This window comes from Pseudobutyrivibrio sp. C4 (genome assembly GCF_900111635.1).
GTDB lineage: Bacteria > Bacillota > Clostridia > Lachnospirales > Lachnospiraceae > Pseudobutyrivibrio > Pseudobutyrivibrio ruminis.
The window spans coordinates 172,402-230,072 of sequence record NZ_FOHF01000003.1; the positions used below are offsets into that span (position 1 = coordinate 172,402).

At 37.7% G+C, this 57,671-nt stretch carries 49 protein-coding genes, 2 tRNA genes and 1 other RNA gene (2 of these 52 only partly in view); 50 read left to right on the forward strand and 2 right to left on the reverse strand.

Features of this window, described 5'->3' with window-relative positions:
* The 21 genes from BMY66_RS07415 to BMY66_RS07515 form a co-directional block, all read left to right on the forward strand.
* Positions 1 to 1,658 carry the 3' portion of a portal protein gene (locus BMY66_RS07415; RefSeq protein ID WP_090394717.1) on the forward strand. Its footprint begins 388 nt before the window's first position, so the window shows 1,658 of its 2,046 coding nt (coding positions 389-2,046); the start codon falls outside the window, past its left edge; it ends in the stop codon at positions 1,656 to 1,658.
* A 2-nt stretch (positions 1,659 to 1,660) separates the two neighbouring features.
* A complete protein-coding gene (locus BMY66_RS07420) occupies positions 1,661 to 2,017 on the forward strand; it encodes a ribosomal-processing cysteine protease Prp (RefSeq protein WP_090394718.1) in 357 nt (118 codons plus the stop codon).
* A 121-nt stretch (positions 2,018 to 2,138) separates the two neighbouring features.
* On the forward strand, positions 2,139 to 3,104 hold the full coding sequence (locus BMY66_RS07425; protein ID WP_177175618.1) for a hypothetical protein: 966 nt from the start codon (positions 2,139 to 2,141) through the stop codon (positions 3,102 to 3,104).
* Positions 3,105 to 3,137: 33 nt separating this feature from the next.
* Positions 3,138 to 4,160 carry a N4-gp56 family major capsid protein gene (locus tag BMY66_RS07430; protein WP_090394720.1) on the forward strand — a complete coding sequence of 341 codons (1,023 nt, stop codon included), beginning with the start codon at positions 3,138 to 3,140 and terminating at the stop codon, positions 4,158 to 4,160.
* Between the two features lie 56 nt (positions 4,161 to 4,216).
* Positions 4,217 to 4,498: a hypothetical protein gene (locus BMY66_RS07435; RefSeq protein WP_090394721.1), complete on the forward strand. Its 282-nt coding sequence runs from the start codon at positions 4,217 to 4,219 to the stop codon at positions 4,496 to 4,498.
* 65 nt (positions 4,499 to 4,563) lie between these two features.
* Positions 4,564 to 4,959 carry a hypothetical protein gene (locus BMY66_RS07440; protein WP_090394722.1) on the forward strand — a complete coding sequence of 132 codons (396 nt, stop codon included), beginning with the start codon at positions 4,564 to 4,566 and terminating at the stop codon, positions 4,957 to 4,959.
* 9 nt (positions 4,960 to 4,968) lie between these two features.
* On the forward strand, positions 4,969 to 6,798 hold the full coding sequence (locus tag BMY66_RS07445) for a hypothetical protein (protein WP_090394723.1): 1,830 nt from the start codon (positions 4,969 to 4,971) through the stop codon (positions 6,796 to 6,798).
* Positions 6,795 to 6,941, forward strand: coding sequence for a hypothetical protein (locus BMY66_RS13775; protein WP_177175619.1), 147 nt, complete (start codon positions 6,795 to 6,797; stop codon positions 6,939 to 6,941). Before BMY66_RS07445 ends, BMY66_RS13775 begins: the two co-directional genes overlap by 4 nt.
* Positions 6,941 to 7,909: a hypothetical protein gene (locus tag BMY66_RS07450; RefSeq protein WP_090394724.1), complete on the forward strand. Its 969-nt coding sequence runs from the start codon at positions 6,941 to 6,943 to the stop codon at positions 7,907 to 7,909. Before BMY66_RS13775 ends, BMY66_RS07450 begins: the two co-directional genes overlap by 1 nt.
* A 10-nt stretch (positions 7,910 to 7,919) precedes the next feature.
* Positions 7,920 to 18,836, forward strand: a complete 10,917-nt coding sequence (locus BMY66_RS07455) for an ADP-ribosyltransferase-containing protein (RefSeq protein ID WP_090394725.1) — start codon at positions 7,920 to 7,922, stop codon at positions 18,834 to 18,836.
* A gap of 119 nt (positions 18,837 to 18,955) precedes the next feature.
* Complete coding sequence (locus BMY66_RS07460) at positions 18,956 to 19,165, forward strand: hypothetical protein (RefSeq protein WP_090394726.1); 210 nt, start codon at positions 18,956 to 18,958, stop codon at positions 19,163 to 19,165.
* A gap of 9 nt (positions 19,166 to 19,174) precedes the next feature.
* Entirely contained in the window at positions 19,175 to 20,002 is an 828-nt protein-coding gene (locus BMY66_RS07465; RefSeq protein ID WP_090394727.1) for a hypothetical protein, read from the forward strand.
* Positions 20,003 to 20,013: 11 nt separating this feature from the next.
* Positions 20,014 to 21,951: a BppU family phage baseplate upper protein gene (locus BMY66_RS07470; RefSeq protein WP_090394728.1), complete on the forward strand. Its 1,938-nt coding sequence runs from the start codon at positions 20,014 to 20,016 to the stop codon at positions 21,949 to 21,951.
* 201 nt (positions 21,952 to 22,152) lie between these two features.
* Positions 22,153 to 22,539 carry a hypothetical protein gene (locus tag BMY66_RS07475; protein ID WP_090394729.1) on the forward strand — a complete coding sequence of 129 codons (387 nt, stop codon included), beginning with the start codon at positions 22,153 to 22,155 and terminating at the stop codon, positions 22,537 to 22,539.
* Entirely contained in the window at positions 22,536 to 22,883 is a 348-nt protein-coding gene (locus tag BMY66_RS07480; RefSeq protein WP_090394730.1) for a hypothetical protein, read from the forward strand. Before BMY66_RS07475 ends, BMY66_RS07480 begins: the two co-directional genes overlap by 4 nt.
* 315 nt (positions 22,884 to 23,198) lie before the next feature.
* On the forward strand, positions 23,199 to 24,017 hold the full coding sequence (locus tag BMY66_RS07490; protein ID WP_090394732.1) for a hypothetical protein: 819 nt from the start codon (positions 23,199 to 23,201) through the stop codon (positions 24,015 to 24,017).
* Positions 24,018 to 24,032: 15 nt separating this feature from the next.
* Entirely contained in the window at positions 24,033 to 24,500 is a 468-nt protein-coding gene (locus BMY66_RS07495) for a hypothetical protein (protein WP_090394733.1), read from the forward strand.
* A gap of 13 nt (positions 24,501 to 24,513) precedes the next feature.
* Positions 24,514 to 24,939: a hypothetical protein gene (locus tag BMY66_RS07500; protein WP_090394734.1), complete on the forward strand. Its 426-nt coding sequence runs from the start codon at positions 24,514 to 24,516 to the stop codon at positions 24,937 to 24,939.
* 68 nt (positions 24,940 to 25,007) lie between these two features.
* Positions 25,008 to 25,400 (forward strand): hypothetical protein, encoded by a 393-nt coding sequence (locus tag BMY66_RS07505; protein ID WP_090394735.1) that lies wholly within the window; start codon positions 25,008 to 25,010, stop codon positions 25,398 to 25,400.
* 12 nt (positions 25,401 to 25,412) lie between these two features.
* Entirely contained in the window at positions 25,413 to 25,643 is a 231-nt protein-coding gene (locus tag BMY66_RS07510; protein ID WP_090394736.1) for a holin, read from the forward strand.
* A gap of 1 nt (position 25,644) precedes the next feature.
* Positions 25,645 to 26,514 carry an N-acetylmuramoyl-L-alanine amidase gene (locus tag BMY66_RS07515; RefSeq protein WP_090394737.1) on the forward strand — a complete coding sequence of 290 codons (870 nt, stop codon included), beginning with the start codon at positions 25,645 to 25,647 and terminating at the stop codon, positions 26,512 to 26,514.
* 806 nt (positions 26,515 to 27,320) lie between these two features.
* Here the strand turns inward: BMY66_RS07515 and BMY66_RS07520 are convergent.
* Positions 27,321 to 27,405: transfer RNA gene (locus BMY66_RS07520), tRNA-Leu, on the reverse strand.
* A 132-nt stretch (positions 27,406 to 27,537) separates the two neighbouring features.
* Here BMY66_RS07520 and BMY66_RS07525 point away from each other — a divergent pair.
* The 4 genes from BMY66_RS07525 (at position 27,538) to BMY66_RS07540 (ending at position 31,850) form a co-directional block, all read left to right on the forward strand.
* Entirely contained in the window at positions 27,538 to 29,349 is a 1,812-nt protein-coding gene (locus BMY66_RS07525) for a carboxylesterase/lipase family protein (RefSeq protein ID WP_090394738.1), read from the forward strand.
* A 66-nt stretch (positions 29,350 to 29,415) separates the two neighbouring features.
* Positions 29,416 to 30,780, forward strand: coding sequence for an MBOAT family O-acyltransferase (locus BMY66_RS07530; protein WP_090394739.1), 1,365 nt, complete (start codon positions 29,416 to 29,418; stop codon positions 30,778 to 30,780).
* A gap of 8 nt (positions 30,781 to 30,788) precedes the next feature.
* On the forward strand, positions 30,789 to 31,634 hold the full coding sequence (locus BMY66_RS07535; RefSeq protein WP_090394740.1) for a GDSL-type esterase/lipase family protein: 846 nt from the start codon (positions 30,789 to 30,791) through the stop codon (positions 31,632 to 31,634).
* A gap of 131 nt (positions 31,635 to 31,765) precedes the next feature.
* Positions 31,766 to 31,850, forward strand: a tRNA-Leu gene (locus BMY66_RS07540).
* A 13-nt stretch (positions 31,851 to 31,863) separates the two neighbouring features.
* On the opposite strand, the gene BMY66_RS13780 is transcribed toward BMY66_RS07540, so the two are convergent.
* Positions 31,864 to 32,037 (reverse strand): hypothetical protein, encoded by a 174-nt coding sequence (locus BMY66_RS13780; RefSeq protein ID WP_177175621.1) that lies wholly within the window; start codon positions 32,035 to 32,037, stop codon positions 31,864 to 31,866.
* A gap of 123 nt (positions 32,038 to 32,160) precedes the next feature.
* On the opposite strand from BMY66_RS13780, the gene BMY66_RS07545 reads away from it, so the two are divergent.
* From BMY66_RS07545 to BMY66_RS07665, 25 genes are all read left to right on the forward strand, one after another.
* The gene (locus BMY66_RS07545) at positions 32,161 to 32,415 is read left to right on the forward strand and encodes a TIGR04076 family protein (protein WP_022758760.1); all 255 of its coding nucleotides are present in this window, start codon (positions 32,161 to 32,163) and stop codon (positions 32,413 to 32,415) included.
* A gap of 46 nt (positions 32,416 to 32,461) precedes the next feature.
* Positions 32,462 to 33,322 carry an NAD-dependent epimerase/dehydratase family protein gene (locus BMY66_RS07550; RefSeq protein WP_090394742.1) on the forward strand — a complete coding sequence of 287 codons (861 nt, stop codon included), beginning with the start codon at positions 32,462 to 32,464 and terminating at the stop codon, positions 33,320 to 33,322.
* Positions 33,323 to 33,343: 21 nt separating this feature from the next.
* A complete protein-coding gene (locus BMY66_RS07555) occupies positions 33,344 to 33,541 on the forward strand; it encodes a hypothetical protein (RefSeq protein ID WP_090394743.1) in 198 nt (65 codons plus the stop codon).
* A gap of 165 nt (positions 33,542 to 33,706) precedes the next feature.
* Complete coding sequence (locus BMY66_RS07560) at positions 33,707 to 34,129, forward strand: hypothetical protein (RefSeq protein ID WP_090394744.1); 423 nt, start codon at positions 33,707 to 33,709, stop codon at positions 34,127 to 34,129.
* 152 nt (positions 34,130 to 34,281) lie between these two features.
* Positions 34,282 to 34,638 (forward strand): hypothetical protein, encoded by a 357-nt coding sequence (locus BMY66_RS07565; protein WP_143064516.1) that lies wholly within the window; start codon positions 34,282 to 34,284, stop codon positions 34,636 to 34,638.
* 104 nt (positions 34,639 to 34,742) lie between these two features.
* Entirely contained in the window at positions 34,743 to 35,360 is a 618-nt protein-coding gene (locus BMY66_RS07570; RefSeq protein ID WP_090394746.1) for a methyltransferase type 11, read from the forward strand.
* A gap of 27 nt (positions 35,361 to 35,387) precedes the next feature.
* Positions 35,388 to 35,921, forward strand: coding sequence for a flavodoxin domain-containing protein (locus BMY66_RS07575; RefSeq protein WP_090394747.1), 534 nt, complete (start codon positions 35,388 to 35,390; stop codon positions 35,919 to 35,921).
* 114 nt (positions 35,922 to 36,035) lie between these two features.
* Positions 36,036 to 36,290 carry a PF20097 family protein gene (locus tag BMY66_RS07580; RefSeq protein WP_090394748.1) on the forward strand — a complete coding sequence of 85 codons (255 nt, stop codon included), beginning with the start codon at positions 36,036 to 36,038 and terminating at the stop codon, positions 36,288 to 36,290.
* A gap of 265 nt (positions 36,291 to 36,555) precedes the next feature.
* Positions 36,556 to 37,878 (forward strand): hypothetical protein, encoded by a 1,323-nt coding sequence (locus BMY66_RS07585; protein ID WP_090394749.1) that lies wholly within the window; start codon positions 36,556 to 36,558, stop codon positions 37,876 to 37,878.
* 270 nt (positions 37,879 to 38,148) lie between these two features.
* Positions 38,149 to 38,532, forward strand: a complete 384-nt coding sequence (locus tag BMY66_RS07590) for a VOC family protein (protein WP_090394750.1) — start codon at positions 38,149 to 38,151, stop codon at positions 38,530 to 38,532.
* Positions 38,533 to 38,624: 92 nt separating this feature from the next.
* Positions 38,625 to 39,641, forward strand: coding sequence for a deoxyguanosinetriphosphate triphosphohydrolase (locus BMY66_RS07595; RefSeq protein ID WP_090394751.1), 1,017 nt, complete (start codon positions 38,625 to 38,627; stop codon positions 39,639 to 39,641).
* Between the two features lie 22 nt (positions 39,642 to 39,663).
* A complete protein-coding gene (gene dnaG / locus BMY66_RS07600; protein WP_090394752.1) occupies positions 39,664 to 41,436 on the forward strand; it encodes a DNA primase in 1,773 nt (590 codons plus the stop codon).
* 12 nt (positions 41,437 to 41,448) lie between these two features.
* Positions 41,449 to 42,843 (forward strand): RNA polymerase sigma factor RpoD, encoded by a 1,395-nt coding sequence (gene rpoD, locus BMY66_RS07605; RefSeq protein WP_330371752.1) that lies wholly within the window; start codon positions 41,449 to 41,451, stop codon positions 42,841 to 42,843.
* A 36-nt stretch (positions 42,844 to 42,879) separates the two neighbouring features.
* Entirely contained in the window at positions 42,880 to 43,602 is a 723-nt protein-coding gene (locus tag BMY66_RS07610) for a tRNA (adenine(22)-N(1))-methyltransferase (RefSeq protein WP_090394753.1), read from the forward strand.
* Positions 43,595 to 45,259 carry a nucleoside kinase gene (locus tag BMY66_RS07615; RefSeq protein WP_044938074.1) on the forward strand — a complete coding sequence of 555 codons (1,665 nt, stop codon included), beginning with the start codon at positions 43,595 to 43,597 and terminating at the stop codon, positions 45,257 to 45,259. The genes BMY66_RS07610 and BMY66_RS07615 overlap by 8 nt, the downstream gene beginning before the upstream one ends.
* Positions 45,260 to 45,271: 12 nt before the next feature.
* An RNA gene (gene rnpB, locus BMY66_RS07620) (RNase P RNA component class A) lies at positions 45,272 to 45,617 on the forward strand.
* 206 nt (positions 45,618 to 45,823) lie between these two features.
* Positions 45,824 to 46,357 carry a CarD family transcriptional regulator gene (locus BMY66_RS07625; protein WP_044938072.1) on the forward strand — a complete coding sequence of 178 codons (534 nt, stop codon included), beginning with the start codon at positions 45,824 to 45,826 and terminating at the stop codon, positions 46,355 to 46,357.
* 3 nt (positions 46,358 to 46,360) lie between these two features.
* Positions 46,361 to 46,894 carry a phosphatase PAP2 family protein gene (locus BMY66_RS07630; protein ID WP_044938070.1) on the forward strand — a complete coding sequence of 178 codons (534 nt, stop codon included), beginning with the start codon at positions 46,361 to 46,363 and terminating at the stop codon, positions 46,892 to 46,894.
* Between the two features lie 32 nt (positions 46,895 to 46,926).
* A complete protein-coding gene (locus BMY66_RS07635; RefSeq protein WP_033154449.1) occupies positions 46,927 to 47,187 on the forward strand; it encodes a hypothetical protein in 261 nt (86 codons plus the stop codon).
* A 72-nt stretch (positions 47,188 to 47,259) separates the two neighbouring features.
* Complete coding sequence (locus tag BMY66_RS07640; protein WP_044938066.1) at positions 47,260 to 48,498, forward strand: 6-phosphofructokinase; 1,239 nt, start codon at positions 47,260 to 47,262, stop codon at positions 48,496 to 48,498.
* A gap of 25 nt (positions 48,499 to 48,523) precedes the next feature.
* Entirely contained in the window at positions 48,524 to 50,071 is a 1,548-nt protein-coding gene (locus BMY66_RS07645) for an amidohydrolase (protein ID WP_044938064.1), read from the forward strand.
* A gap of 15 nt (positions 50,072 to 50,086) precedes the next feature.
* On the forward strand, positions 50,087 to 53,548 hold the full coding sequence (locus BMY66_RS07650) for a PD-(D/E)XK nuclease family protein (RefSeq protein WP_090394754.1): 3,462 nt from the start codon (positions 50,087 to 50,089) through the stop codon (positions 53,546 to 53,548).
* A complete protein-coding gene (gene addA, locus BMY66_RS07655) occupies positions 53,535 to 57,140 on the forward strand; it encodes a helicase-exonuclease AddAB subunit AddA (protein WP_090394755.1) in 3,606 nt (1,201 codons plus the stop codon). The genes BMY66_RS07650 and addA overlap by 14 nt, the downstream gene beginning before the upstream one ends.
* Entirely contained in the window at positions 57,125 to 57,379 is a 255-nt protein-coding gene (locus BMY66_RS07660; RefSeq protein ID WP_044938055.1) for a hypothetical protein, read from the forward strand. Before addA ends, BMY66_RS07660 begins: the two co-directional genes overlap by 16 nt.
* A gap of 1 nt (position 57,380) precedes the next feature.
* Positions 57,381 to 57,671: the 5' portion of a peptidylprolyl isomerase gene (locus BMY66_RS07665; protein ID WP_074791278.1), read on the forward strand. The gene runs 696 nt beyond the window's last position; 291 of the gene's 987 nt are visible here — the first part of the coding sequence; its start codon is at positions 57,381 to 57,383; the stop codon falls past the right edge of the window.

Below are 57,671 nucleotides of genomic sequence, written 5' to 3' on the forward strand. Positions count from 1 at the left end.
GTGCATGGCTTGTTAATACTATTCTTAATAAACATGCTGATGCTATGGATAATTATCCGGAGCCAAACATCTTACCTAGAGCAAAGGATGATGAAGCTACTGCAAAAGCTTTATCTAAGGTAATTCCAGCAATACTTGAGCAGAATGATTATCAAAAGACCTATTCAGATTGTGAATGGGATAAAAACAAGTTTGGAACATCTGTTACTGGAATATTCTGGAACAATGACTTGAATAATGGACTGGGTGATATTGATATTAAGTGCATTGATATTATGTCATTGTTCTGGAAGAGTGGAATTAATAACATTCAGGATAGTCCAAACGTTTTTGTTGTAAGCTACATGGATAATGAGGAATTAAAGGCAAGATATCCGATGCTTGAAAATCCTAGTGGTGATGCAGAAGATGTTTTCCACTATATACATTATGGAGAAGATATAGATGGTTCAGAGCAGAGTGCAGTAATTGACTGGTATTACAAGAGAAGAATAAGAACAGTAGACGAAAATGGTATACCACAGTTTAAAACAGTGGTTCACTATTGTAAGTTCTGCAATGAGCAGGTGCTTTATGCTACTGAAAATGACCCTAACTTTGCAGATACTGGATGGTTAGCACATGGATTATATCCTTTTGTATTTGATGTACTTCTTCCAGTAAAGTCTAGTCCTTGCGGTATGGGATATATAGACCTTATAGCAGATGATCAGATTTTCATTGATAAGCTTCAGAGAAATATCCTTGAAAATTCAGACTGGAATGCAAGACCTAGAAGTATTGTTAATCAGTCAGGTGGACTCAATGAGGAAGAGTATGTTAATACAGAAAATGCAGTAATTCATTTTGAAGGACATTTAGGTGAAGACTCATTTAGACAGTTGAATCCAGTACCTCTTCCAAATATCTATGAGACTGTATATTTACAGAAAATACAGGAAATGAAAGATACATCTGGTAATACTGCAGCATCACAAGGCCAGACAAGTAATGTTACTACTGCAAGTGGTATTGCATCATTGCAAGAAGCTGCAGGAAAGCTTAGTAGAGATTCTTCACAGGAAAGCTACAGAGCATTTAAGAATATCTGTTACCAGGTAATTGAGCTTATTAGACAATTCTATACAGAACCTAGATGCTTTAGAATTATCGGTGATGATGGACAGACACAGTATGTTGATTTCTCAAATGCTCAGTTGCAGGGACAGCCACAAGGACAGTTACCAATGCCAGATGGAACATTCCTTGATTTAGGAACTAGAGTTCCAATTCTGGATATTGAAGTAAAGCCACAGAAAAAGAGTGCATATTCTAAGGAGACACAGAATCAAACAGCACTTCAGCTTTACAACATGGGATTTTTTGCACCTAACAATGGAGATGCATCACTTGCATGTCTTGAAATGATGGATTTTGATGGTGTAGATAAAATTAAAGAAAGAGTACAACAGAATGCAACATTGTTTATGCAGGTCCAGCAACTTACAATGGCACTTATTCAGGTTGCACCAGAAACTGCAGCACAGATGGGAATAATCCCACAGATGCAAGCAACAGCACAACCACAAGGTGGTGGAAGTGTAGCACCTAAGTCAAGAGGAAGTCTTTCATCACAAGCAGCAAATGCTACTAGAGAGTCAACATCTCCAAGGAGTTAAGCATGATAGAGATTGAATACTATGAAAAGAATGGAAGATATGCAATATCAGCTAAAGGACATGCAAATTATGCACCTGAAGGCCAAGATATAGTATGTGCTGCAGTATCATCTCTTTTACAGACACTAGGCAACTATCTACTTGAACATGCACAAGAAGATGATATTACTATTTTGGAAGTAAAGTTTGAAAAGGGAGATTTAAACATAGAAGCTATTGAAGATTATTACATCAATAAGCTGGAAGTTCCTTATACAATGACTAAAGAAGGCCTTGAAGATATTGCAGAAATATATCCAGGATATGTAAAAATTTCTTGCAAATCTAAAATTGACACCTCAGAGGGTGGAAGCAAGTAAAAAATATTTTTTATCATTAAGCCATAGAACAGCGAGAAAGTTCTATGGCTTTTTATTTATGTGTTTATACCACGATTGCTTATTAATTAAGCTGACACTTCGGAAAGGAACGATGGAAAAAATGAAAAGAAAAATCAATTTACAGCTCTTTGCTGATGGTGGAGCAGGTGCAGGTGCTAGCGCAAGCACAGGTGCTGACTCAACTGGCAGTGAAGGAAGTGGAGCTGCTACTGGTGTATTAGGAGATTCCCCAGTATCTCAAAAAGGCGAGGACTTATCAGATGTTGTATATGGTGTGTCCAATAATCAGGATGTAGCCAATCCTACAGATGTTAAAACCACTAAAGACATCACCCCAGCGGAAAGACAAAAAGCTTTTGATGAAATGATTAAGAAAGGTGGAGAGTATGCAGAAGAGTTCAATAAAAGAACTCAGAGCATAATTGACAAGCGTTTCAAAGAAACCAAGGGTTTACAGGAACAGCTTGCAGGCCAGCAATCAATCATGGAAACATTAGCAGCCAAGTATGGAGTAGATGCTTCTGATTTACAGGCATTGACTAAAGCCATTGATGCAGACAATTCCATGTGGGAAGAGGCAGCATACAAAGAAGGCTTATCAGTTGAAGCGTACAAACAGAAGTTAGCTCTTGAGCAGGAGAATGCAAGACTTAAGGCAGCACAGGAAGAAGCTCAGGCCCAGCAGGGAGCAAATCAAATCTATGCTCAATGGGTGCAGGAGTCAGAGAACCTTGTAGCTAAGTATGGATTACAGAATTTTAACTTTCAAGCTGAAATGGAGAATCCAGAGTTTACACAGCTCTTAGGAAGCGGAATATCGTTCGAGTCTGCATACAAGACTATTCATTTTGATGAAATGGTTAATGGAGCAATGGCTCAAACAGCACAGTCTGTTTCAAAGGCAATGGTAAACAATATTCAGTCCAGAGCATCTAGACCTGCAGAAAATGGCACTCAATCCGCAAGCAGCAAAGTTTTTAAAACGGATCCTAACAAGTTAACGGACCGTGATGTAGATGAAGTAATAAAACGTGTTGCTAGAGGAGCAGAGATATCCTTTGGATAGTGTATGACTCCTCTATGCAGAGAGGAGAAAAAAATGAATAAGAACAGAAAATTAATTAATCTTCAGCTCATGACTGGACAGAACATGAATACAACAGGTTCTGAGGGCTTATCAAATCAGAATAAGACATTTTATGACAAGGTTCTTTTAAGAGATGCAAAGCCAAGTCTTGTTCATGACCAGTTTGCGCAGAAGCGCCCTATTCCTAAGAATGGTGGTAAGTCAATTGAGTTTCGTAAGTTTGCATCTCTTCCAAAGGCTCTTACACCACTTACAGAAGGTGTAACACCTGATGGTAGCCTTATGGAATCAACATCTGTTACTGCAACAGTTGCACAGTATGGTGATTACATCAAGATTACAGATGTTGTTAAGCTCACAACAATTGACAATATTCTTGTTGAAGCAGTTTCAATGTTAGGAGATCAGGCAGGTAAGACACTTGATACTATTACTCGTGATGCAATGGCTGCAGGCACAAATGTTATTTATGCTGGTGGTAGACTTTCAAGAGCAAATCTTACAGATTCAGATACTCTTACAGTTAATCTTGTAAAGAAGGCTGCAACACAGCTTAAGAGACACAATACACCAAAGATTGATGGCTCTTATGTAGCAATTATTCATCCTGATGCAGCTTATGATCTTACATCAGACCCAGCATGGATTGATGTACATAAGTATGCTGATGTAACACCTATTTTTGAAGGAGAAATTGGTAAAATTTCAGGTGTTCGATTCGTAGAGTCTACAGAAGCTAAGGTTTGGAGAGATAATACATGTCCAGTCCTTTCTGAAGCTTCTGGTAATAACCCAGCTACATACAAGGCTGTATTTTCAACAGTAGTTGTTGGTAAGAATGCTTATGCAACAACAGAAGTTGAAGGCGGTGGACTTGAGACAATCATCAAGCCTTTAGGTTCTGGTGATGATCCATTAAATCAGAGAGCAACAGCTGGATGGAAGGCTATTAAGACTGCAAAGATTCTTAATAACTCATTCATGGTTCGTATCGAGTCACTTTCTGAGTATTCAGCAATTGAAGATGCAAATTAGTTTCTGAAATGAAGGGAGACTAAGTTCTCCCTTCAAATTTAAGGAAGGAGCATAAAATGGCTAAAGAAAATGAAAAGGTAGAAGTACCTGAGAAGGCAAAGAAGAATGCTGCAGAAGAGTTAGTAGAAATTGAAATCCCTATTTCAGAAACACAGCAGGATGATTGGTTTTGCTGCGTAAATGGTAGGACATTCCAGGTACAGAGAGGCGAGAAGGTTAATGTACCTAAGTGGGTAAAAGAGGTATTTGATAACGAGACTCGCATGAACAAAGAGAGCATCAGAAGATCACAGGCATTACAGAAGAAGTTAGCTGACAAAGAGAAAGCTTTTTCGTAAGAGGTAATTATTAAGGGCAGCACAAGGAAAAGTGTTGCCCTTTTCTAAGAATAAGGAGAAACACTATGACTATTAGTGAAGTATTGGCACAAGTAGATGAAGTAAAACCAAACACTTATGATGAAAATTTAAAAATTACCTGGTTATCAGAGCTAGATGCCAGAGTGTTCAATGAGATTATTATGACTCATGAGCATGAGCTTGTAGATGATGGAGAAGGTAATTTAGTGGAGCCGACTTTTACTGTATATACAGAAAGTGATGAAGACGAAGAGCTTATCATTCCTACTGAATATGCAGATGTATATAGAAATTATTTGTATGCAAAGATTGACTTTTCAAATGGAGAGTCTGACAGATTTACAAATTCAATGATTATGTTTAATAGCAGCTATCAGGATTTTGCAAATCACTTTAATAGCACACATAAACCTATTCAGAAACCATTGAAATTATTCTAGGAGTAAATTATGAAACTACCTAAATTGAACGTTAAAAATGACAGTTTATCCGTTATCACAACATTCAATGGCCTTAATAGAAACCTAAGAATAGGCGAAAACGAATTCGCTGACATGCAGAATATGACCAATGATTATTATCCAGCTTTTGGAAACAGAAAGCAGCGAGGAATAATCAAAACACTCACTAATCCTATGGGAGTGTGTGGTGGTGAAAAGCTATCTTATGTTGATGATAACAAGCTATATTATGATGAGTCTTTAGTATTACAACTGGATGCAACAGATGAAGAAAGACAGCTTGTAATGATGGGCGCATATCTTTGTGTTTTCCCTGATGGCATTGTGTATAACACAATTGACCACACCCATGCGACAATTGAAAACTCAAAGACATCAACAGGCGCAATAACAATGAGAATGTGTAAGCTGGATGGTACAGAATTTACAGACCAGAATACATACATCGGAACTACAGCACCATCAAACACATCACAATATCCTTACTGGCTTGATACATCTCAAAGTGATTCTGTAATCCTTAAGATGTGGAGCAGCACTTATTCAATGTGGACATCCGTAGCTACAACCTATGTAAAGATATCATCCACTGGAATAGGCGAAGGCTTTAAGGAATATGACTCAGTAAAGGTATCTGGTATCAGAACAAAAGGCTATAACGATTATGACTTTAATGATACGTTAATCGTTTATGCTGCAGATACAGACTACATCATAGTTGCAGGCCTTATGGATTTATATTATCAGCAGGCTGCAGAATATCCTATTACAGTATCAAGAGAGCTTCCTAAGATGGATTTTATTTGCGAAATGAACAATAGATTGTTCGGTTGCAGATATGGCTTAAACAATGCTGGTGATTTTGTAAATGAAATCTATGCATGTAAATTAGGAGATCCTACAAACTGGAATTCCTTCCCAGGCTTACAAGGTGATAGCTACATTGCTTCATGTGGTAGTGAGGGAGCATTTACTGGAGCAGTGGCCTATGGTGGCTATGTATTCTTCTTTAAAGAGGATGGCTTCCACAAGCTATATGGCAATGCACCTTCAAACTTCCAAATGATATGGCGCCCATGCAGGGGTGTAGCAAAGGGAAGTTCTAAGAGCATAGCTGTAGTTGATGAGATATTGTTCTTTAAATCTAGAGATGCAGTAGTGGCCTATGATGGCTCAGAAGATACGATATCTGTAAAGCTAGGCCTTGAACCATTGTTTGATGCTGTAGCTTGTGGATATCGAAACAAGTATTACATCTCAATGCGTGACCAGGAATACAAATACAAGCTATATGTTTACGACATCACAAAAGGTACATGGACCATTGAGGATGATATGAGATGCAAATACATGGTATATGCAAACAATGCAACCTATTTGTTTGATTGGAGCAATACCATTTATGCAATAAACAATGAGTACATCTACCTTTACAATTTCCCTTCAGATAATTTGTTTCCAGCAGATGATTTATATCCAGGTTATGTCAATCTAGCACCATATGAAGGTGTAAGAGAGTGGAGCTTTACTACTGGTGATTTAGGTATGGATAATCCATATAACAAGTATGTAAAGCGTATCAATTTAAGAATGCAGCAGGATGTAAATTCTAAGGTAAAGATAGAGGTAGAATATGACTCTTCAGGAGACTGGGAGTATGTAACAGAGCATTATGCTGATAAAAAACGCAATTATGAAATACCTATAGCAGTAAGACGAGCTGACCACATTAGATTAAGAATATCTGGCTGGGGAGAGTTTAGATTATTCAGCTTAACAAGAGCAGTCGAAGGTGGAAGCGGAGAGGATGAATCATGATAATCTTTGAACACCCAAGCATTTCAAGTGAAAAGCCTGCATCAGAGCAGTTAAGACAGATGAGGTCTTATATTGATGATTTAGTTGATAGTTTAAATATGCTAGCTCAAGAGGTTGAGCAGCTAAAGAAAGGAGATAAATAATGGCATTCTTTTCCACTGCATCAGCTGACTATGCTAACGCTATTAATAGCTTAGTAAAGCCAACATATGAAAGTAAATACAACAATAAGATTGAGGAACAGCTTAATAAGATTCTCAATAGAGAAGACTTCTCTTATGATTTCAATGCTGACCCACTTTACCAAAACTATAAGGACCAGTATACAAAGCTAGGTAAAGAAGCAGCTATGAATGCATCAGCTTCAGCATCAGCTTTAACTGGTGGATATGGTAACTCTTATGCAGGTACTGCAGCTTCACAAGCTAATCAGCAGTATCTGACACAGCTTAATGAAAGAATTCCAGAGCTATACAATGCTGCAATGAATAAGTATCAGATGGAGACAGAGAACTTATACAATCAGTTTGGAGCATTGCAGACAGAGGAAGGCCGACAGTACGGAATGTATAGAGATAATGTATCTGACTACTACAGTGACTGGGGTAATCTACAGCAAGGATTTTCAACTGCACAAGCTCATGAAGAGTGGCAGGAAGGCATGGATTATCAGAAGGAAAGAGATGCAGTATCTGATGCACAGTGGAATAAGCAGTTTGATTACAATTCTTCAAGAGATAACGTATCTGATTCTCAGTGGGATAAGCAGTTTGCATACCAGCAGGCAAGAGATGCAGTAGCAGATTCTCAGTGGGAGAAAGAATACCAGCTTGCATTGTCAAAAGCTAGAAAGTCAGGTGGCAGTGGTGGTTCTGGTGGAAGCTCAAGAGGTTCTAGTAGCAAGTATGATTATTCAGATACAAACTACACTGGACAGATTAGAGAGCTTGTAAAGGCTGCAAGTGCTGCAAATGACTGGTCTACAGATACAGTTGCAGAATATATCAATGGCTTAGTAAATAAGAAAGCTATTACTTCTGAAGAAGCTGAAAAGCTTTATGAAAACGCAATGTATTCATATCCACAGTATAGAGATAGAGTAAATAGATAGGGAGAATCTTATGGCTTTTGATGTTAGAGCAAAATATAGAAAAAATCATGATATAGCAAGCAGTGATAATCCAATGTTAGGAGATATGGGATTTTCACTTGAAAAAGATGCTGAAAGAACTCAGTATGAGGCAAGAAAACAGCAACAGCTTGAAAAGAATGCAAGATTAAGAGCGATAGAGTTGGCTAAGAGCAAGGCCAGCTCTAATGCTGCTTTAGAAACAAATTCTGTATCAGATGTAAATGCAGGAGATAATAGAACCACACAGACAGTACAGCCAGTATCATCATATGCAGCAGTTAGTGGAAATAGAATGCAGACACAGACACCTGTTTCTTCATATGCTGCATCTAATAACGCTATTGGAGTAAATAAAGTTAATTCTAATAGTAATTGGGCCAGTGAGAATGCTGAAAAATTGAATAAGGCAAAAGCTGCATTAAATAAGAAAGCAGGTAATGAGGAAGCTATAACAGAAGAACAGTCATTAGATCATGCAAAAGAGGTTATTTCACCTTACATGAACGATAGCAAGCTTACATCATTGTTAGATAAGTATGCAAAGCTTGAATACTATCACGACATGGCTAATTCATCTTCTGGTAACAGATGGTTCGATTTATATAGCGTAGCAAATAAAAAAGAATATGATTCTATCAAAAATGAATTCCAGGAAGCAACAAATGTTTCTGATGAAGAATTTGAAAGAATAGCAGAAAACTATAAGTATTATGCAAATAACAAAGCAGCAGAAGAACAGACAAAAGCTATTGATAAAATGTCTTTAGGCTCTAAGTTGGCAATGTCACCAGTTGTTGTCATGGAAGATGTTGCTGGCAATGTTCAGGGAGTATTATCGGTAAAAGACAGCGAAACAAATGATCCAGAATTAGGTAGAGACTATAATTCTGCTTCTTTTGGATATAAAAACTTAGGAAATACAATAAAAGAATCTGTTCATAAAGATATTGATGAAGCTGTAGATGCAGATGAACATCCTGTATTAAACACAGTAGCTTCTAAAGCTTATGATGTGCCAATGATGGCTGCAGAGTCATATGTTTCTAATTTTATGGGGCCTGCAGGTTTAGCATCGTTTGGTTCAGGTGCTTATGCTGAAAATATGCGTGAAGCAGAAAATAGAGGACTTACTGAAGGACAAGCACAGACATATGCATCTGTAATGGGAATCACAGAAATAGCAACAGAAAAGATACCTTTTGACCACTTAGGAGAATTAATTAGAAATGGTGCTGCTAAAGAATCTGTAAAAGGTGCTATTCAACCATGGGCTAAAGCAATTGCAACTCAGATGGCTGAAGAAGGTCTTGAGGAAGGTGCAAACGATATTATTGATATTGTAGCGGATAGAATGATTAATGGCGATAAGAGCAAGATTAATCAAAACATCCAAATGTACATGTCACAAGACTATGCAGATAAATACAATAATGGAATTCTGTTAACTGAAAAGGAAGCAACAGCAAAAGCTTATAGTGATGAATTCTGGACAATTGTTGATGATACTGTCACAGGTGCATTATCTGGTGGAATGTCTGCAGGTGTAGCAGTGGGAGTTCATGCTGGCATGGAGACACACGCTGGAAGAACTATTGCTAAGGATAGTGAGGTTAACAATGCAGTATTAGAAGATATTTCATCTGATATGGATGCATACGAGTCACAAGAAGCTTATGACCAGGCCCAGCAGACAAGAAAAGATGTAATATCTGCATCACAGAATAGATTATCAGGCAGACAGGCTAGGGAGCTTTATAGAAATGTAGTACAAGCGACAGACAATGCAGCACAGACTAGATCTAATATAATTAAGGCTGCAAATGAAGATGCACAAATTAGAAAAGAGGTAGCTAATCAGCCAGATACATACAAAGCACCTGAAAAGACTCAAGCACAGATAGTAGAAGATATTGAGTTTGCATCTACACCTTATGAGCTTGCAAAAGCCATTGAAGCAGTAAAAACAGAGACAGATGAAATCAAAGAGCTTATTGCATTCAAGAGACAGGAGCTTGTAGATTTTGGAGCCAATGAAAAGGATGTAGATAATGCTATTACACCTAAAAAAGCTTTTGAGATGGGCCAGAAAGGTGAGCAGGTAACAGAAGAACAGCTTAAGGCTATTCCGGAAAGAGATAGGCAGGAAGTCCTTGAAAACAATAATTATCAGCTCAATAAGACTATTATCAGAGAAAATCCTACTGCAGTTATTGATAAGGAATCCGGTAAAGCATTCATACCTGCAGAAGTTAAAGTAGATGGTTCAGAAGTAGTTGTATTAGATGAAGCTGGTAATGAGCATAAAGAGCTATTCAACCCTAGAATTACAAGGGTGGAGTCTGTTTTATCGCAAGTATCAAAGGATTTTAATACTGGAAGATACACAGACCAGAGTAAATACAATACAACAGTACAGCAGGCAGCTTATGCAATTGATATGGCTATCAATTCACCTGAAGCAGAGCCTATGTTAATAGGTATTGCCACTCAGAGCATTTTTGACAATGCATCAGTAGGAAGTAAGACATGGAGTGAGTACGTTAAAGGCACTCATGGTATGTTTACTAAGATTGACCAGACTGCAGCAGAAAAGCTCTATAATGAGGTCCGTGAGCAGGCTAGAAAGTCAGATTCTGCAAAGCAGGAAAATACAAAGGGCCAGCGCACTCATAATGAGACAGTATCAAAAACATTAAGAGAAAATCTTAGTGATGAAGCTGTAGCCTTATATGAGGCACTAGGAAAGAAAATAGGATATGACTTTGTAGCATCTACAAATAAAGATGCAAGAGGCGATATCAACCCAGCAACAAGGACTATTTCTATTGGAGCCAATAACATTGATGAAATGTGGGCTGTAGCTAATCATGAAGCTATTGCTGAATATCTGCAGGCACATGGAAACGAAAAGGACTTGATGGCAGTCCAGGATGATATGCTTAATTACCTAGAAGAAAAGCTAGGTTCATTAGAGTACAACAATTTAATTAATGCATACCAGTCTGCATACAGAACAGGCGCAAAAGAAGGTAGTGTAGACGAAGGCAAGTCTAGACGAGCTGCAGCAAATGAAATGTTCAATGATACAGTATTTGCGCTCATGTCTTCCGAAGAGGGTACAAAGGACTTTATTAATTGGGTAACAGAGAATAATGCACCTGCAGAGCAGAAAACTATTCTTCAGAGAGCAAAGGATTTCTTTAAGAAGATATTTGATTATATTCAGAACTATGTACATTCTGGATCATTTAATGCTGCAGAAAAAGCTGCACTTGAAATGGATGCAAAGCAGGCTAGAGAGCTTAGAAAGAGAATCTTCAAGCTTATGGATGAAGCTATTGCTAATGCAAATAGAGATGTAAAAAGTACATCAAAAACAGAAAATGAAATAGCTAAATCTATCAAGATAGATGCTAATGGAAAGAATTATGTAGATATTCAAGAAAATATTATAGAAGGCATAACTGATGATAATCAAATAAAGAATTATGTAAAAGAGTATTTGAATGAATATTATCCATCTCTTGACATGATGGGATTTGATTTACCAGTAACTGCCAAAAGTAGAAATGAGTTTACTAACTCAGAATATACAAAGAGAATACAAAAGAAGTTGCATTCATTATTTATTGATAAAATGCGTTTATCTGCAAATTTAGAGGAAATAGTAAGCGCTGCAGAAGGTTATTCTTGGGAAAAAATCAAACATTCTAGAAAAGATAATATTATTGGTTTTGTACGTGGACAAGCTCAAATACGAGTAGGAAACAATGATTATATTGCAGACATTATTTTGGCAGATAGAAAAAATGCTGGTCTAATGTTTTATGATATAGTCTCTATGCTTCCAACAAATATAAAAGCAGCTGTTGGAAATACAACGTCACAAAATGTGAGAGGTCGTAGCACAACAACTGCTTCTAATAATATTGTAACATCTACAAACAAAAAAACAAGCACTACATCTAGTAGAAATTCAATCTCAGTAGATACTAATGGTAGAAGTCTGTCTGAAGGCCAGCAGAACTATTTCAGTGACTCAAAGGTAGTTGATGAGGATGGAAATCTTAAGGTTGTATATCACGGAACAATGAATGATTTTACTGTTTTTGATTTGAGCCAGGCAAGAGATACAGAGGATATTGAAGCATTCTTCTTTAGCGGTGACTATGATGAGTCTAATGGCTATGGAAATGTAGGCGAATACTATCTCAATATCACTAATCCTGCAGATTATGACACAGCATATGATATCTTCTTTAAGCATAAGGGAGAAGAACATGCTGGAAGACTTGCAAGAGAAGAATTAGAAGCTCTAGGCTATGATGGAGTAATTGCAGTTGATGAAGACTCACCTGAATACACAGAGTATCTTGCATTCTATCCAGAGCAGATTAAGAGAACAGATAATACTAATCCTACAGAAGATAGAGATGTTAGACGTTCTCTTGCAGGAATTAAGGCAAAGACTTCTGATATGGTGACTCTAACAGAAGCAGAAGATATGCTTGCAAATGGAAAGTCTATGAATGAAATCTTTGCTAAGACTGGATGGTTTAAGGGTGCAGATAATAAGTGGAGATTTGAAATAAGCAACCTAGATTCAGACGTATATAAGGATGGTACTGCACTATTTGCAAACGAGCCTGATTATATTCGCATGAATGAATTGAGAGACAGAATCAACGCTCCTATGTCAGACGATTATGACATGAAAAACTGGATGCAAGATTTTGAAGAATTAGGTAAGCTTATGGATAAATATAAGGATCTTGCTCCTAAAAATGGCTTTAGGCTTGAAGATATTCTCAAAAATGATGCATTATTTGAAGCTTATCCATCTTTAAGAAGAATAAAAGTTGTATTTGAGGATTTAGGAGAAGAAAAAATAAATGGTTCATGGCACGAAAGCGAAAATGCTATTTATTTAGACTCACATTTTTTAAAGGACTTTAAGCATTCACTTAAGAGAACTTTATTCCATGAAATACAACACGCTATACAAGATTTAGAAGGTTTTGCTGGTGGCTCAAATGTAAATTATTGGGAGTTTAGAGGCGGTCCAACATATTATGATGCAGATGCTAAACAGAAATACAATGCAGCAGTAGATGAGCTAGAGAAGATTGAAAATGAAGCTCCTAAAGATTTTCTTGATAAATATCATCAGCATAGAATGCTTATGGCACAATATGGTGGCCTTACTGCTAATGAAGAATTCTATGAGCTTGCAATGAATATTGAAGAAGAGCTTAGAAACAAAGATGAAAAGCTCTTTGATGCACTAGATGATGCTACATTTAATGTAGATGTATTGCAACCAGAATTGTTAGAACTTACACCTGAAGAAGCATATCGTGCAACAGCAGGTGAAATAGAAGCTAGAGAAGTATCAGATAGAATGGATATGTCTGATGAAGAAAGAAGAAACAATCTTCCTAAGACAAAAGATGAAAATGGTAGAGTTGTATTTACTGAGAACTTTGTAAATCCATGGGAGCCAAGAAAATCAAAGAAGGTAGATACAGAAGGCCGAACTATTTCACCAGCTATGCAGCAGTTTTTATCTGATAACGCAAGTGTATTCTATGAGGATGGAGCAGTTAAGAACTATTATCATGGAACACGTTACGCAGGATTTACTCAATTTGACCTTAATAGAATGGATGATAAGCAGTCAATCTTTTTAACAGATAGTAAAAAGGTGGCTAAAACTTACTCTGGTACATTTGAAATGTTTGAGCCAGATAGAGAGTGGAGCTTTGACGAGCTTGACAGTGCATTGTCTTATATGACAGGTGGAGACTGGGAGCTTGAAGAGATTGATAATGGATATCAAATCACTAAGTATGGAGACGAAGCAGGACAAGAGACAGTAGAAACTTATGAATCTCTTAAGCAAGTTCAAGATGATTTTATTGATAATTATCTAAACAAAGTAGACTTGCAATCTGGTGAGAGTGGTGGAATTTATAATGTCTATGTGCATTCTACTAATCCATTAGTAATAGATGCTAAAGGTAATAATTGGGATGAAATTGAACCAAAAGAATACTATAGGCATTATATAGATGTAAATATAACAAAAAATGGAGATATATATTCTGTAGATGCAGCAGATTCAAGAGGCGTTTATAATCATTTTGATTATAAGTCTAAAGATTTGCTAGAAAAAAATTTTGTTAAGCTTTCTGAAGATGTACCAAATGAAGGTTTATACTATGAGCATCTTTATGTAGATCAAGATAGAAACCTTATACCAACAACAACGAGACAATATGCAAAGTATGCAAAAGAAAATGGTTATGATTCTGTAGTATTTAATAATATGATTGACACAGCAATTTTTGGCAATACTGCAGAAAGTAGGACACCTTCCCAGGTTGTTATAGTGTTTGATTCTAATCAGGTTAAGTCTGTATACAATGAAAATCCTACTTCTGATGCAGATATCCGCAAGTCAATCAAGGTTGACTGGGATAGCCACAATAACTATGAGGTTCCAGCTAGAACATATGATGAGCTAGTTGGCTTTAATGGTACAGATGAAGAAATAGAAGCTGCAGAGCAGCAGGATTTAGCTGTAAAAGCATATTATGCTAATATCATTCATTCTAAGAATTTTGCAGGCCTTATGTTTGAGTTTAAGGATGGAAATAGAACAAAGCAGAATTTCCTGACTAGATCAACTAGAAAAGGCTATGACTGGCAGTATTCATATGGTTTCGACAATGAGCCACACGGACACAACAATTACAAGGATGTAAACGATGTTGTAGAAGTATATGGCAATGTCTGGGGAGATGATATGACAGCGCTATATCAGGAGCTATTAGATGCGACTCCTAGAGAAGGTGTAAAGGTTCAAGTTGTCCGTGAAGGCATAGCTGAAAATAGCAGAAATTCCTTCAAGGTATACGGAGAAACATCACCTTATGCAGATTCTATCAATGAGTCAAAAGTAGTTGCTGCAATGATAGGTAGCATCAACAACTCACTTCCTAAGACAGATGTATTTGCAATGCCTAATGATGAGCTATTACGCATTGAGAGATTTATTACTAACAAGTACAAAGTCAACATGTCAGAGATTGAGGAAGGTGAGATTGCTGCAAATATCTCTTATGCTTTTGCATACATGCAGAACAATAAGCTTGATAGAGATTATGAGAACATGATGAACTATCTTTTGAATATCGGAGATGAAGTAATCAAGAACTCAAACATGAAGGATCCAGCTACAGAAGAAATCTATAACAACACTAGAAAGATACTTGCTAGCCATAAATTTAAGCTATCTGATGCAGAGAGAGCTGAAATCAGTAATGCTTTTGGTGGAAGCTGGAAAGCAGCCTTCGGTGCTATCAATAAAGCTGGAATCAAGCTAGATAATAAGAACGGACAGCCAGTAGATGATTTATTTAGCGAGATTAAGCAAGAGATACTTAATACTGCAGGTATTGACTTAACAGAGTCAGATAAGCCTTCTGAGCAGATACTTGCATTAATTGATACCATGACAGCACTAGAGCCTACAGCATACCTTTGGGAAGGTGCTAACGACATGGATAAGGCCCTTACAGTAGTTACTGATATTGTAGAGCAGTATTATTCTGCAGCTACAGAGCAGTTAGAAAAGAATGTAATATCTGGCACTGAAAAGGGTAAAGCTAAGATTAAGTCTTCTGTAGATAAAGAAAAGGCCAGACTCCGTGGTGAATGGGCTAAGTACAAGGATAAGAAGCAGAAAGAGTTTGATGAAGTAGTTGCTGAAAAGAATCGTATCATCCAGCAACAGCAGAATCAGTTAAGACAGCAAGATGAGCAGATGAAGAAATGGAATTCTGATTTATCTGCAGCAGAAAAGAAATTGCAGCAGAGTAAGATTTTAACTGAGAAGCAAATGCGACAAACAGCTCGTCTTCAGGCCCAGCAGACATTACAGAGCTATAAGGACCGACAGGAGAGAGCAAAGCAGATTGAAAACATCAAAAAGACTGGTATTCGTTTAATCAAGTGGTTAACTAATCCAACAGATGCACAGCATGTACCTGAATTCTTACAGAAGCCTTTAGGTGAATTCTTAGGAGCAATTGATTTCCTTCCAAAGAATGCCAAGGCTGACTCAAAGAGTACACTCACATGGCAACAGAGAATGAATGCTTTAAGAGAAGTATTGAAGCAGATTGAGGATGCAGAACGCAATGGAGAGAATACACCACAAGCATATTTTGCGCAGAATGTAATTGCAAAAGAGCTTGTAAGCATGATGGATGAATTCTTAGGTAAAGAAACATGGGATGAATTCACTCAGAGCTACATTGTAAGTAAGAGAGCTGCATCTAAAGTTTCTAAACTAGATGCAAAGGATTTAGCAACCTTAAATAAAATCATGTCAGCATTGTCTGCAGGTATCAATAACATGAATAAGACTTATGCTAATGAACAGTTTAAGGAGATATCAAAACTTTCCAGGGAATCTGTAAAAGAGATTGATGCATTGCCAGCAAGAAAAGATATGCAGAAGCTCTTAAGCAAAGCTTTTGATTTTGCTAATTTTGATGAGCTTGAGCCTATCACTTACTTTGAAGGACTAGGAAGCGGAGCAAAATCTGTATTTGATGAATTGAGACAAGGATTTAATACAAAGACTCGTCATGTCAGAGAAGCAGATGAATATATCAGCAATATTAAGAAGAATTTAGGCCTTAGTGATGCTGAAATATCAAAGTGGAAGTATGAATCACATGATTTTGACTTGCTGGAAGGTAAGTTAAGCATGAATACAAACCAAATAATGAGTTTGTACGAGACTCTTAAACGTAAGCAAGGAAAGCCTCATGTAGCTATCGGTGGAGTAAAGGTATCTGATTTTGAGTACGGACCAAACCTTAAAAAGAAGATGCATCACCAGCCTAAAGCTATTCATATTTCATCTTCTGAAGCACAGGCTATTATTAATACTCTTACAGATGAACAGAGAGTATTTGCTGATGCTATGCAGCAGTATATGGCTACTGAATGTGCTAGCTGGGGTAACAGAGTAACTGAGAAGATGTTCGGCTATAAGAAGTATGAAGAAAAAGATTACTTCCCACTTAAGACCGATGCACACACCAGAGCAACCACAGCAAGCTCAGACAACAATGTAAGCTACTACTCAATCAAGAATTCATCATTTACAAAGCCTATTACACCAATGGCAAACAATGCAGTAGTAATTGATGATATCTTCGATGTATTTACAGACCATGTTGTTAAAATGGCAGACTATGATGCTTATGTAATGCCTATAGCAGATGCAATGAGATGGTTCAATTATTCAGAAAAGACCATTAGTGCAGTTGCACCTGATACGCTTAATGAATTAGGCCAGAGAGTAGATTATATTGGCAATATGCAGGAGTCTATTGATAGAGTGTACGGAAATGCAGGCTTAAGCTATTTCAAGCAGTTTATCAAGGATATCAATGGAGATTATGCTGGCAAAGGTGGCAAGTCAGAGTTTTTAAGTGCAATGATGTCTACATATAAAGCTCAAGCAGTTGGAGCCAACATGAGAGTTGTTATCCAGCAGCCTACAGCAGTAGTTAGAGCAGCAGATGTTATTGAGACAAAGTATTTGCTTGAAGCTATGACAAGTCTTCCAAAAGCTGCAGAGTATGCAAAGAAAGCACAAGCTAATTCAGAAATAGCATATTGGAAAGCCCAGGGCTATTATGAGACTTATTTAGGACAGTCTTTCAAGGAGATTATCACTGGTGATACAACTCTTAAGGATAAAATTAATGACTGGTCCGGAAGTCTTGCAGGCAAAGCTGATGATTTATCATGGGGTATCATGTATCGTGCAGCAGAGCTTAAAGTCCAGCAGACAATGCCACAGTTAAAGATTGATTCTGCAGCATACACAGAAGCAGTAGTAAAAATCTTTGAAGACATTGTAGATCATACTCAAGTAGTAGATACAATCTTCCATAAGTCTCAGTGGATGAGAAGCCAGGAGCTAGGCCACAAAATCACATCTGCATTTATGGCAGAGCCTACAAAAACTTACAACATGTTATATAGAGCTTATAGAGATGCAAAGCTATCTGGAAGTAAGCCTTATGCAATGAAGAGATTAAAGAATGTTGCATTGATATTTATCTTTGAACAGTTATTGAATGCGTTTATTACTGGTGGATGGGATGCACTAAGAGATGATGATAAAGAAAACTATATTAAATCATTCTTACAGCATTTTTCAGAGAATGCAGTTGATAACTTAAATCCATTGAATCTAATGCCTATTGCAAAAGAAATATCTTCTGCATTACAGGGTTATGATGCTACATCATACACTACAGACTTTATCTATACCGCAGTTGATACATTTAACGCAATGAAGAAACTTGCATTAGGTAAGTCTACAAAGACAGTGTATGGAAATACTTACCAGCTTGCTAAAGCTACATCTCAAATGACAGGTATTCCAATTGCAAATATTATGAGAGAGTTCAAAACTATCTATAATATGACTAATGACTTCTGGGGCGGTAAAGATTTAGTGACAACTCAAGGCGCAGAAAAAAAACAACAGAAGAATGCAAGTAAGCAAGCTTTTACAAAGGCCTATGAATCTAACGACTTAGCTACTGCAAAATCTGCAATGCAAGATATTTATGATAAGTCAATTGCAGCAGGCAATGATGAAAGTGAAGCGTGGGGTGCAGTAAGAGATACTTTAAAAGAAGAGTATCTATCACAGATTGAAAAGCATCCTGAAGATGTAGCAACTATCAATAACAGATTTGCTCAGTTAGTATCAAATACAAAACACAAGGTATCTGGTACTTACAAAAACTACACAGTAGACCAGGCAAAGAAAAATTACATTGATAAGTGGTATGCATCAATTGAATAATTTACAAGGGCTAGGAATATTTCCTAGTCCTTTTTCATATTCCTCAGAGGGTGGAAAGCTAAAAAGAACGCTTGCTAGAATTTAGTTAGTAACAAGTAAACCTATAGAGAGGTAGAGAGATGGCAATTAATTATGAAAAAATAGGATGGGAAGATAAACCAACTGAAACTACACCATTAAATAAAACAAATTTAGATAGGATGGATTCAGGAATTAAGGCAGCGTGTGATGGGATAGATGAAGCGTGTAATGTAACAATTAATAGTATGCCAGCATCACAGCTAAATTTTGCATTAAATGGAACTATATTAAATATTACTATATCGTAGGTGAAAAATATGAGTTTAGCAATTAATGGAACTACAATCACTCCAGGAGATAGACCTACATTTAATGATGTACCACTGACACAAATTAATGTTAATGGCACAGAGGTATGGAAATATGATTCTATACCACCTGCAATTAATATTACAAGTGGAAGCATAAAGACATCAGGTTCTACATACACAATAACTGGAACAGTAACAGATCCTGATTCAGGTGTAGCAGCAATAAAAGTAAATAATGTATCTATACCATTTTCAGGTAACAGTTTTTCGTATAATGTCGGCCTAAATTATGGAAACAACACAATAACTGTAACAGCAACAGATAATGCTGGAAATTCATCAACAGCAAGTGTGACAGTTCTAAGATACAATGCATCTGTTATTACATGGGATGATACACTTACGGCTTCACCAAGTCCTGGTGCTACAGTTAATTATAGTGGAAACAGAAACAGTGCAAATTGTTCGGTTAACACATCTACAACAAGCTATTTTGCTGGTCCTCAGTCTTATGCATCTCAGTCTATTGCATCAATAACTGTAACTGGACGTATTTTTGCAGGCACAAATACTATAAATATATCAGCGTTAAGTGCTAGCAGATGGATGTATGATACTAGCGGAATGCCAGATTTTGGAAGACCTGACCCACAAAGATATGCATATATTTACAATGCAGCAGGCCAAGTTGTTGCTAATCTGCCAAATGGTTCTAATAATGTAAGTGCATATTCCGATGGTTCGTATTTTTATAAGTTTTATTGTGGTGATGGATATTATGCAGCATCTACTCATGGAGCAGGTGCGAGTGCAAATATATCATTTAGCTCATAAGGAGAATAACTATGATACCAAAATCATTAGATACATTAAGAATAGATATTAATAGCGGTAAAGTGAGAAAAGCTGTATCAATATGTCAGCAGGACACAGTGCAGCGTACACTTAATTTCTTACTTGTTAATAGCGGAAATTCTGTTGATTTATCAAATGTATTGTTTGCAGAAATTTTAATTCATAAAGCAGATGGAGCAGAAGCAGACAATGGATGTGTTATTGATGGAGATTCCATTCAGTATACATTAAGAACTACAGATGTTTCTGCACTAGGTACTAACCAGGCACAGTTGCTTTTGACTTTTGCCGATGGACAGACACTAACAACACCTACTTTTGAAATCAATGTGTATTCAAAAGTCTTAGATCAGAATGTCCAAAAGAGTCAGAATGAATATGGTGCTTTAACAGAACAGTTAGTATTAGTCAACGAAATGTCTAATCAGATAGGCACAGCTAGAGATACTGCAATTGCTAAAGCTGCAGAAGCAGCAGCAAGTGCGGATGCTGCAGCCGAAAGTGCCACAAGTGCGAATGCAGCAAAGGAAAATGTTGCAGCTAGCGCAACTGCAGCAGCAACCAGCGCAGGAGAAGCAGCTGCATCTGCAACATTGGCAGTTAATGCAGCAGGCGAAGCTGATACATATGCAGATAATGCAGCAGATTCTGCTTTTGATGCTGCTCAGTCAAAAGATAATGCAGCAAGTAGTGCAACTGCAGCAGCAGCCAGTGCATCCAGCGCATCTACAAGTGCATATACTGCTACTCAAAAAGCTGCAGAAATAGTAGATTCCGCAAATGCAGCAGCAGCTTCTGCAAGTGCAGCAGCTTTATCTGAAGATAATGCTTTAGATTCTGCAGAACGTGCTGAAGAAGCGTATAGAAAAATGGGTGAAGATTATCTCGTTTTAGGTGAGACTTCATCTACTGCATATCGTGGAGACAGAGGCAAGATTGCCTATGACCATAGTCAGACTACTGGAAATCCTCATAATACAACCGCAGCACAAGTAGGAGCTGATGTAGCAGGAGCTGCAGCGCAAGCATATCAACAAGCAGCAGGATATACAGATACACAGATTGCTAACCTTATTAATGGTGCGCCTTCTACTCTTGATACACTTAAAGAAATTGCAGATGCAATGGCAGAGCATGAAGAGGTAGTAGAAGCACTCAATCAAGCTATAGGAACTAAAGCTTCTGATGTAGAATTTCAGGCACATCAGAATAATAATACAGTACATATCACTGCTAATGAAAGAACTACATGGAATAATGCAGTAGATAGCATAGGAAGTACTGATATATCTGCTATTGGAGATGGAACATTATCTGGAGCTACTAAACATCTTAGTGATTCTTTTTCTAACGCCCTTACAAGCCTTAAAAATACAGCAATAGCACAGGCGGTAGGGGCTACAGGTAGCACATTTACAAGTGTTATTGCAAAGTTAGCTGAAATTGTTAATCGTGGGGCATGGAGTGCTAATATGGCAAGTACAGGCTCAGTGACAATTCCACAGGGGTATCATGATGGCACAGGAACAGTAAAAACAAGCGGAACAGCTACTATCACAACTAATGGCACACATAACATAGCACAATATTCAAGTGCTAGTGTAAGTGTTATTACAAGTCCTTTGGAAGTATTCTCTTTGATGATAATTTGGGGACAATCGGGACAATGGGCTAACTATGGAAATATCTGGGGCGGTGTAGGTAGACGAATGGACGCTTATGCTACAAGTTATACTATGGGTAGTTTTACAGTGTCTATTGCTAGCGCTAATCCCGTAGGATATACACGAGTATATGCAAATGCCGCAGGCACATATCGAATGTATCAAGATGGGAACACATGGGAGGCAACCGTCGGTGCAAATACTGAACTAACAAACTATTATGTTAATGCAACGCATAGCATACTTATTACTAAAATCGCTTAGTCCTACAAGGACATAAAACCTAGGTTTAGGGGCTATCGTAAGGTAGCCCTAAAAATTTTTACCTCAGAGGTCAAAAAAGTAGTTGACAATTTGATAATATAATCATGTAAGAAATACCCATATTCTTATAACAGCGCTATCCTATCGGAACCAGGATAGCGCAATTCCCCCAAAGAATATCTTTTATTCGAGGTCATGGTCATGGCATTTATTCACTATAATGCTAATCCTAATAACAACGACACTATTGATTGTGTTATTCGAGGAATATCAAAAGTGCTTGATATATCCTGGGATGGAACATACATCATTTTGATGTGGAAAGGATTTATAGCAAAAAACATTTTTTTATTAAACAAAATATGGATAGATACCTTATTTGACTTAGGTTTTGAAATGCGCTTTGTACCTAATACATGTCCGGACTGCATAACAGTGGAAAGATTTTCTAAATCGCATCCAAAAGGAAGATATTTACTAGGTACTGGAAGTCATGTGATAGCAATAGTTGATGGCAACTATTACGATACATGGGATAGTGGAGATGAACTACCCTTATATTACTTTTATAGAAAGGAGAAGTTATGATTAATCATTTTCAACAGAAAGCACCAAATGTATTTACACCTGCAACAAACATTACTTATGTTCAAGGTGAAACAGGAGCAAAAGGATATCCACTTGCTAACGGATATACGATGCTGCTAATGGATTCTGAAGCTCAGAAGTTCTACATTAAGCAGACTGATGCAACAGGCATTCCCACAATGAAAAAGTTTAAGTTTGAAGAGATTGTAGATCCGGAACCTGAAAAGGTTGAGTATGTAACAAAATCAGATTTTGTGGACTTTGAAAACAGAATAATAAGCTTATTGCAGCCACCAAAGGAAACAAAGACTGCAAAAGCGAAAGGCGGTGAAGCAGATGGCTAATCCGCTTTTTACAAATCAAATTCAAAGTCAGTATCAACAGTTCAAATCGAATCCGATGTCATTTCTCATTCAGAGAAATGTTAACATCCCACAACAATATATGAATAATCCAGAGCAAGCGGTCCAATATCTATTACAAAATGGACAGATGTCTCAGGAAGCATTTAATCAAATATCTCAGATGGCTCCACAATTGGGCCTTAAGTAGTTACTAACTGCAAGTGCGCATAGCAGATAGTATATAGAACTATAAACCGGCTTATCAAAGGGATAAGTCGCTAACCGCAAATAGCTAGCGGTAGAAAGGAGTAATCTATGTCATTAGGAGAAAATGGCGGTAATGAAATGGTAATGCCAGTTGCACCTATGTATGGTGGTGGATATGGCAACAATGGCTTCGGCTGTGGAGATGGATGGTGGGTTATCCTCTTCTTATTTGCCCTTATGGGTAATGGTGGCTGGGGTAATGGTTTTGGTGGTGGAAATAATGGACTATTTCCATATTTCACAGCCACAAACACAGATGCAGGTGTACAGCGAGGTTTTGATACAGCAACTATTACAAGTCAGCTTAGTGGAATCAACACATCCATCAATAATGGTTTTGCAAGCGCTGAAGTTGCTGGATGCAATAGAGCTATGGATGCTATGCAGTCTGCATATGAGAACCAGATTGCAAGCATGAATCAGAACTTTGCAAACCAGCAGGCATTACAGCAGACATTGTTTGGAATGCAGCAGGCTCAATCTGAATGCTGCTGCGAGAATCGTCTTGCTACATGTCAGACACAGAACATCATTCAGAATGAAGGCAATGCAACACGTTTTGCTGATGCTAACAATACTCGTGATCTACTTACAAATCAGACAGCTAATACTCAGGCAATCCTTGATAAGCTTTGCCAGTTAGAGCTTGATGCTAAGAATGATAAGATTTCTGACCTTGAAAGACAGCTCACAATGGCAAATCTCGCTGCATCACAGACAGCTCAGACTGGAAGACTTCTTGCAGATAATGCAGCTCAGACACAGGCCCTTGAGCAGTATTTGAATCCTGTACCTATTCCAGCTTATGTTGTACAGAACCCTAATTGCTGCACACAGAACTTCGGTTGTGGTTGCAGTGGATTTTAAGAGGGGGTGAAGTCTATGGCAGAGTTTACTAAAAACGAAGTACAGACAGTGCTTCCTAATCAAGTTGTTACATTAAATACAAGTATTCCATGTAATAAAGGATATGTATATCACAGAAATGGTAGTGGTATTGTAGCTCTCCGAGGCGTAACCAATAACTGTTTTGCAAGATACCAGGTAACATTTAATGGCAATATTGCAGTGCCATCTACAGGAACTGCAGGCCCTATTTCAGTAGCTTTAGCTTTGGATGGTGAGCCACTTCTTACCAGCAGGGCTATTGTTACACCTGCAGCAGTTGCAGCAGAACCACCTACTCAGGATAATTTCTTCAATGTTACATCTACAGCAATAATCACTGTACCTAAAGGATGTTGCTTCAATGTATCAGTAGAGAATACATCCGAAGGTGCAACACCAGCAGATGTTGCACCACAGATTCTGGTACAAAATGCAAATTTAACAGTTACAAGGATAGCTTAGAAAGGAGAGAGCAATGGATAAAGGATTAAAAGAAGCAAAAGAAAAGCTTGTGAGTGAGCTTGTGCCTTATGTTCGTATGAAAGACATCTCTTCAGCTAATCTTGATACTATCTATAAGACAGTAAAGACAATCTACTATTTGACTACCATGGAAGCTATGGATGAATATAGTCAGGACTCTTACAGAAGAATGGAAACCTCTATGGACATGGGAAGCTACATGTCAGGGTATAACAGAGGATATTCTGAAGCAAGAAGAGGTAGAGATGGTGATGGAGATGGCAGGTATAATGAGGCCGCATCATACGGATATACGGATTACAGGTATAGTGGACATGATCCAAAAGAGCATATGATTCAAGAGATGCAGAAGATGATGAAAGAACTTGAGCCAAGAGAGCAGCAAGTTGTTCAGGACTGTATTAGTCGCATCAAATAATGACTTTAGGGGCTGGGAGAAATCCTAGCCCTTTTTTAATTCCTCAGAGGGTAGAAAGGGGGTAAAAAATGAATTTATTATTTAAGTATCAAATGAATGGGAGAAACTTCTTTATGAATCCAACAGTACAATCAGTTCTTACACTATTAATAGCAGCATTAGCATTGTTTTGTTCCGGACTAACAGTATATTTAACTGTCAAACGAGACAGTAAGCAGAATAGTAATACAGATGTAACCAATGCAGTGCAGCAGGCGGAAAGTTTCAAAGAAATTAATGTAAAGCTTGATTTTATATTCAAGCAAATAGAATCACTCTCTAAAAATTCAGAAGAGAGTACAAAGCAATTCATAGAGATGAACAATAAAGTAACAAAAATTATGGAGCAAATTGCTGCTCTATTCAAATATAAAGACGATCATGAACATCGTATCAGAGAACTTGAAGACAAAGTCAAGTAGAAAGGTGGGTATATGTTTAAGAATTCAGTATTTAAGGTTGATGTTGACACTAAGAAGTGGGCTAAAGCAGCTATCATCCGAGCAGTCAGAACTTTTGGTCAATCTGTAGCAGGTGGAATTGTTGTAGGTACAAAACTGGGAGATGTTGACTGGGTAGCAGTATTCAGTGTTGCAGCAGTCGCAACAATCATTTCATTAGCTACCTCTTTAGGTGGCATCCCAGAAGTAGAAAGTGAGGAATAATATGGCAGTATATACAGTACATGGTGGACATGCAAAGCAGGGTAATAAGTATTCAGGAGCAGTTGGTTTTTGCTCAGAATCAGTAGTAGATAGAGCTATTTGTGCAGCAGTCATTAAGTATCTTAAGGCTGCAGGCCATACAGCATATGATTGTACAGTAGACTCAGGTATATCCCAGGGAAATATCATTACTCAGATTAAGAAGAAGATTAATTCTTATAAGAACGTCACATGTAATATTTCAATCCATCTTAATGCAACAACAAAGTCTGCAGCAGATGGTAAAGTTAAAGGCTCAGAAGTGCTGGTGTATTCAACAACAGGTGAGGATGCACTTATTGCAAATCGTGTTTGCCTGGAACTTAAGGTATTAGGATTTACAAATCGTGGAGTAAAGAAGCGCACTGATTTAGGTGTACTTAAGGGCATTACAAATGGCGGTAAGAATATTCTTGTAGAATGTTTCTTCTGTGACGATCAGGACGATTACAACCTATTCAATAAAGTAGGTGTAGATGCAATTGGTAAAGCTATTGCAATGGGAGTTTTAGGAAAGGCTATTCCAACAAGTACAAGCAATACTGCTAAGTATTTACATAATGGTGTAGACTATTCAGCAGTATTTGATGCAGAATTTTATAACAAAACATATCCAGATATAAAAACTGCATTTAAAGGTGATGCACAGAAATCATTCCAGCATTTTTGCACATATGGAATGAAAGAAGGAAGACAAGGTTCAAAAGAATTTAATGTATTAGTATACAAAGAAAGATACTCTGATTTAAAAGCTGCTTTTGGACAGAATCTACCTGCTTATTACGAGCATTATTGTACGTTCGGTAAAAAAGAAGGCAGAAAAGCAATTTAGGTATTAAGCGAAAGCTTGATATACATCATTATAACCCTCCTTTGATCTAAAAACTGGGAAAGGACCCTTGACTGGGGGTCCTTTTTCAGTTATATATCGTGGGAAGAAAAAATGCACACAATATATAGAAATATATTATATTTTCATGGGATATAAGCAATATATCTAGGGGTTCAAGTCCCATTTCCTGCAGCTTAGCCTCAGTTTTTACTGAGGCTTTTTTAATACAAAAAACGAGCGACACCAATTCGAAATCAACCGATTCCTAACTGGTGCCGCCCCTTAACATCGATCCCAATGGACTATACCTCTCTATCTAGTATATTTTAATAGTAATAATTGTCGCGTGGTTAAAAAATTAATTCTCTGGTGGACCATACCTCCAATCACTAGATTTTGTAGTTACTAAATTAATTCTCTGGTGGACTCTACCTCCCTTTCTGTTTTTTCTCTCTGTTATTTGATAAGTCTATTATACATCCTGGAAAAGAAATTGCAAGACAAATATATGTATAAAATATTATTTGTCAGACAATAACAATGTTCGAAGATATGTTTTGTATATAATTCCAATTGAATAATTAGTTTTACCTCGGAAGGTGGGGTGAGGTGGAAAAAGAAAAAGATCCGGTGGATCTTTTTCCCACCGAACCGACCGAATCGCCACTTGTGGCGATGAGACCTTGGACCCCGGGTCCAAGGAACTCATCGGCACATTTAGAAAGATAAACCAGTTGATTGGTTATATATGTATTAGAGAAGAATAAAAAAAGAGCAACCAATCAATTGGTTACTCTTTCTAAAAATGCGGAAGGCGGGACTTGAACCCGCACGCTCGCAATGAGCACAAGATCCTTAGTCTTGCTCGTCTGCCAGTTCCGACACTTCCGCGAACAAGAGATATACTATCAGAGTCTGGCCAACATGTCAACAAAAAAATCACATTTTTCTTGTAAGATTTTTTTAGAGCTAGTATAATGGATTGGAATAAATTAAATCGCGCAAAATTAAGGAGAGGCAACAATGGTATTTTCGATTATTGTAATCATACTGACAGTTCTTTATATTGCAGTTTTGGAGCTGTCTAAAAATATATTATTAGGTTGGGCAATTGGTATACTTGCAGCTATTGCAATGTTAGTAGCAAGGGCAATGCTCATAAAAAGAGATTCATATCATGTTAAGTCAACAATCATTATGTGGATTATATTTGTGGCCATATTGGCATGTAACTATGTGCTAACTGCGCCACCTTACAAAAATGTTCCAGCAGTTGCAAATAAGAATCCTGATGTTACAGATGTTGTATCTGTTGAGCAGGGGGATTTGACTGGTGTATATAATGAGGACCACTCCGTAAAGGTATATGCAGGGATTCCTTATGCTAAAGCTCCTGTGGGAGAGCTTCGTTTCAAGGAACCACAGCCGGCAGAAAGTTGGGATGGTGTAAGAGCATGCGATGAATTTGGCCCTATGGCAATGCAGGCTCGTACAAATCCTTTTTATGACAGCTTGTCTCATATTCTTGGATGGCATGATTATAGAGTGACTTTTGGAGATGAGTATCTTGAGGCTATGAGTGAAGATTGCCTTTATCTTAATGTCTTTGCTCCAGAGGAAGCTTCTGATGAGCCTCTTCCTGTCATCTTTTATGTACACGGTGGAAGCCTTTCTACAGGACAGTCTTCATATACAGAGTATCGAGGCGAGGACTTGGCGAAGAGAGGAGTTATTGTTGTAAATTTTGCCTATAGATTAAATGTTTTCGGATACTATGCAGCTGACGATTTGAAAGATGAATCAGCAAACGGCACTACAGGTAATTATGGATTGTTAGATCAGATAGCTGCACTTCAGTGGGTTTATGACAATATCGAGGCATTTGGCGGAGATCCAAATCAAATTACAATTGCTGGAGAATCAGCAGGCTCATCTAGTGTAAATGCTATGTGCGTATCACCTTTGACAGATGGATTGTTTAATTATGCTATTGCAGAGTCTAGCGGTATTCTTGCAAGAAAGCCATTCCATACATTTAGAGATTATAGTGAGGCTGTAAAAGAAGGAGACGCTGTGCGCAAGGAGTTTGGTGTTGCATCATCTGCTGAGCTGCGTGATATTCCAGCAGAAGAACTGGTAAAGACAACATCAGATCAATCTGCTATGACTGTCGATGGCTATGCCATTACAGAACAGCCTTATCTTACATATGAAAAGGGGCAAAACCATGAAAAGGCTCTGTTAAATGGATTTAATGCCAAAGAATCAGATGCATTCTTGTTGACCACAAAAGCTACTAAGGAGAATTATGAAAAGCTGCTGGCAGAGGATTTGGTGTCTTACGCAGGGGACATGGCAAAGGTCGTTCCGGCAGATTCGCCACAGCGTGACCAGCATTTCATTGTTGATGCTATGGGAGATGCTAAGGGTGCTTTAAATATTAGTTATTCTGCGATATGGTTTAGCTACTCTCATTATCTATGGAATAACTATTTGGTGGAGCAGGGTGTTCCTACCTATGAGTATTACTTTACAAAGACAAATGATTCTTTATCTAATTATCATGCAGGCGAGTTGCCTTATGCTTATGGCAATCTTTGGAGACATCCAGGGCTGTATTCTGATGAGGATTATGCGCTGTCAGATACCATGCAACAGTATTGGGTAAACTTCGCCAAGACTGGAAATCCTAATGGAGACGGACTTCCTACATGGGAGATGAGAGATGAGAATCAGTCGAAATTACTACAGCTTGATACCGATATTAAGATGATTGAAGATCCAAATAACGAACTATATAAAATAATCGATAAATATCAAGCAACATTTAATTAAATTTATAGAAGAAAAAATAAAAGGGTTATTGTATACTAAATACGAAGGAAACTTTGGGAGAATACAATGACCTTTTTTGATTTGATTTTTATTTTTAGATTGGTACCAATCTTTTTGATTATATATTACATTTTGCCATGCAATTGTCGTGCATGGCTTTTATTGGTTGCAAGTATAGGATTTTACTATATTAATGAGCCGGTGTATATTGCTGTGATTTCTGCGGCTACATTGATTAATTATATTTTGGCTAAACTTTTAACTAAGAAAAAATCCAAGATTATACTTGCATTCGGCGTGCTTATAAATGTTTCATGTCTGTGCTTTTTCAAGGGAGCAGCTTCATTTGGATTAAATATAGTTATTCCTCTTGGAGTTAGCTATTACATTTTCAAAATGATATCTTACCTGGCAGATTTATATAAAGGTAAGATTCAAAAGGTTGAGCTAATAAACATGGCCAACTATTTCTTTATGTTTCCACAGATTATTTCAGGCCCGATTGCTCGATACGACTACGTAGAAAACAATGTTTCCTGGGTAAAGAATGAAAAGTCTAAAAAAGAGAATTTCTGTGCTATCCTTTTGCAAATAGAAGATGGTCTTAAGTATTTTGCCATGGGATTGTTTATGAAGGTGATGATTGCTGATCATCTTTCTGTTCTTTGGAATGATATTAAAACCATTGGCTATGAAAGTATTTCCACTCCTTTGGCTTGGCTTGGAGCATACAGCTATTCGTTTGAATTATATTTTGATTTTTGGGGATATTCGCTTATGGCAGCTGGCCTAGGTGTGATGCTAGGATTCCCTTTCATTAGCAACTTTAATCAGCCATATTTTTCAAAGTCTATCTCTGAGTTTTATAGAAATTGGCATAGCACACTAGGCGCATGGTTTAGAGATTATGTTTATTTCCCTCTTGGAGGCAATCGCAAAGGCAAGCTTTGGACTGTATTTAACTTACTTGCCGTTTGGGCTCTCACTGGCCTTTGGCATGGTCAAACATACAATTTCTGGATATGGGCAGGAGCAATATTCTTGATTATTACAATAGAGAAGTTTATTCTTAGCAGATTTGAAAAGCTATTTATGGTGGTAGGGCGTATTAACGTTATGGTAATTATTCCTATTACATGGGTTGTATTTGCTATTCATTCCATGAAGGCACTCAGAATATATATGTTAAGGCTTTTCCCTGTGATAGATATTTCAGTTGCAGTAAATAAAAATGATTATCTATATATGCTTCAGGATTACTGGTTATATCTAGTGCTGGCAATTGTTTTTACTATTCCAGCATTAACAGGTTTCTATAAGAAGCATAAGAATAACGTATTTACGATATTTGTTATTTTTGCAATGTTTTGGATAAGTATTTTTAGTTTGGCTAATTCGGCGGGAAATCCATTTATGTATTTAAGATTCTAGGTGATGATATGAAAATAAACAGTATTTTATTGTTACTGCTTACAATTATTAGTGCAATTACTATTGCGATAGTTGGGATTGTTTTTAGAACTACCGTATATACGAAGTACTATACAAATCCTTATGAAACTACTTCTATTGGAGCTGTTTTTCAAGCAGCGTCAGATAACATTTTCCCATGGTCTAAAATAGAAGTAGAAGAAAAGAAGACAGTCACAGTTACTAAGAAAACAAATAAAAAGACTAATAAAATAAAGAAATATGTCTCAGTAGATAACAGTTATTTTGATGATGCTTTGTTTATTGGCGATTCAAGAATGGTAGGACTTTCTCAGTATTGCCAGGATATTGATGCCAGAGCTACCTTTTATGCAAAGAAATCCCTCTCTATATACAACATCAGGGATGATAAATGGATAGAAACTGAGGATGGTGAGGAAATCAGTTTAGCCGAGGCTTTAGAGACTAATCATTTCTCAAAAATATATATAATGGTTGGCATAAATGAGCTTGGAAGAGGAGATGAAGTCGATTTCAGGCAAGCCTACCAGGATGTAATTAATCAGATCCAGGCAGCTGAGCCGGATGCTTATATATTCATTAATAGTATCATGCATGTTTCTGGAGAGAAAAACGAAACAGATGAGCTGTACAACAACACCAATATTAATATTAGAAATGATGCTATTAAAACATTAGAAGATAGGCAAAACATCTTTTATCTAAATATCAATGAAGCAGTAGATGATGAGGAAGGAAATCTTGATGCTGAAACTACATCAGATGGAGTTCATTTAAAGGGAGCGTGCTACGAACCATGGCATGAATATTTACTTTCTCACGGTGTGGAATAATACACAAAATAAATGTGCAGAATTTTCAGATTTAGCACGTTAAAGTTAGACACTTTAATTTGCAAAAAAGCGTTGACTATTTAGAGATGCGATGCTATTATAATCAAGTCGTCAGGAACAAGTGCTGATGCGCGGAAGTGTCGGAACTGGCAGACGAGCAAGACTAAGGATTTTGTGCTCATTGCGAGCGTGCGGGTTCAAGTCCCGCCTTCCGCATTTTAATTAAGAACTAGGATGCATTCCTAGTTCTTTTTTTGTATAGAAAAATGTATAATGCATCCTTGTTCTTAATTAACAGGCCGATGAGATCCTTGAATCCGGGATTCAAGGTCTCCTCGGCACGAGTGCCTTCGTCGGTCGGTTCGGTGGGAAAAAGATCCACCGGATCTTTTTCTTTTTCCACCTCACCCCGCCTTCCGCAAGCTACAAAAGAAAATAATTACAAGTCATATTTGGATTTTTGGGGATAATGTTGTATTCTTTTATACAATGAATACAACAAAACGAGATTTATAGGAGGCTTGAAGTGGGTTATACAGATAACAAGGTAAAGGTTACAGTGGTAGAAAGTCATTGTCCAAAGTACAAAGTTGGAGATGTTATTCGTTTTATAGGCAGTGACCTTGATAAAGATAACAGTGATAATGTTTGCATGGTTGCAATGCAGGCAATATATCCGTTCATTTATGCTTTTAGAAGAGGCGGTAATTTAAAAAATGGCCCTTATCAGTGTATTGATTGCGGAGAGACTGTAGTATTTAATATTGAAATTGAATCATAAAAATCGATGTTTATAGAGGTAATGGCATGATTATTGGGGCAGAATTATGAATGTATTAGTTGTAGGTGGAACCAGATTTTTTGGTATTCCAATGGTAGAAAAATTAATTGCAGATGGACATGATGTGACAATTGCAACTCGTGGTCTATCGGATAATCCGTTTAAAGAAGTGACGAAGCAAATTGTTATGGATCGTTCTGATTTTGATAGTGTTAAGTCTGCTCTAGATAATAAAGAATTTGATGTCATAATTGATAAAATCGCTTATTCATCGAATGATGTTAAAAATCTTTTGAGTAATGTGAGTTGTAAAAAGTATATCCAAATGTCTTCGTGCTCGGTCTACTCAAAGGATAAAGAAAACATAAAAGAATCAGAGTTTAATCCACAGCTTCATAAGTTAGTTTGGATGAATCGTAATGACGATTATGCAGAAGGTAAACGTCAAGCTGAAAGGGCAACATTAGAGTTTTTAGATTCCTCACAGTGTGTATTTGTAAGATACCCTATTGTAATGGGAGAAAATGATTATACTGGGCGTTTGAAATTCTACATAAACCATATTATAAATTCTGAAGCAATGTTTATTGATGACTTAGATTGTGGCATGGAGTTCATTCATGAGAAAGAAGCCGGATATTTCATAGCTCATTTGGTAAACACAACTGTGACTGGAGCCATAAATGGGAGCTCAAAGGGAATGATTTCTACGAAAAGCCTTGTAGAATTCATAGAAAAGCAAACAAATAGAAAAGCAATATTAGATGATTTTGGGGATGCAGCTCCATATAACGGTGCCTTAGCGAATATATCCTATGATACTACCAAAGCGAGAGATACAGGATTTGCTTTTTCAAGTATTGATGATTGGATTTATGAATTGATACATTCAAATTTACAGAGGTGAATCTTACGGAGGGACATAAGTATGGAATGCATGAAATGTAAAGCGGAGATGTTGAAAGCAAAATTAAAAGGGGATGTAGTTGGTACTGTAGTTTACTTAACAACTAAGAAAGAAGGACTATTTGCAACAGAAAAAAATAGTTCGGTTTCTTGCTATGTGTGTCCTAAATGTGGATATATTGAATTAGCTGCTGATAATCCTCAAAATCTGATTTTGTAATTAAAGCAGATAAATACTATTTTGTAAGGGAAAGATACAAAGCCTGATGATAAGATTATGGATATAGGCTACGCAAAAGAATAAAGAGTTAAACAAATCGCAATTTGTCGGTCTCTTCCTACAAGAGAAGATATTGATAAAATCAGGATTTTTCGAGGTTGGAACATGGAGTATATTAGAGACAGAAAAAGCAATATTACGTTTAGCTTGCATGATAGCAGGATATTAAATATGGAAATAAGCAGAGATAATTTGTCTTTGCAGTTAGATCGAATATATCAATATGCTGGCGATGAAGAAAAATGGTATCAAGGAATAATTGAATTTACAAGAGTTGCTATAGATGAGTGCGACATAATGGTATTTAACACTCCTTATGGATACGATGGAGAGAAATCTTTTTCTGGAAAATCATTGTCTTTTGAAGAGTTTAGTGCACAATATCCGAATGCTGAGTTCGAAATTGTTACAGAAGGATATAGTGGATATGATACGGTATTTCAGGGGTGGATATGGCAGGGAGAAAATGATCCTATGTTTGGAATTATGAGAATATGGAATACGGGTGATATGATATATCGAGTCTAACAATTCAAGTTTGTAGGTTGCAAAATGGTCCCATGGGGACGGGGTTAGGGGTTCAGAAAAGAAATATGTTGTATATAAAAAGTATATCAATCCCGAATGTAAATCCCTATAAGGATATAGGGTTCCAAGGGTTTAACAATCGATTTTATTATATGGATACTGCTTGGGGCAGACATAGTTGCCCTATCGAAGAAGTAGAGTATGAAGCCTTTTTTGGACAACGCTATAAAAAGGACACGGAGATAGGCTATCTCGTGGATGAAACCTTGGCGAACATTCTACATAGATTAGGGCAAAGAGACTTCGATTTTATGCAAAAGTTATATTCGGATGCGGAGATGCACTTCGAAGACGGACAAGTTAAGTTCACCTATCTTCAGAAGTTTTCGAATCCGGATATACAAGGTTTTGACTACGTCTCTAAGACAGATTCTTTCCCTATCTCGGAAACCTATCACGCGTATATCAAGGGGTTACGTGAGGCTTATGAGAAGAGTCGTCAGCAGTAGTTGAAAGATGGTAAGGCTCTAAAGATGGACGAGTATAGCGAGGCAGGAGAGGAATATGAAACATTTTATATTTAAGAATCGGAGTTTGTAGGAGTGATAGAATTATGAATCCATGGGAAAAAATCAGTTTATCTGATTATGAAAATCATATGAGTCTTTCTTCCGTAAATCAACTTCAGGCTATGAACAAAATGATGAAGTTTCAGTTTGAAGCATATCCGGTAACATCGGCTATTGTATTCGGAGTTGCCGGTGGAAATGGCCTTGAACATGTAAATTTGAAAAAGTACAGCAAAATATACGGGATTGATATTAACAATGCATATTTGGATAACGTAAAAAAACGATATTCATTCATGCAGGACATTCTTGAATGTAAAAGGATTGACTTGACTTGTGAAACGGATATGTTGCCGGAGGCAGAACTGGTGATAGCAAATATAGTAATAGAATATGTAGGACTTGAGCCGTTCAAAAAGGGAATTATTAAAACTGGAGCCAGATATGTATCCTGCATTATTCAAATAAATACGGATGAAGAATCTTGGGTTTCTGATTCCCCATATCTTCATTCTTTTGACGGTCTTGATGCTGTACATCATCAGATGGAGGAACAATCTTTGGTAATGGCTATGAATGAAATCGGATTTGATCTGCTAAAAAAGGATGCGATGCCATTGCCAAATGGAAAGAAGCTTGTGATGCTTGATTTTGAACGTTAAATTCAAATTTCTCGGGGAGGATATAATATGAATATAGTAATATATGGTTCTCAATATGGTACAGCAAAGCGATATGCTGAAGAATTATCAAATCGTCTTGGATTTGAGTTGAAATCATATGAGGAAGTGGCAGACGTCAATTTATACGATACAATTGTTTATGTTGGTGCATTATATGCTGGCGGAGTACTGGGGATGAAAAAGACATTTAAAGGCATGAAGGATAGCAATGGACATACGATAGTAATTGCTACTGTGGGACTTGCAGATCCAACAGACAAGACGAATACGGACACTATAAAGAAGGGCATGAAGAATCAACTGCCAACAGAAGTATATGATAAAGCTTCTATTTTCTATTTGAGAGGTGGAATAGATTATTCAAAGCTAGGATTTAAGCACAAAACCATGATGGGAATGTTATATAAAAAAGCTGTAACACTGCCGGAAGACAAGAAAACTTCTGAAGTAAGGGCAATGATAGAAACCTATAATAAACAGGTGGATTTTGTGGATTTAATCACGCTAGAGCCAATTGTCAAAGCATGTTTTGAAATATAATTCTAGGTTATTGGTGCTGGTAATGTTAGAAGTAAAATGTTCAGATGATTATTTAGATATTAAAAATCTGTTTACTGAGTATTCCCAAATAAAAAGAGCGGAGGAAGAATTGTTATGAATTGTCCTAATTGTGGTAAAGAAATGAGATCGGGGATTGTCAGGGCAAATCCACTACGAGATAATAAAGTTTTTTGGTATCCTGAGAATTATAAAAATAAATCGATTATTAATGAGGAACCAGTAGCTCTTTCTTTACAGGCGGAAGGTTACTATTGTGATGAGTGTATGACTGCGTTTGCAAGTTTTCAGAAAAAAGAATATGGAAATATTGAACGTTTATTTTACAAGATATTTGATAAGGAGTATTAGAGTTAATAATAAAGACAACTTAGAAATCTAGACATTTATAGCATTATATTAAATAAATATCCTACATATTTGTTAAATATGTCCATTAATAATTAGGATATTAGTCTCGATATCTAAGTGTAAGAATTTTTACTAGGCTAGGGAAGCGCTTATTTCAACGGAATGAAGTTGAGATAGGCGCTTTTTTAGTTATCTACAACCCGCTCGGACCTTTCTGGAGAGCGGAGCAGCTTTGACTGACAGATGAGCTGCAGAAAGGAGTTTTATGGCAGAATATTTAGCAGAAAGCAATTATCTATTTCAGAGTAGTATTTCAAGTAGTTATCTTTATTTTTCGAATTTTGCAAATAAAGATACAAGCTTTGAAAATGCTTTGAAAACAACGTCAGATGAACAATTGAATACCCAGGAACTAACAGATGTAGGAGAAAATAAGGGAAATAGCTACACTCGCATTGTATCTGCAACAGTGATGAATAGTGAGTTGCGTACAACTACAGGTGAAGGTGGCATTACAGCATTTTCTTACCAGGGCGTGATGCAACAGTTTGAAATCAGAATAGATGTTAATGGTGATGATAGAAAGTACACAGCCATTGGCACAGATAAGGATGGAAAACCATTTGAAAAAGAGATAGATCCTTATAATGTTGACCCAACAGATGCAGATTTTACAGAGTTTGCTGCTTTATGCTCATATATTCGTGAAACTGAGAATCTTGCAGATGAGACAATGAAGTTTGTGGGAGATTTTGAGGTAAATGATATTTTCGAGAGTATGGATTATCTTACTGTTTTCTCTAGTGAAATGGGAAAGTATGAAAAGGCTGGAATGGGAAATCTTTCCTTGGAAAACTTCATGCCACATATCAATAAGCTGATGGAAACACTTATGGGCGTAACCATGGAGAAGTTCAACGTAAGTCTTGATACTGTTGTGGAAGAACCAGCTGAGATGCAGACAAAGGATTTAGGATTTGGATTTGTATTGTCACCAGGATCTGCCTTTGGAATGACCGCAACTCAGATTATTAATCCAGATTCAGATGATGTTATTGTTAGAGTGAAGATGTCGGAAGCAAGTGGAGGCGAGACTTTTGATGTTAATATCTCAGAGGTAGATCCAAGAAATGCAACGGCTGTTGAAATGTTTGCATATTGCCAGTACGCAGATTCTATTGGAAAAGGCATAGCAAAGAGCAATTTCCCGAGCTGGAACACGGTGAATAGATATATGGATCCAAGCGGAGTGTTTGAGTTTGATTCTGTTGAGCAGGCAGCTACGCAAAAATTCAATTGGGTTGAAGCAATTTCGGAATCGGATATCTATTATAAGCGTGAATCAACAGGTGAAATACTTGGTTCAAAAGATATTTTGGAAATGCTTATGGAGAGCTATAAGAAAATCCATGAGAAGGATGATGAAGATGGCGACTGGCGCAAAATGACTGATGAGGAATGGGAAAAACTCTTGGCAAGAGTTGATGCTGATATTGATGATATGGCAGAACGCGTTAAAGAGGAAACCGAGGCGGCTAAAGAAGCGCAAGCTAAAGCAGAATTAGAAAAAGAAGCAGAGCTGTTATAAATTGCAGGTGATTGCAGCAGTGACACTTAATGTGTCCTGCTGCTATTTTTTGACTTTAAAAATACAAGTCATATTTGGAATATTGGGGATAATATAGTAAGCTTTGTAGTAGCCTATGCAACTCAAGCGTATTTTTTGATTTTGGGATGTATGTTTGGTCATTTACTGAGAAAGAATCGATTGATTCTAGTTTATAGGTGCAACAAATGATTAAGACAAAGCGTTTATTATTGAGACGAGTAAAAAAAGAGGATTGGAAGTGGTAAATGTATGAAAATTGAACATGTAGCAATGTATGTTAATGATATGGAGAAGGCCAGAGATTTCTTTGTTAAATATCTTGATGGAAAATCTAATGATGGCTATCACAATGTAAAAACGGATTTCCGTTCTTACTTCATTTCTTTCGATGATGGGGCAAGATTGGAAATAATGAACAAACCGGATATGGCCGATGACGAGAAAGCCTTGAATCGTACAGGACTTATCCATATAGCTTTCTCTGTGGGAAGCAAAGAACGAGTAGATGAACTGACACATAGTCTTAGTGCTGATGGATTTGAGGTTGTAAGCGGACCAAGAACAACTGGAGATGGCTATTATGAAAGCTGCATTATTGCTATAGAAGGAAATCAGATAGAAATAACGATTTAATCCCATTTTATAAAAATAAAAAAAGGATATCCTTTTTTTGCGTGTAATATGTTCTTTAGAGGTGTCGTTTTATGCAAAAAAAGGGGGACAAAATGGGCACAATTCGAGAGATGATTGAGCAGATGGAGAGGGAAACTCTTAGCCCTTATGCTACACTCAATGAAAATTCACGTGGCCGAGAAAAAGACGAGCCACAGTGTGATATCAGACCTCTGTTTCAGAGGGATAGAGATAGAATTCTTCACAGTAAGGCATTTCGCCGTTTGAAGAATAAGACACAGGTCTTTCTTACTCCTCAGGGTGATCATTACAGAACAAGATTATCTCATACTCTAGAAGTTTCACAGAATGCCAGAACTATTGCAAAGGCTTTACGTCTCAATGAGGATTTGGTAGAAGCTATTGCATTAGGGCATGATTTAGGACACACACCATTTGGACATGCTGGCGAAGCTCAGCTAAATGAAATGTGTTCTACTGGTTTTGTGCACTCAGAGCAGAGCGTGCGCATTGTTGAAAAGCTTGAAAAAGGCGGTCAGGGACTTAACCTTACATGGGAAGTCAGAGACGGAATCCGCAATCATCAGACCAGCGGACATCCAGCTACACCAGAAGGCCAAATTGTTCGCCTTTCAGACAAGATTGCATATGTAAACAGCGATATAGATGATGCCATTCGTGCACACATCCTCACAGAAGAAAGTATTCCAATGGAGATTCGCAAGACTCTCGGTATGACTTCAGCAGTCAGATTGGATACTCTTATTCACGACGTTATTATAGAAAGCACTGACAGCCCTGTTATAAAGATGTCTCCTGAAATCGAGCAGGCTATGGCAGAGCTTCGCAAATTCATGTTTACGAATGTTTACAAGGATTCTGTGGCAAAGACAGAAGAAGTTAAGGCAAAGCGAATGATTCGTGAGTTGTATGAGTATTACACAGAACATTTCGAAGAATTGCCTACTCGCTATCGCGCCATGGAGGATGAGGGCGAAAGCCAGGAAAGAATTATTTGCGATTACATCTCCGGAATGACCGATCAGTATTGCATTACAAAGTTTAATGAATACTTCATGCCAAAAGCATGGGTCGTTGACGGATTCTAATATTATATTTTAGGGAGAATACATGCCTTATTATTCAGATGAAATCGTCGAGGAAGTCAGAACCAGAACTGACATAGTCGATGTTATTTCTCAATATGTTAACCTTCAAAAAAAGGGCAGCCAGTATTTTGGACTTTGTCCCTTTCATAATGAAAAAACAGGCTCATTCTCGGTAAGCCCACAAAAGCAGATGTATTATTGCTTTGGATGTGGAGCCGGAGGAAATGTTTTCAGCTTCCTTATGAACTATGAAAATATGACCTTCAAAGAAGCTATCGAAGAACTTGCTCCTAAGTGTGGCGTCACACTCCCACGGAGGGAAATGACCTACCAGGAGAGGCAGAGAGCGGATAGACGCAGTCGTTTATTTGAAATAAATAAAGAGGCTGCTGGATATTACTACAAGATGCTTCGCTCCAAAGAAGGCGAGCAAGCCATGGCCTACTTCACCAAGAGAGAGCTTACAGCTGATACACTTCACAAATTTGGTTTAGGGTGCACCAGCAAATACTCAGATTCCCTATACAAATACCTTAGAGGTAAGGGATATGAGGATGAGATTTTAAAGGATTGTGGTCTTATAACCATCGATGAAAAACGCGGTGGTCACGATAAATTTTGGAATCGTGCTATGTTTCCTATTTTCGATGCCAACGGCAAGGTTGTTGCTTTTGGTGGACGAGTTATGGGAGACGGCGAGCCAAAATATCTTAACTCTCCTGAGACAGAGATATTCAATAAGTCTAAGACCTTGTTTGGCTTATACTTGGCCAGAAAGACAAGGCGTCAGCAGTTTATCCTGTGTGAAGGCTATATGGATGTTATATCTTTGCATCAGGCAGGATTCGATAATGCAGTTGCCTCACTTGGTACGGCTCTTACAGAAGGCCATGCCGGCATGCTGAAGCGATATGTCAAAGACGTTTATCTCAGCTATGATTCCGATGGGGCAGGTCAGAAAGCTGCACTTCGAGCAATCCCAATTCTCAAAAATGCAGGCATTTCATGTAGGGTCATAAATATGTCACCTTACAAGGATCCTGATGAATTCATTAAAGCCTTAGGAGCAGAGGAATACGAAAAACGTATTCAGAATGCGGAAAATAGCTTTATGTATCAGGTGAGAATGCTTGAAAAGAATTACGATTTGACCGATCCTGAGAAAAAGTCCGACTTCCAAAAAGAAGTTGCAAGAATGATTGTTACAGAGTTTCCAACTCAGCTTGAAAGAGAGAACTACACTGAATCAGTGGCGGCTCGTTTCAACATACCTCGCGAAGCTCTTGGCAAATATATTATCGAGCTTGGACAATCTGGAATTACAGCAAAGAATCAAAATCAAAACCGTGATTCCGAGCGCCGCAGTACTCCAAAGCCAAAGGATGACGGCATGAAGATGTCCCAGCGCCTACTTCTTACCTGGCTTGTAGAAGATACAAGCATATATGGAAAGATACAGGAGTATGTTACACCTGACGATTTCGAGGAAGGTGTATACAAACAGGTAGCAGCAGAGGTATTCAAATATATTTCAGAAGGAAACACTGTTGATACCGCTCGAATAGTTGATTTATTTATGGAAGACGAGGACAGGCGAGTAGTAGCCGCTCTCTTCAATACAACTGTTGGAGAACTTACAGACAATACAGATCTTAGCAAAGCACTAAAAGAAACTTTGCTTAGAATAAAAAAACATTCACTGGAGCTTGCACAGAAAAATGGAGCAGATTTAAAGAGCTTGGTGGAAGGAAAGAAGAAGCTACAACGACTTGAGCGTTTAGAATTCTCACTATAGAAAGGAATAAAAATGGCAAAAAAGAAAGTTGAAGAACTAATCGAAAACCAGGATTTAGAAGCAGCTGCAGATGCATTTTTAGCAGAAGCAGACGAAGCTGAAGCAGAAGAGTCGGAGTCTGATGACAAAGATGTAAACTTCGCAGACTTAGAAGAGATTTCAGCAGAGGATCTTGAATTTAACGAGCATGATTTCGACAACATTGACGAGACAGCTGATGATGAGGACGTTGATGAGTTCCTTGCATCTGTAGGAGCAAAGACATCAGTTGATAGAGATGATGACGATGATGACGACGATGATGATCTTGATTCATTCGGAAGCGATGAATTAGATTCAAAGGTTACTGAGCTTGTAAAGATTGCAAAGTCTCAGAAGAGCATTATCGAGGACTATGAAATTTCAGAGTTCTTAAAGGATTACAAAATCGATGCAAAGCAGATGGAGCGTATCCTTACATACCTTGATAAGAGAGGTATCGATGTAAACTTCTCTTCAGGCCCATCTGATGCACTTCTTCTTGCTAGTGATGATGAGGATATCGAAGATATCGATATGTCAGTTCCTGATTCAGTAAGCATCGAAGATCCAGTTCGTATGTACCTTAAGGAAATTGGTAAGGTACCACTTCTTTCTGCAGAGGAAGAGGTTGAGCTTGCTCAGAGAATGGAAGATGGAGATCAGGAAGCAAAGAACAAGCTTGCTGAGGCAAACCTTCGTCTTGTTGTTTCTATTGCAAAACGTTACGTAGGTCGTGGAATGCTTTTCCTTGATCTTATTCAGGAAGGTAACCTTGGTCTTATGAAGGCTGTTGAAAAGTTCGATTATCACAAGGGTTACAAGTTCTCTACATATGCTACATGGTGGATTAGACAGGCTATCACTCGTGCTATTGCAGACCAGGCTCGTACAATCCGTATCCCTGTACATATGGTTGAAACAATCAACAAACTCATCAGAGTTTCTAGACAGTTACTTCAGGAGTACGGCCGCGAACCAACTCCAGAGGAAATTGCAGCAGCAATGGGCATTACAGTAGATAGAGTACACGAAATCTTAAAGATTTCTCAGGAGCCAGTTTCACTTGAGACTCCTATCGGTGAGGAGGAAGATAGCCACCTTGGTGATTTCCTTCCAGATGAAAATGTTCCAGTACCTGCTGAGGCTGCAACATTCACTCTTTTAAAGGAACAGCTTCACGAAGTTCTTGATACACTTACAGAGCGTGAGCAGCGTGTACTTATCCTGAGATTCGGTCTTGAGGATGGAAAGGCTCGCACACTTGAAGAGGTGGGTAAGGAATTCAACGTTACTCGTGAGCGTATTAGACAGATTGAGGCAAAGGCTCTTAGAAAGCTTCGTCACCCAAGCCGAAGCAGAAAGCTTAAGGATTACCTTGATCAGTAAAATCATGATTTAATTACAAGGTTTATACATAAATAAATGATAAAATTATCTCCAAGATTACAAATTATATATGACATGGTGCCTAAGTGTGGAACTGTTGCTGATGTGGGCTGTGACCATGGCTATCTTACAATTTCTCTTCTAGAGAATCATATCGTAAACAAAGCAATAGCTATGGACGTTAATAAAGGGCCACTTGAATCAGCAAAGGTTAATGTTGGGCAGGCTAATCTTTTAAATCAGGTTTCATTCAGATTGTCAGATGGATTGGCCAAGCTTGATGAGGCCGAGGCAGATGTCATATGTATTTGTGGTATGGGTGGTGCTTTAATAAAGAGGATTTTGGATGCTAGGCTCATGGTTGCAAAAAGTGCCAAGGCACTTATTTTGGAACCGCAGTCGGAATACAAGGCTCTTCGTGAGTATCTTGTGGATAACGGCTTTCAATTTCTCGATGAAAGTTTATGTACAGAAGAAGGCAAGATTTATCCAATAATGAAAGTTACATTTTCTGGTGAGCACACTGAGCTTTCAGATGCTGAGCTTGAATATGGACCAATCATTATTGAAAAGTCTCCGGATTTATTACAGTCTCTTTTAGAAAAAAATAAAAGGGAGTATACATCAATCCTCAATAAGCTTGAATCACTTCAAGGCGAAGAAGTCACTGACCCAATACAACATAGAAAAGCGATACTGCTAAATGAGCTTGAGCTTATAAAGCAAGTAGAGCTGAAACGGAGGAAGAGTCATGGCTAAAGTAATTATTAACGGTAAGGAAGAGACTTACGAAGACGGTACAAAGTTATTAGACATTGCAGAAGCTCATCAGGCTGATTATAAGGACGATATTGTCCTTGCTAAGTACAAAGGCAGTCTTACCGAGCTACACATGGCTGTATCTGGTGTCGCAGAGCTAGAATTCTTAACTACAGCAGATAAGGACGGCCGTAGAGCATACCGTAGAAGTGTAGTATTTTTACTTCAGCGAGCTCTTATGGATGTATATCCATTGCCAGCAAATCCATACCTTAGGGTGGAGCATTCCCTGGGACAGGGAGATTTCTGCACTATCGATGGTGTTGGCGAAATTACAGAGGAAAAGCTTGAAGAGCTTAAAAAAGTTATGCTGGATTTAGTTCAGCAGGATATTCCTCTTAAGAAATATTCAATTAAAACTAGCCAGGCAAAGGAATTGTTCCATAGCTTCAATATGAAGGATAAGGAGCAGCTGCTTAAATATCGTACAAGTTCCAATATAAATGTGTATGATTTGGATGGATGTATTGATTATTTCTACGGATACATGGTACCATCTACCAAGTATCTGCAGTATTTTGATTTGATGAAATTTGAGCATGGCTTTATGTTATTATTCCCTAATGCAAACAAGCTTAAGGGAGATTCAAGGACAGTTGCAGAGTTTACTAGTCCGATAAAGCTATTTTCAGTTCAGCAGGCATCATCCGAGTTTGGACGAACAATGGGAGTTCCTACTGTTGGTGCATTAAATGATGCTATAGCAAGTGGCAGAATAAAAGATATTGTCTTATCTCAAGAGGCTATCATGGAGCGTAATATTGGCGAGCTTGCTCGTACTATTGCTTCAAACAAGGATGTTAAGTTTGTTATGATGGCTGGTCCTTCATCATCAGGAAAGACCACATTTTCACACAAGCTTTCTGCTCAGCTTAGAGCTTTAGGCTGCGTGCCTCATCCAGTACCACTTGACGATTTCTATTTAAACCGTGATCAAATGCCTATAGATGAATATGGAGAAAAGGACTTTGAGTCAATAGAAGGCCTTGATATCCCATATTTTAACGAGTGCATGGTTAAGCTTTTGAAGGGCGAAAGAGTTCTTCTTCCAAATTTTAATTTCAAAATTGGAAAAAGAGAGTATAATGATCACTATATGCAGTTAGGAAAAAATGATATACTTGTTATCGAAGGAATTCATGGACTTAACGATCGAATGAGTGCATCACTTCCTGCTGAAAGCAAATACAAGATTTATCTTTCTGCATTAACTCAGCTTTCTATTGATGAACACAATCCACTTTCTACTGCTGATGGTAGATTGATTCGCAGAATTGTGCGAGATTCAAGAACGAGAGCTACATCTGCTGCAGAGACCATAGCAATGTGGGATTCTGTTCGAAGAGGAGAGGAAAAATACATTTTCCCATTCCAGGAGCAGGCTGATCATGTTTTCAATACAGCTTTAATATACGAGATGGCAGTGCTTAAGCTATATGTTGATCCACAGCTATACGCAATTCCGGCAGACCATCCAATGTATCCAGAGGCAAAGCGCCTCATAAAGCTTTTAGATTATTTCCTTCCAATGGCACCAGATGTTATTCCTAACAATTCACTGGTTCGCGAGTTTATTGGAGGAAGTTGTATTCTTTAATAATGTTTATAAAGGGCTAGATGAGTAGTCGCTGTTCTATTGTAATGATAGGAGAGAGGAAAGTCCGGGCTTCACAGGGCAAGGATGCCAGCTAACGGCTGGTGGAGGTAACTCCAAGGATAGTGCAACAGAAATAAACCGCCCATATTATTATGGGTAAGGGTGGAAAGGCGGTGTAAGAGACCACCGTTTCGTTGGTAACAACGAAAGCCATGTAAACCCCATCCGAAGCAAGTTCTAAAAAGTGCGTACGCGGCCCGCCAGCACTAGGTTGAACGCTTGAGGTTATTGGCGACAGTAATCCTAGATAGATGACTACTTTAAAAGACATAACCCGGCTCACAGTCTAACCCTTTTCTTTTTTTCTTATAATTTGTCAGAATGTTGTCATTTTTTACAAATTCCATCTTACAATTTTAAATATTCGTGGGAATAATTCACGAATGTGAATTTTTTGTGTCTAGACAAGGTAAATCGTGCTATAATAGACCTATCGAAACTATATCTTAGGGGAATAGGAGTTATGGAGGTACTTGTTGTAATGGTTTAGAAGGATGGTGTAAAATGGAATATCAAGTAGGCGATTATTTAGTTCATGAGGGCAGTGGTGTTTGTCAGATTGAAGATATTGATGACATGGAACTTATGGGCAAAGGTTCTCGCAAAACTTATTACTGCATGTCGCCTGTATTTAAGGCAGGGGCAAAGGTATTTACTCCAATTAGTGGCTCAACAGTTAGGCTACGTCCAGTAGCAAAGCAGGAGACTTTTACTAGAATTCTTGAAAACATTGACAACATTGAGTGCATTGAGGAGCCAAACGAAAGAGCTCTTCAGGAAAAATTTAAAGAAGTGATGGGTGAGTTTACACCAGAGTCTTTGGCTCAGGTCGTAAAGACAGTACTTATCAGAAAGTGGCAGAGAATTGCCGCTGGCAAAAAGGTAATGGCCCTTGATGAAAAGACACTTTCAGTTGCAGGTCGCAAGCTTTACGAGGAAATGGCTTTTTCAATGGGTAAGGATATTACATTTGCTCAGAATCTTTTTGAGGAAGCTGTCAAAACACACACCGCAAATTCTGTATTAATAGGTGCATAATATATGATAGCTTACAAAGCAATTACAGAACATATTAAAAATAATAATGGTCTTGTTACAGCTCTTAATGTGCTGGACAAGGCCATTACTTATATTACAGTCTTGCTGTATGCAGGATATCTTGTTTACGGGGCGTTCTTTGAACCTTCAGGAGATTACAATATTTTGTATAGAAGTATTCTAATTCCTGGGGTTTCTTTTGTTATCGTTTCTCTTTTTAGAAAAATCATTAGTGCCCCAAGACCATACGAAGTATATGATTTTGTCCCAGCCTTAAATAAAGACACAAAGGGAAAAAGCTTTCCAAGTAGACATGTATTCTCTATTTTTATGGTAGCTTTTACAATCATGCAGTCATCGGTGGCATTAGCAGTGTTTGTGATTATCCTTGGGGTAGCGCTTGCAGTAATAAGAGTTATTGGCGGTGTGCATTTCATTAAGGATGTAATTGCAGGTTTTGCGATTGCTCTCATAATTGCAGTTAGTTGTTATGGTATTTTATGTGGCGTTTTTGGCCTCATTATGCTACCATTTTAATTAGGATTATATTGTAGGAGCAATTATATTATATGAAAAAAAGTGCAAAGAAAGCCTTAGCTGTGCTATTTAGCGTTCTTGGCACAGTCCTCGGCTTATATATTGGAGGCTATTGGCTATTTGTTCGGCCAGTTTATTGGCTAGTTACAGGTTTTACTGGTGGTACCCTTACAGCCGGCAATTTAATAATAAACGTTATCAAGATATTTATTGCATCCACCATTGGAGGAGGTATTTGGTGTGTATGTGATATTATTGCAGGGCATTTTAGGGACGATCCTAGAGATGATTGATTTTTGGGGATTATTGCAGCGCTAGCTGTTGATAATAAATCATGAAACTTAAATGATTGGGGGTAAAATGTAATGACTGGAAACGTAATTGTGGGACAATCAGGCGGACCGACCGCCGCAATCAACTCTTCATTAGCAGGAGTGTTCAGAACAGCAAAAGACCGTGGTGCTGGCAAAGTATACGGCATGCTCCACGGAATCAAAGGTTTGATGGAAGAGGATTATATTGACCTTTCAGATTTCATCAAAAATGATTTGGATGTTGAGCTTTTAAAGCGAACTCCAGCTGCGTATCTTGGTTCATGTCGCTTCAAACTTCCTGAAATTCACAAAGACATGGCAACCTACGAAAAAATATTTTCAATTCTTAACAAGCTCGAAATTGAGGCGTTAATTTACATTGGTGGTAATGATTCTATGGATACCATCAAGAAGCTCTCTGATTACGCCATTCTTACAGGTTCCGAAATTAGATTTATAGGATGTCCTAAGACTATCGATAATGATTTAGCACTTACTGACCATACACCTGGATTTGGTAGTGCTGCTAAATATATTGGTACATCAGTTAAAGAGATTATCCGCGATGGCCACTGCCTTGAATATGACAAAGGCCTTGTTACAATTGTGGAAATCATGGGACGTAATGCTGGCTGGCTTACAGGCGCATCTATTCTTGCAAAAGGAGAGGATTGCGAGGGACCAGATTTAATTTATTTACCAGAAGTACCTTTTGACCTTAATAAGTTTAAGGAAAGAGTTGTAAAACTTCTTAAAACACAGTCATCAGTTGTTGTATGTATTTCAGAGGGTATTCATACAAAAGAAGGTAAATATGTATGTGAGCTAGGTGATAATGTTGAATTCGTAGATGCATTTAATCACAAACAGCTTACAGGAACAGCTGCTTATCTTTGCAATTTTATTGGAAGGGAGCTTGGCTGCAAGACTAGAGCTATTGAGCTTTCTACACTTCAGAGAGCTGGCTCACATTTAGCTTCACGTGTAGATATTCTTGAAGCATATCAGGTTGGTGGTGCTGCCGTTCTTGCTGCAGATGAGGGGGACACAGGTAAGATGGTTACACTTACTCGCCATTCAGATGATCCTTATCAGTGTGGTACAGAGGTTAAGGATGTTCACAAGATTGCTAATGACGAAAAGCTTGTACCTAGAAATTGGATTACACATGATGGCACATATGTAACAGAAGCCTTTATTACATATGTTAGACCACTGATACAAGGGGATGTATCACCTATCATGGTAGATGGTATTCCAAGACATATTTACAGACCGGTTAAAAAATAGTTAATGAGGGGTATGGAGGAGAAAAATGCAGGTATTTCATGGAACAATAATCACTTGTGATGAAAACAATACAATTGCTAATTACTTGGTTGAAAGGGAAGGACGTATTGCTTATATTGGCAACACATTACCAACTCAGTATGAGGTGGTTCCTCCTATCGAGTTAGGCAAAAATGTTGCTTTGCCTGCATTTGTGGATACCCATACACATTATTCCGGCTTTTCTGTATTGCATAAGATGTTTCCAATAAACGATACTGATTCCAATGCGAAGATATTGGAACAGTTGGAAAAATATGCAAAAGAATCAAGAGAGAGTATAATCGTAGGCTTTGGTGCAACAGAGTTTTCTGTTTCAGAAGGATATTTAATTCTTAGAGAACAGATGGATACGGCTTGTCCTGAAAAGGCCGCATTTATCATAAAACATGATGCCCATTCAGGTGTTGCTAATAGTCTTTTTATTGAGGCTGTTAAGTCTAGGGCAGAAAATCTTAGAGGATTCAATCCTGTTACAGGAGAATTGAAACAGGAAGCTTTTGCTGCCGCCTGCGAATTTATAACTCATGGCCTATCTACTAAAAAAGTCATTGATTCTATGATGGAGACAGCAGATTTCCTTGCAAGCAGAGGCGTTGGATTGATTTGCTCAGCTAGTGGATTAGGATTTATACGTGACTATGATTTTGATATGGAGCGTTCAGTAGCAAAGGGCCTTGATAATGGTATGCAATTGCGCATTGCACATCAGTGTTCAAATGTGGATAAGATTACTAAAAAAGATGTGAATCGTGTAGTATTTGCAGATTTGGATGGTACTTTCGCTAATCTAGATGCAGCCTTAATGGATGACTATGCTACTGTAAAAAATAAAGGCGTTTCATATTATGACGATGTGGATGTTCAAAAATTCTGTATTAATGCCAACAGAGCAGGCTACCAAATAGCTTTACATGCAGTTGGTGATGCTGCCTTTGAGCAGGCGGTAAATGCCATTGCATTGGCACTGGAGGATTATCCACGATACGACCACAGACACATAATTTTACATGGTTCACTTCCAACAGAGCGTGCCTTAAAGACCTGCAAGAGATACAACATTATGATTTCAGCTAGGCCTTCTATGTTGTCGCATATCTCTGGAGTTGATGAATTTGTTAAAGAGATGCTGTCGGATGAGAGATTTTCAAGAATTAATCCGCTTAAGACAATCAATGACTTGGGAATAAAGGTGTGCTTCAATTCAGACGCACCAGCATCTGATCCAAATCCAATTATGTGGATTCATGATGCTTGTAACAACAGAAATCCAGAAGAGTCTGTGTCTGTTTTTGATGCCCTTAGAATGGCTACATATAATGGAGCCTACTCTTTATTTGACGAGAAAGAGAGAGGGTCATTGGAGATGGGCAAAAGCTGTGATATAGTTATTCTTGATTCAAATCCATACGAGGTTCCAGTGGAAGAATTAAAGAATATTAGTGTTGCAGAATTATATTTGAAGGGAAAGCCATACCAGAGATCTAGAATGGGATCTATGGCAACCATGCTACGTGGTATGTTCCCTCAATAATCACTAGGAGTAATAATGTCATTATCATTAATAATTGGTAACTCGGGTAGTGGTAAATCCACTACCCTTTATAAAAGAATAATAAAAGAAGCTATGGCAAATAAAGACAAGAATTTTCTTGTTATAGTTCCAGAGCAGTACACTATGTCCACCCAAAGACTTCTTGTTTCTATGCACCCTAACAAGTGCATTATGAACATCGATGTTTTATCCTTTAATCGATTGGCATACAGAGTGTTTGAAGAGCTTGGGGCTGGCGTAAACGCTGTTTTGGATGATACAGGAAAATCTCTTGTAATTCGCAAGCTGATAAACTCAAATATCAATGACATAAAGACTTTAAGGAATAATATTACAAGAATCAGCTATATTACTCAGGTAAAGTCTTTGATTTCAGAGCTTACTCAGTACAATATCACTCCAGATAAGCTTAAGGAGATGATTGATACACCTGCAATGTCAGAAAGCTTCAAAAGAAAAGCCTCGGATTTGTTAGTATTGTACGAGGCTTTTTTAGATTTTATAAATGGTAAATACGTTACCACTGAGTCTATTTTATCTACGTTAAATGATATGTTGGATAGCTCAGAAATAGTAAACGGTTCAACAGTTGTATTAGATGGATTTACCGGCTTCACCCCAATCCAGTATCAGCTTGTGGAACATATGCTTGCAATATGCGATGAGGTAGCAGTTACAATTACAGCAGACGAAGATACACCTCTTTTAGAAAACCTTGCAGATGATGAGTTGTTTTCAATGTCATCTGAATTTGCAATAAGAATGAACAAAATCGCCAAGAGAGCTGGCGTAACAATAAATAAACCTACCTATATTTCCAGGGAAAATGGCTGGCTTTCAGACAATGAGATACTCAGCCATCTTGAAAAGAATATTTTCAGGGCGAAGCCACAGAAATACGCAGGTAAGGAACAGCCGAACAGTAATATAGTACTAACTAGTCTCAGAAGTCAGCGTGATGAACTACAGTATGTTGCTATAGAAATTAATAAACTAATCCGAGAGGGAATGCATTACAAGGATATTGCAGTTGTTGCACCTAACCTGGAGGAATATAGATATTTAGTTTCGGGGATATGGAACAATTATGATATCCCTTACTTTGTTGATGCCAAAACAGAAATCTTATTCCATCCGATGACAGAAGCAATAGATGCGTTGTTTGATATTTTCGATAATGACTTCAGAAGAGAAGATGTATTTAGATTCTTAAGAACCAATCTTACAGATTTAACATTTGAGGAAATGGATTACCTGGAGAACTATCTTATTTCTACAGGAATCCGTGGCAAGAAAAAGTATTTTCATCCTTTTGCAATTCGTTCTAATTCATATTCCAAGGATGAGGATTTACTTAGGGTAAATGAAATTAGAGAAAAGTTTATTGCCCCTTTCAAGGCATTTGATAATCAAATTTCCCAAAAATGTTCAGTAAGAACAATTGCTACTGCTTTATACGAGATTATTTGCTACTTCGATTTTGAAGGACAAATTAAAACAAGAGAAAAATTATACGAAGATGGCAATCAGCCAGTTAAGGCGAAAGAGTATAGCCAGATTTATCCGGTTATAATGGATATCCTTGATAAGTTGGTGGGAATTCTTGGGGATGAAGAAATGGATTTGGAAGAATTCCATGATATTTTTGAAGCGGGCCTATCGGCAGCCTCAATTGGTGTAATTCCTCCTGCCAATGATAGCGTGATTTTAGGAGATATTGAGCGTACACGTTTGTCAAATATCAAGGTGTTGTTTTGTATTGGAGCATCTGATGATGCTATTCCAAAGAAGGTGGAGAATGGAGGTATCCTTTCTCAGCTAGAAAGAGAACAGCTTCTAGCCCAAGGTTTTGAGCTGGCTCCATCAGATAGGCAAAAGTCATTTAGACAGCGATTCTATCTATATCTGATGCTTACAAAGCCAAATGAGAAGCTTTATATTACAATGCCAAGAGTAGATTCTGCTGGTAAAGCTGTAAATCCATCTTATCTAATGGATTTATTAAGAAATATGTTCGAAGATCTGTCCTTAAAGGAGATAGAGAGCTTTGGTATAGAGGATAGACTGCTATCAAAGAAAAGCTCATTGGAGTACATGATTGAGCTTGTAAATAAAGCTGCTACCTTTGGTTTAGAGGTGCTGACTAATCAGGAGAAAGCTGTATTAGAAGAGCTTTTAAACTGGGCAAAGGAAGATAGTTCAGATGATTTGGAAATTCTCTTAAACGGAGCCTTTTTCCAACATAAGCGAGAAGACTTTTCCGATGATATTATGTTAGCTGTCAATGAGGCTTTAAATGCAGACGAGACCATTAAAGGTTCAGTATCCAGATTTGAGTTATACAATGAATGCAGCTATAAATATTTCCTGACATACATTATGAAGCTTCAGGAGAGAGAGAAGTTTGAATTATCCAGCATCGATATGGGTAACTTTTATCATGAAGCGATTCAAAGATATTCTGATAGCTTAAAGGCAGATAATAAAACCTTTAAGGGAGTAACAGAGGAAGAGCGAGAAGCATATATTGAGACAGCTATCTCCCAAACCTTCCAGTCTATGGCAAAGGTTGCAACTCTGGAGGATTCAACTCAAAGATACATAGTAGAATCCATGAAAGCGACTCTAAGACACGTGGTAGAGATAATTACAACACAGGTATCAAGAGGAGAATTTGAGCCTGAGCTTTTCGAGGAAAAGATTCAATCTGAAATAATCAATCCTGTCAGTGGCGAAGTTGTTGCAAACTTAAATGGTAAGGTCGACAGAATCGATATGACAGATGGTGACGACAGAGCGGTAAGAATTATCGATTATAAATCAAGCGGTCATAAGCTTGATTTGGATGAGTGCTATTATGGCCTATCAATGCAGCTGCCTATTTATATGGGAGTTGTTTTAGATAAGCTTAAGGACAAATATCCAAATTCTACTATGCATCCATCAGCTATGCTCTATTATGAAATGGCTAATAAATTCCTGGAGCTTAGCAGTAGTGGAGAAAATTTTAAAGAAAAACAGTTAAAGCTTAGCAGAATGGAAGGCATCCTTTCATCCGAGCCAGAGGATTTGGCTGCAAATGATAGCACAGTTGGAATAGAGGATTGGCAGACAAAAGAATCATCTATTGTTCCATTCGGTGTAAAAAAGGACGGCGAGCTTTTAGCTTCTGCTAATGCAATCAGCCGAGATGATATGAAAACAGTTATAGATTATGCAGCTTTATCGGCAGCAAAGACTGCTGAGGGTATAATCAATGGCCAGTTTGAACCATCACCTGCAAAGCTTGGAACACAGATAGATGCTTGTAGATACTGTGGCTTTAAAAGTGTTTGTCACTTTGATGAAAACGAGCCAGGATATCAGGCTAGAAATTTGGAAAAGCGAAAAAGCAAGTCTGATGTATTGGAGTTAATGAAGGAAGAATTAGGAGACAAGGATAGTGGCACTAACTAAAGAACAGCTATTAGTGAAGGATACGAGAGGCAAGAACATGCTTGTTAGCGCTGCCGCAGGTAGTGGAAAAACCTTCGTATTAGTTGAACGAATAATATCTGAAATTCTTGATGAAAAAAATGGAATAGATGTGGATGAGATTCTGGTTGTTACTTTCACTACAGCAGCTGCTGCGGAAATGAAAGATAGAATCCGACGTGCCATTGATAAAGTCATTGCAAATAATGGTGCGGACGCTAGAATCAGGGCACAGGCCACTCTTATACATAACGCCCATATTAGAACTATAGACAGCTTCTGTAGCTGGGTTGTAAAAAACTATTTCTATGAAATCGATATGGATCCAGCCTTTAGAATAGGAACATCGGGCGAGCTCAAAATGCTTTGCGATGAGGTGTTCAGTGATCTTTTGTCAAAGTATTTGGAAGCGGATGATGAAGATTTTAAACTTTTGGCAGACGCTTATATTTCGGGCAGAAGAACAGACACTCTAAAGGAAATGGTCTTTGCAATACATGATAAAGCTACTAGTTTTGCCTGGGTAGACGAATGGTACGACAATGCGTTAAATCTTTACAATATTGGTAGCGTAGAAGAATTAGAAAATTCCCAGTTGGTAAAACAGATTATCGAATATACGGATTTGTATGTAAGTGGACTAATAGATTCAGTTGCAAAGCTTTTGGATTTATATGATTCCGATTGTGATTCTAAGGACAAACATATCTTCTCAAATGAATTGGCACAGCTTAGAGGTATAGCTGAAGCTTCCACTTTCAAAGACAAATATTGTGCTGTTATGGGTGCTGATTTTTCTGAAAGATTTGGAAGCAAAGGCACATCTTTAAATGAGGATGATTTAGCTAGAGCGAAAGCGCTTAGAGCAAAATACAAAGATGTGGTAGGCAAATTAAAGGAATCATACTATTCATCCAGCTTGGAAGATATGTTTTCTGATTTGATGTATGTGAAAAAACAGGCATCAGCATTAATCAGATTTACAAAAGAATACACGAAAAGCTTAAACAAAATAAAAGCAAAGAAAAATATATACGACTTTAATGATATTGAACACATGGCTCTTGAAATCCTTAGAAATAAGGACTCTAAAGAACATGAAAAAAGACCTGTAGCAGTTGAGCTGTCACAGCATTTCAAAGAGGTCATGGTAGATGAGTATCAGGATTCCAACGAGTTACAGGAACAGATTCTTACTGCTATCAGCAATGGAAGCAACTATTTCACAGTAGGTGATGTTAAGCAGTCTATCTATGCTTTTAGACAAGCTAGCCCACAGTTGTTTATTGATAAGCTTTACACTTATCCAACTGATGATACTGGCAATGATATCCGAATTGATTTGGATAACAACTTTAGAAGTAGATGGCAAGTTCTTGATTTTTGTAATCAGGTATTTGAGCCTCTTATGCAGATGGACGTTGGCGGGGTTGCCTATGATGAGAAGGCGGCTTTAAAGCTTGGAGATAAAAGCTTTCCTGGTGAAGGAAAGGATTATGAATCAGAGATTATAATTGCAACTCAGAATTCTGATTCAATGCAAGAGCTCAATATCGAAAATGGAGATGAGCTTGAGGCACTTGTTGTAGCAAAGCGCATTAAAGAGTTGATGGCATCAGGCTTCCAGGTCAGTGGAAAAAACGATGAGGGACGATATCTTAGAGATATGCGTTTATCAGATGTTGTTATTCTCATGAGAGGTACAAAAGGCCATGCTGACAAATACATTTCCACATTAAAAGATTATGGCATACCAGCATATGTTGCTGAGGAGACTGGATTTTTTGATAGAGAGGAAATTGAGACAGTATTATCAATGCTTACTATTATCGATAATCCTTTTAATGATATTCCCCTTGCGGCAGTACTTCATTCTCAGATGTTTGGTTTTTCTTCTGAAAGACTTGCCCAAATTAGAACAATTAACACTGAGGAATCTTTATATGGATGCCTCCTTGAGTGGAACAAGACAAAGTCCACAAAGGATGTTTCTGAGTTCCTTGATACATTAAACTATTTCAGAGAGCAGGCTATAGATACACCTATACATGAAATAATAGAAAACATCCTGGAATATACCAAATATGGAATGTACTGCAAGGCACTTCCTAACGGCAAGATGGCTTCTGCAAACCTGGATAAACTAGTGGATGAGGCTGTCAATTTTGAGAGTACCAGCTTCAAAGGTTTGTCGCGATTTGTAAGCTATATTGAAAGCCTTAGAACATATGATGAGGATCTAGGACTTGCTAAGACAGTTGGTGAAAATGATGAGGCTGTCAAAATAATGACTATTCACAAAAGTAAGGGTTTGGAATTCCCTGTAGTATTTGTTTGTGGATGTGGCCGTGGATTTAGAAGTGACACAAGCGATTTTTCATATGATGCAACACTTGGTGTGGCATTGAATTATCGAAATCCTGAAACAAGGATTACCTACAAGACACCATTTTTTAATCTGATTCATGCAAAAGCTGCAGCTGAGGAAAGAGGAGAATACTTACGAATTCTCTACGTAGCACTTACTAGAGCTGTTGATAAACTGATTATTACTGGTGCAATAAAACCATCAAAAGATAAAAGTGTTGTTGATAAGTTAGAAGAGTTTAGTGGGGATGGAAGTAAGCTCAGCTTCCCTACTAAGATAGGAGCATCCACAAGTATAGAACTGATTATTCGTGCTTTGAATGCATCGGGAAGAGATTACAACAGACGTATTATAGATTGTCAGGAATTGTTCATTGATCAGGTTGAAAAGGGAATTGTAAAGGAACAGGTAAAGAAAGCCATTGAAAGCATTGTCCAGCCAGGCAGTACTGCGGATAACACTATCGCAAATACGTTATCATTTAAATACAATGGCCTTGCAGATAGCAAATATAAAAGCAAGTATTCTGTTTCTGAAATCAAACATCAGGCAATGGAAAATACGTTCAAGTTCAATGAAGATGCAGCACCTGCATTTATTCAAAATGAAGAGGAAAGCTACATACCTCAGTTCATGCGTACCGCTACGGAAGAAAATGACAAAGAAAGCAAGGTTCCTTCAGGTGCATTATATGGAACTGCCATGCATAGATTTATGGAATGCTTTGATTTCGCCAGAGACGATTACCAGTCAAGCTTTGATGAGCAACTGAAATATATGGAGGCCACTAAGAGCTTATCAGATGATGAATTTGCAAGAATCAATCATAGAAAGCTTCAGGTATTCTTAAACGACGACTTGTCTAATCGTATGTCAAAGGCAGCTATGAATGGAAAGCTTTACAAAGAAAAGCCTTTTGTTTTCGGAAGCGATGCAAAGGAATTGTTTGATGATGAAGATGTTACAGATGAGATGATTTTAGTGCAGGGAATTATTGATGTCTTCTTTGAAGAGGATGATGGAATAATTCTTATGGACTATAAGACTGATAAGGTGGACGAAGACAAGGACTTAGTGCTAAGATATGAAAAGCAATTAAAGCTATACAAAGATGCAATAGAGCATGCTTACGATGTCCCTGTTAAGGAAGTGCTCATTTATTCATTTGCGCTTGAAAGGAGTATAAATATATGTACGACAAATTAGTAGTTGAAACATTTTTGGAGAAACAGTTACAGTTGTTTCCTGAAAAGGTAGCTGAGTCTTACGATGAGGCAGTAGAGTTTTTAGAGGACGTATGTGCCACAGTCTGCAAGAATAAAAAAGAGGTACTTGAATATCTTGAAGACGAAATGGATATCACAGGCATGAGTGAAGAAGAAATCTTATCAGCCGAAGAAGTTTTCTCTATTTCTGATGGTAGATATCTTGTAGTAGAGGGTTAATATGAAGTTTTATAAGAAGTTATTACCTATCGCATTTGCGATATGTCTAGCGGTTAATTTTACTGGTTGTACAGTAGGAGACAAAGTAGTTTATTTCGACACATCTAGTGGATACAACACTGTGTTTAAAATCGGAGATTTTAAATGCTCCAAAAAAGAAGCTCTTGTTTATCTATTAAACGAGAAAAACATTTACGGATCTGTAGATGGGGTAAATCTTTGGTCAGAGGATTATGATACTGATACAATGACAAGCTCAATAAAAGATTTAACAATGGAGCATTTAACAAGG

Coding starts and splice junctions, on each gene's coding strand:
- BMY66_RS07570 (WP_090394746.1), top strand. CDS start 34,743: ATGAATCCATGGGAAAAAATCAGTTTATCTGATTATGAAAATCATATG.
- BMY66_RS07515 (WP_090394737.1), top strand. CDS start 25,645: ATGGCAGTATATACAGTACATGGTGGACATGCAAAGCAGGGTAATAAG.
- BMY66_RS07450 (WP_090394724.1), top strand. CDS start 6,941: ATGGCATTCTTTTCCACTGCATCAGCTGACTATGCTAACGCTATTAAT.
- BMY66_RS07530 (WP_090394739.1), top strand. CDS start 29,416: ATGACCTTTTTTGATTTGATTTTTATTTTTAGATTGGTACCAATCTTT.
- BMY66_RS07595 (WP_090394751.1), top strand. CDS start 38,625: ATGGGCACAATTCGAGAGATGATTGAGCAGATGGAGAGGGAAACTCTT.
- BMY66_RS07575 (WP_090394747.1), top strand. CDS start 35,388: ATGAATATAGTAATATATGGTTCTCAATATGGTACAGCAAAGCGATAT.
- BMY66_RS07455 (WP_090394725.1), top strand. CDS start 7,920: ATGGCTTTTGATGTTAGAGCAAAATATAGAAAAAATCATGATATAGCA.
- BMY66_RS07505 (WP_090394735.1), top strand. CDS start 25,008: ATGAATTTATTATTTAAGTATCAAATGAATGGGAGAAACTTCTTTATG.
- BMY66_RS07585 (WP_090394749.1), top strand. CDS start 36,556: ATGGCAGAATATTTAGCAGAAAGCAATTATCTATTTCAGAGTAGTATT.
- BMY66_RS07435 (WP_090394721.1), top strand. CDS start 4,217: ATGGCTAAAGAAAATGAAAAGGTAGAAGTACCTGAGAAGGCAAAGAAG.
- BMY66_RS07615 (WP_044938074.1), top strand. CDS start 43,595: ATGGCTAAAGTAATTATTAACGGTAAGGAAGAGACTTACGAAGACGGT.
- BMY66_RS07580 (WP_090394748.1), top strand. CDS start 36,036: ATGAATTGTCCTAATTGTGGTAAAGAAATGAGATCGGGGATTGTCAGG.
- dnaG (WP_090394752.1), top strand. CDS start 39,664: ATGCCTTATTATTCAGATGAAATCGTCGAGGAAGTCAGAACCAGAACT.
- BMY66_RS07475 (WP_090394729.1), top strand. CDS start 22,153: ATGGCATTTATTCACTATAATGCTAATCCTAATAACAACGACACTATT.
- BMY66_RS07660 (WP_044938055.1), top strand. CDS start 57,125: ATGTACGACAAATTAGTAGTTGAAACATTTTTGGAGAAACAGTTACAG.
- BMY66_RS07640 (WP_044938066.1), top strand. CDS start 47,260: ATGACTGGAAACGTAATTGTGGGACAATCAGGCGGACCGACCGCCGCA.
- rpoD (WP_330371752.1), top strand. CDS start 41,449: ATGGCAAAAAAGAAAGTTGAAGAACTAATCGAAAACCAGGATTTAGAA.
- BMY66_RS07480 (WP_090394730.1), top strand. CDS start 22,536: ATGATTAATCATTTTCAACAGAAAGCACCAAATGTATTTACACCTGCA.
- BMY66_RS07510 (WP_090394736.1), top strand. CDS start 25,413: ATGTTTAAGAATTCAGTATTTAAGGTTGATGTTGACACTAAGAAGTGG.
- BMY66_RS07565 (WP_143064516.1), top strand. CDS start 34,282: ATGGATACTGCTTGGGGCAGACATAGTTGCCCTATCGAAGAAGTAGAG.
- BMY66_RS07555 (WP_090394743.1), top strand. CDS start 33,344: ATGGAATGCATGAAATGTAAAGCGGAGATGTTGAAAGCAAAATTAAAA.
- BMY66_RS07610 (WP_090394753.1), top strand. CDS start 42,880: ATGATAAAATTATCTCCAAGATTACAAATTATATATGACATGGTGCCT.
- BMY66_RS07550 (WP_090394742.1), top strand. CDS start 32,462: ATGAATGTATTAGTTGTAGGTGGAACCAGATTTTTTGGTATTCCAATG.
- BMY66_RS13775 (WP_177175619.1), top strand. CDS start 6,795: ATGATAATCTTTGAACACCCAAGCATTTCAAGTGAAAAGCCTGCATCA.
- BMY66_RS07625 (WP_044938072.1), top strand. CDS start 45,824: ATGGAATATCAAGTAGGCGATTATTTAGTTCATGAGGGCAGTGGTGTT.
- BMY66_RS07500 (WP_090394734.1), top strand. CDS start 24,514: ATGGATAAAGGATTAAAAGAAGCAAAAGAAAAGCTTGTGAGTGAGCTT.
- BMY66_RS07440 (WP_090394722.1), top strand. CDS start 4,564: ATGACTATTAGTGAAGTATTGGCACAAGTAGATGAAGTAAAACCAAAC.
- BMY66_RS07590 (WP_090394750.1), top strand. CDS start 38,149: ATGAAAATTGAACATGTAGCAATGTATGTTAATGATATGGAGAAGGCC.
- BMY66_RS07490 (WP_090394732.1), top strand. CDS start 23,199: ATGTCATTAGGAGAAAATGGCGGTAATGAAATGGTAATGCCAGTTGCA.
- BMY66_RS07525 (WP_090394738.1), top strand. CDS start 27,538: ATGGTATTTTCGATTATTGTAATCATACTGACAGTTCTTTATATTGCA.
- BMY66_RS07535 (WP_090394740.1), top strand. CDS start 30,789: ATGAAAATAAACAGTATTTTATTGTTACTGCTTACAATTATTAGTGCA.
- BMY66_RS07445 (WP_090394723.1), top strand. CDS start 4,969: ATGAAACTACCTAAATTGAACGTTAAAAATGACAGTTTATCCGTTATC.
- BMY66_RS07465 (WP_090394727.1), top strand. CDS start 19,175: ATGAGTTTAGCAATTAATGGAACTACAATCACTCCAGGAGATAGACCT.
- BMY66_RS07645 (WP_044938064.1), top strand. CDS start 48,524: ATGCAGGTATTTCATGGAACAATAATCACTTGTGATGAAAACAATACA.
- BMY66_RS07560 (WP_090394744.1), top strand. CDS start 33,707: ATGGAGTATATTAGAGACAGAAAAAGCAATATTACGTTTAGCTTGCAT.
- BMY66_RS07650 (WP_090394754.1), top strand. CDS start 50,087: ATGTCATTATCATTAATAATTGGTAACTCGGGTAGTGGTAAATCCACT.
- BMY66_RS07630 (WP_044938070.1), top strand. CDS start 46,361: ATGATAGCTTACAAAGCAATTACAGAACATATTAAAAATAATAATGGT.
- BMY66_RS07425 (WP_177175618.1), top strand. CDS start 2,139: ATGAAAAGAAAAATCAATTTACAGCTCTTTGCTGATGGTGGAGCAGGT.
- BMY66_RS07635 (WP_033154449.1), top strand. CDS start 46,927: ATGAAAAAAAGTGCAAAGAAAGCCTTAGCTGTGCTATTTAGCGTTCTT.
- BMY66_RS07460 (WP_090394726.1), top strand. CDS start 18,956: ATGGCAATTAATTATGAAAAAATAGGATGGGAAGATAAACCAACTGAA.
- BMY66_RS07470 (WP_090394728.1), top strand. CDS start 20,014: ATGATACCAAAATCATTAGATACATTAAGAATAGATATTAATAGCGGT.
- BMY66_RS07495 (WP_090394733.1), top strand. CDS start 24,033: ATGGCAGAGTTTACTAAAAACGAAGTACAGACAGTGCTTCCTAATCAA.
- BMY66_RS07430 (WP_090394720.1), top strand. CDS start 3,138: ATGAATAAGAACAGAAAATTAATTAATCTTCAGCTCATGACTGGACAG.
- BMY66_RS07420 (WP_090394718.1), top strand. CDS start 1,661: ATGATAGAGATTGAATACTATGAAAAGAATGGAAGATATGCAATATCA.